At 60.1% G+C, this 57,671-nt stretch carries 47 protein-coding genes, 3 tRNA genes and 1 pseudogene (2 of these 51 cut by a window edge); 12 read left to right on the top strand and 39 right to left on the bottom strand.

Annotated elements, in window-relative coordinates; translation table 11 throughout:
- The 4 genes from SOP95_RS00505 to SOP95_RS00490 all read left to right on the top strand — a co-directional run.
- Positions 1-153 carry the 3' portion of a glycine betaine ABC transporter substrate-binding protein gene (locus tag SOP95_RS00505; protein ID WP_274074046.1) on the top strand. It extends 741 nt beyond the left edge of the window, so 153 of the gene's 894 nt are visible here — the last part of the coding sequence; its start codon lies beyond the left edge, outside the window; its stop codon occupies positions 151-153.
- 12 nt (positions 154-165) lie between these two features.
- Positions 166-819 (top strand): ABC transporter permease, encoded by a 654-nt coding sequence (locus SOP95_RS00500; RefSeq protein ID WP_046820595.1) that lies wholly within the window; start codon positions 166-168, stop codon positions 817-819.
- Positions 816-1,973: an osmoprotectant ABC transporter ATP-binding protein OsmV gene (locus tag SOP95_RS00495; protein WP_274074047.1), complete on the top strand. Its 1,158-nt coding sequence runs from the start codon at positions 816-818 to the stop codon at positions 1,971-1,973. Before SOP95_RS00500 ends, SOP95_RS00495 begins: the two co-directional genes overlap by 4 nt.
- Positions 1,974-2,630: 657 nt before the next feature.
- Positions 2,631-3,794, top strand: a complete 1,164-nt coding sequence (locus SOP95_RS00490) for a type III PLP-dependent enzyme (RefSeq protein WP_046820597.1) — start codon at positions 2,631-2,633, stop codon at positions 3,792-3,794.
- A 167-nt stretch (positions 3,795-3,961) separates the two neighbouring features.
- On the opposite strand, the gene SOP95_RS00485 is transcribed toward SOP95_RS00490, so the two are convergent.
- Positions 3,962-4,720, bottom strand: coding sequence for a tetratricopeptide repeat protein (locus tag SOP95_RS00485; protein ID WP_323605505.1), 759 nt, complete (start codon positions 4,718-4,720; stop codon positions 3,962-3,964).
- Entirely contained in the window at positions 4,717-5,397 is a 681-nt protein-coding gene (locus SOP95_RS00480; protein WP_046820599.1) for a Fe2+-dependent dioxygenase, read from the bottom strand. Before SOP95_RS00480 ends, SOP95_RS00485 begins: the two co-directional genes overlap by 4 nt.
- 208 nt (positions 5,398-5,605) lie before the next feature.
- Here SOP95_RS00480 and SOP95_RS00475 point away from each other — a divergent pair, with 208 nt between their 5' ends.
- Both SOP95_RS00475 and SOP95_RS00470 read left to right on the top strand, forming a co-directional pair.
- Positions 5,606-7,924, top strand: a complete 2,319-nt coding sequence (locus SOP95_RS00475; RefSeq protein ID WP_323605504.1) for a TonB-dependent receptor — start codon at positions 5,606-5,608, stop codon at positions 7,922-7,924.
- Between the two features lie 281 nt (positions 7,925-8,205).
- Positions 8,206-10,734, top strand: coding sequence for a sulfite reductase flavoprotein subunit alpha (locus SOP95_RS00470; RefSeq protein ID WP_323605502.1), 2,529 nt, complete (start codon positions 8,206-8,208; stop codon positions 10,732-10,734).
- 109 nt (positions 10,735-10,843) lie between these two features.
- Here SOP95_RS00470 and SOP95_RS00465 read toward each other — a convergent pair whose 3' ends face one another.
- From SOP95_RS00465 to ptsP, 4 genes are all read right to left on the bottom strand, one after another.
- Complete coding sequence (locus SOP95_RS00465; protein ID WP_323605501.1) at positions 10,844-12,385, bottom strand: alkaline phosphatase D family protein; 1,542 nt, start codon at positions 12,383-12,385, stop codon at positions 10,844-10,846.
- Positions 12,386-12,479: 94 nt separating this feature from the next.
- Positions 12,480-14,219, bottom strand: coding sequence for a PTS fructose-like transporter subunit IIB (locus SOP95_RS00460; RefSeq protein WP_323605500.1), 1,740 nt, complete (start codon positions 14,217-14,219; stop codon positions 12,480-12,482).
- 11 nt (positions 14,220-14,230) lie between these two features.
- Positions 14,231-15,172 (bottom strand): 1-phosphofructokinase, encoded by a 942-nt coding sequence (gene pfkB, locus SOP95_RS00455; protein ID WP_323605499.1) that lies wholly within the window; start codon positions 15,170-15,172, stop codon positions 14,231-14,233.
- A complete protein-coding gene (ptsP, locus tag SOP95_RS00450; protein ID WP_323605498.1) occupies positions 15,172-18,033 on the bottom strand; it encodes a phosphoenolpyruvate--protein phosphotransferase in 2,862 nt (953 codons plus the stop codon). Before ptsP ends, pfkB begins: the two co-directional genes overlap by 1 nt.
- 294 nt (positions 18,034-18,327) lie before the next feature.
- Here ptsP and cra point away from each other — a divergent pair, with 294 nt between their 5' ends.
- Together cra and SOP95_RS00440 are read left to right on the top strand one after the other, a co-directional pair.
- A complete protein-coding gene (gene cra / locus SOP95_RS00445) occupies positions 18,328-19,323 on the top strand; it encodes a catabolite repressor/activator (protein ID WP_323605496.1) in 996 nt (331 codons plus the stop codon).
- A 3-nt stretch (positions 19,324-19,326) separates the two neighbouring features.
- The gene (locus SOP95_RS00440) at positions 19,327-20,103 is read left to right on the top strand and encodes a TatD family hydrolase (RefSeq protein WP_323605495.1); all 777 of its coding nucleotides are present in this window, start codon (positions 19,327-19,329) and stop codon (positions 20,101-20,103) included.
- Here the strand turns inward: SOP95_RS00440 and SOP95_RS00435 are convergent.
- The 5 genes and pseudogenes from SOP95_RS00435 to SOP95_RS00410 all read right to left on the bottom strand — a co-directional run bounded on the left by SOP95_RS00435 (position 20,104) and on the right by SOP95_RS00410 (position 26,019).
- Positions 20,104-20,492 (bottom strand): annotated as a pseudogene (locus SOP95_RS00435) (hypothetical protein).
- Between the two features lie 120 nt (positions 20,493-20,612).
- The gene (locus tag SOP95_RS32080; protein ID WP_408601058.1) at positions 20,613-21,317 is read right to left on the bottom strand and encodes a methyl-accepting chemotaxis protein; all 705 of its coding nucleotides are present in this window, start codon (positions 21,315-21,317) and stop codon (positions 20,613-20,615) included.
- A gap of 1,671 nt (positions 21,318-22,988) precedes the next feature.
- Complete coding sequence (ampE, locus tag SOP95_RS00420) at positions 22,989-23,825, bottom strand: regulatory signaling modulator protein AmpE (RefSeq protein ID WP_274074060.1); 837 nt, start codon at positions 23,823-23,825, stop codon at positions 22,989-22,991.
- Positions 23,825-24,382: a 1,6-anhydro-N-acetylmuramyl-L-alanine amidase AmpD gene (gene ampD / locus SOP95_RS00415; RefSeq protein WP_274074061.1), complete on the bottom strand. Its 558-nt coding sequence runs from the start codon at positions 24,380-24,382 to the stop codon at positions 23,825-23,827. The genes ampE and ampD overlap by 1 nt, the downstream gene beginning before the upstream one ends.
- A gap of 65 nt (positions 24,383-24,447) precedes the next feature.
- Positions 24,448-26,019: a DUF1631 family protein gene (locus SOP95_RS00410; protein WP_323605492.1), complete on the bottom strand. Its 1,572-nt coding sequence runs from the start codon at positions 26,017-26,019 to the stop codon at positions 24,448-24,450.
- A gap of 221 nt (positions 26,020-26,240) precedes the next feature.
- Between SOP95_RS00410 and nadC the strand changes: the two genes are divergently transcribed.
- Positions 26,241-27,089 (top strand): carboxylating nicotinate-nucleotide diphosphorylase, encoded by an 849-nt coding sequence (gene nadC, locus SOP95_RS00405; RefSeq protein WP_274074063.1) that lies wholly within the window; start codon positions 26,241-26,243, stop codon positions 27,087-27,089.
- A gap of 87 nt (positions 27,090-27,176) precedes the next feature.
- On the opposite strand, the gene SOP95_RS00400 is transcribed toward nadC, so the two are convergent.
- From SOP95_RS00400 to rlmE, 17 genes are all read right to left on the bottom strand, one after another.
- Positions 27,177-27,482: a DUF6388 family protein gene (locus SOP95_RS00400; protein WP_274074064.1), complete on the bottom strand. Its 306-nt coding sequence runs from the start codon at positions 27,480-27,482 to the stop codon at positions 27,177-27,179.
- A gap of 134 nt (positions 27,483-27,616) precedes the next feature.
- Positions 27,617-27,692, bottom strand: a tRNA-Thr gene (locus SOP95_RS00395).
- Positions 27,693-27,859: 167 nt separating this feature from the next.
- Positions 27,860-29,965, bottom strand: coding sequence for a polyribonucleotide nucleotidyltransferase (gene pnp / locus SOP95_RS00390; protein WP_007915263.1), 2,106 nt, complete (start codon positions 29,963-29,965; stop codon positions 27,860-27,862).
- A 206-nt stretch (positions 29,966-30,171) separates the two neighbouring features.
- Positions 30,172-30,441: a 30S ribosomal protein S15 gene (gene rpsO, locus SOP95_RS00385; protein WP_046820615.1), complete on the bottom strand. Its 270-nt coding sequence runs from the start codon at positions 30,439-30,441 to the stop codon at positions 30,172-30,174.
- A gap of 115 nt (positions 30,442-30,556) precedes the next feature.
- Entirely contained in the window at positions 30,557-31,474 is a 918-nt protein-coding gene (gene truB, locus SOP95_RS00380) for a tRNA pseudouridine(55) synthase TruB (RefSeq protein WP_274074065.1), read from the bottom strand.
- Positions 31,475-31,477: 3 nt separating this feature from the next.
- Positions 31,478-31,879 (bottom strand): 30S ribosome-binding factor RbfA, encoded by a 402-nt coding sequence (rbfA, locus tag SOP95_RS00375; RefSeq protein WP_008057429.1) that lies wholly within the window; start codon positions 31,877-31,879, stop codon positions 31,478-31,480.
- Positions 31,880-32,038: 159 nt separating this feature from the next.
- On the bottom strand, positions 32,039-34,564 hold the full coding sequence (gene infB, locus SOP95_RS00370) for a translation initiation factor IF-2 (RefSeq protein WP_274074066.1): 2,526 nt from the start codon (positions 34,562-34,564) through the stop codon (positions 32,039-32,041).
- A gap of 27 nt (positions 34,565-34,591) precedes the next feature.
- Positions 34,592-36,073, bottom strand: coding sequence for a transcription termination factor NusA (gene nusA / locus SOP95_RS00365; RefSeq protein ID WP_274074067.1), 1,482 nt, complete (start codon positions 36,071-36,073; stop codon positions 34,592-34,594).
- Between the two features lie 59 nt (positions 36,074-36,132).
- Positions 36,133-36,591 carry a ribosome maturation factor RimP gene (gene rimP, locus SOP95_RS00360; RefSeq protein WP_007915250.1) on the bottom strand — a complete coding sequence of 153 codons (459 nt, stop codon included), beginning with the start codon at positions 36,589-36,591 and terminating at the stop codon, positions 36,133-36,135.
- A gap of 138 nt (positions 36,592-36,729) precedes the next feature.
- Positions 36,730-36,806 (bottom strand) — tRNA-Met (locus SOP95_RS00355).
- A gap of 97 nt (positions 36,807-36,903) precedes the next feature.
- Positions 36,904-36,989: transfer RNA gene (locus SOP95_RS00350), tRNA-Leu, on the bottom strand.
- A gap of 22 nt (positions 36,990-37,011) precedes the next feature.
- A complete protein-coding gene (gene secG, locus SOP95_RS00345; RefSeq protein ID WP_017336473.1) occupies positions 37,012-37,395 on the bottom strand; it encodes a preprotein translocase subunit SecG in 384 nt (127 codons plus the stop codon).
- Positions 37,396-37,399: 4 nt separating this feature from the next.
- Positions 37,400-38,155, bottom strand: coding sequence for a triose-phosphate isomerase (gene tpiA, locus SOP95_RS00340; RefSeq protein ID WP_274074068.1), 756 nt, complete (start codon positions 38,153-38,155; stop codon positions 37,400-37,402).
- A 66-nt stretch (positions 38,156-38,221) separates the two neighbouring features.
- Positions 38,222-39,559 (bottom strand): phosphoglucosamine mutase, encoded by a 1,338-nt coding sequence (glmM, locus tag SOP95_RS00335; protein WP_274074069.1) that lies wholly within the window; start codon positions 39,557-39,559, stop codon positions 38,222-38,224.
- A 16-nt stretch (positions 39,560-39,575) separates the two neighbouring features.
- Positions 39,576-40,427, bottom strand: a complete 852-nt coding sequence (folP, locus tag SOP95_RS00330) for a dihydropteroate synthase (protein WP_323605486.1) — start codon at positions 40,425-40,427, stop codon at positions 39,576-39,578.
- A gap of 8 nt (positions 40,428-40,435) precedes the next feature.
- The gene (gene ftsH / locus SOP95_RS00325; RefSeq protein ID WP_020796530.1) at positions 40,436-42,346 is read right to left on the bottom strand and encodes an ATP-dependent zinc metalloprotease FtsH; all 1,911 of its coding nucleotides are present in this window, start codon (positions 42,344-42,346) and stop codon (positions 40,436-40,438) included.
- A 201-nt stretch (positions 42,347-42,547) separates the two neighbouring features.
- Positions 42,548-43,177 carry a 23S rRNA (uridine(2552)-2'-O)-methyltransferase RlmE gene (rlmE, locus tag SOP95_RS00320; RefSeq protein ID WP_274074071.1) on the bottom strand — a complete coding sequence of 210 codons (630 nt, stop codon included), beginning with the start codon at positions 43,175-43,177 and terminating at the stop codon, positions 42,548-42,550.
- Positions 43,178-43,278: 101 nt separating this feature from the next.
- Between rlmE and SOP95_RS00315 the strand changes: the two genes are divergently transcribed.
- Entirely contained in the window at positions 43,279-43,587 is a 309-nt protein-coding gene (locus SOP95_RS00315) for a YhbY family RNA-binding protein (RefSeq protein WP_007942889.1), read from the top strand.
- 9 nt (positions 43,588-43,596) lie between these two features.
- On the opposite strand, the gene SOP95_RS00310 is transcribed toward SOP95_RS00315, so the two are convergent.
- From SOP95_RS00310 to grpE, 8 genes are all read right to left on the bottom strand, one after another.
- Positions 43,597-44,001 carry an MFS transporter gene (locus SOP95_RS00310; RefSeq protein WP_274074072.1) on the bottom strand — a complete coding sequence of 135 codons (405 nt, stop codon included), beginning with the start codon at positions 43,999-44,001 and terminating at the stop codon, positions 43,597-43,599.
- Between the two features lie 28 nt (positions 44,002-44,029).
- A complete protein-coding gene (greA, locus tag SOP95_RS00305; RefSeq protein ID WP_274074139.1) occupies positions 44,030-44,506 on the bottom strand; it encodes a transcription elongation factor GreA in 477 nt (158 codons plus the stop codon).
- 2 nt (positions 44,507-44,508) lie between these two features.
- A complete protein-coding gene (gene carB / locus SOP95_RS00300) occupies positions 44,509-47,730 on the bottom strand; it encodes a carbamoyl-phosphate synthase large subunit (protein WP_274074073.1) in 3,222 nt (1,073 codons plus the stop codon).
- Between the two features lie 118 nt (positions 47,731-47,848).
- Positions 47,849-48,985, bottom strand: a complete 1,137-nt coding sequence (gene carA, locus SOP95_RS00295; RefSeq protein ID WP_046820625.1) for a glutamine-hydrolyzing carbamoyl-phosphate synthase small subunit — start codon at positions 48,983-48,985, stop codon at positions 47,849-47,851.
- Positions 48,986-49,244: 259 nt separating this feature from the next.
- On the bottom strand, positions 49,245-50,048 hold the full coding sequence (dapB, locus tag SOP95_RS00290; protein WP_274074074.1) for a 4-hydroxy-tetrahydrodipicolinate reductase: 804 nt from the start codon (positions 50,046-50,048) through the stop codon (positions 49,245-49,247).
- A 10-nt stretch (positions 50,049-50,058) separates the two neighbouring features.
- A complete protein-coding gene (gene dnaJ, locus SOP95_RS00285) occupies positions 50,059-51,183 on the bottom strand; it encodes a molecular chaperone DnaJ (RefSeq protein ID WP_323605483.1) in 1,125 nt (374 codons plus the stop codon).
- A 295-nt stretch (positions 51,184-51,478) separates the two neighbouring features.
- The gene (dnaK, locus tag SOP95_RS00280; RefSeq protein ID WP_274074076.1) at positions 51,479-53,395 is read right to left on the bottom strand and encodes a molecular chaperone DnaK; all 1,917 of its coding nucleotides are present in this window, start codon (positions 53,393-53,395) and stop codon (positions 51,479-51,481) included.
- A 102-nt stretch (positions 53,396-53,497) separates the two neighbouring features.
- Positions 53,498-54,064, bottom strand: a complete 567-nt coding sequence (gene grpE / locus SOP95_RS00275; RefSeq protein WP_274074077.1) for a nucleotide exchange factor GrpE — start codon at positions 54,062-54,064, stop codon at positions 53,498-53,500.
- A gap of 240 nt (positions 54,065-54,304) precedes the next feature.
- Between grpE and recN the strand changes: the two genes are divergently transcribed.
- Positions 54,305-55,978: a DNA repair protein RecN gene (gene recN, locus SOP95_RS00270; RefSeq protein ID WP_323605481.1), complete on the top strand. Its 1,674-nt coding sequence runs from the start codon at positions 54,305-54,307 to the stop codon at positions 55,976-55,978.
- A 181-nt stretch (positions 55,979-56,159) separates the two neighbouring features.
- On the opposite strand, the gene fur is transcribed toward recN, so the two are convergent.
- Positions 56,160-56,564 (bottom strand): ferric iron uptake transcriptional regulator, encoded by a 405-nt coding sequence (gene fur / locus SOP95_RS00265; protein WP_003197684.1) that lies wholly within the window; start codon positions 56,562-56,564, stop codon positions 56,160-56,162.
- 97 nt (positions 56,565-56,661) lie between these two features.
- On the opposite strand from fur, the gene SOP95_RS00260 reads away from it, so the two are divergent.
- Positions 56,662-57,189: an outer membrane protein assembly factor BamE gene (locus SOP95_RS00260; protein ID WP_274074079.1), complete on the top strand. Its 528-nt coding sequence runs from the start codon at positions 56,662-56,664 to the stop codon at positions 57,187-57,189.
- 60 nt (positions 57,190-57,249) lie between these two features.
- On the opposite strand, the gene SOP95_RS00255 is transcribed toward SOP95_RS00260, so the two are convergent.
- Together SOP95_RS00255 and SOP95_RS00250 are read right to left on the bottom strand one after the other, a co-directional pair.
- Positions 57,250-57,564 carry an RnfH family protein gene (locus tag SOP95_RS00255; protein ID WP_323605478.1) on the bottom strand — a complete coding sequence of 105 codons (315 nt, stop codon included), beginning with the start codon at positions 57,562-57,564 and terminating at the stop codon, positions 57,250-57,252.
- On the bottom strand, positions 57,557-57,671 hold the final stretch of the coding sequence (locus SOP95_RS00250) for a type II toxin-antitoxin system RatA family toxin (protein ID WP_274074081.1). 320 nt of this gene lie beyond the right edge of the window; only the last 115 of its 435 coding nucleotides appear in the window; the start codon falls outside the window, past its right edge; the stop codon is at positions 57,557-57,559. The genes SOP95_RS00255 and SOP95_RS00250 overlap by 8 nt, the downstream gene beginning before the upstream one ends.

Raw genomic sequence — 57,671 nt, 5'->3', positions numbered from 1 at the left:
GATGCGCACCCGCAATTGGCCGAACAGCTCAAGCCGCTGGCTGAACTGTTCGACGACAACACCATGCGCGAGCTCAATGCACGGGTCGATGTCGATCACCAAAGTCCTTCGTCCGTTGCCGCAGATTTCCTGCGCCAGCATCCAATCAAATAAGGAGGAAAAGCCATGGAATTTCTCAACGCCTTTTCCCACCTCGACTGGGCACAGGTACTGCACCTGACCGGACAACACATCACCCTGGTGGGCATCGCCGTGACCCTGGCGATCGTGGTCGGCGTGCCGCTGGGCGTGTTGATGACGCGTTTCCCGACGCTCGCCGGCCCGCTCCAGGCCAGCGCCACGGTGCTGCTGACCGTGCCGTCGATTGCCCTGTTCGGCCTGCTGCTGCCGTTCTACTCCAAGTTCGGCCAAGGCCTGGGCCCGATGCCGGCCATCACCGCGGTATTCCTGTATTCGCTGCTGCCGATCATGCGTAACACCTACCTGGCCCTGACCAACGTCGAACCGGGCATCCGCGAAGCCGCGCGCGGCATCGGCATGACCTTCGGCCAACGCCTGCGCATGGTCGAACTGCCGATTGCCGTGCCGGTGATCCTCGCCGGTGTGCGCACCGCCGTGGTCATGAACATCGGCGTCATGACCATCGCCGCCACCATCGGCGCCGGCGGCCTCGGCGTACTCATCCTCGCTTCCATCAGCCGCAGCGACATGTCGATGCTGATCGTCGGCGCCGTGCTGGTCAGCCTCCTGGCCATCTTCGCCGACCTGCTTCTGCAATGGCTGCAACGCTCGCTGACTCCAAAAGGACTGCTCAAATGATTGAACTTCAAAACCTCAGCAAGACCTTCCAAAGCAACGGCAAAGACGTGAAAGCCGTGGACTCGGTGAGCCTGACCGTCAATGAAGGCGAAATCTGCGTATTCCTCGGGCCTTCGGGTTGCGGCAAGAGCACCACGCTGAAGATGATCAACCGCCTGATCAAACCGACCTCGGGCAAGATCCTGATCAATGGCGAAGACACCACCGGCCTCGACGAAGTGACCCTGCGCCGCAACATCGGTTATGTGATCCAGCAGATCGGCCTGTTCCCCAACATGACCATCGAAGAAAACATCGTGGTGGTGCCCAAGCTGCTCGGCTGGGACAAACAGAAATGCCACGACCGCGCCCGCGAGTTGATGAGCATGATCAAGCTGGAACCCAAGCAGTACCTGCATCGCTACCCGCGGGAACTGTCCGGTGGCCAGCAACAGCGGATCGGCGTGATTCGCGCACTGGCCGCCGATGCACCGCTGTTGCTGATGGACGAACCGTTCGGCGCGGTCGACCCGATCAACCGCGAGATGATCCAGAACGAGTTCTTCGAGATGCAGCGGGCGCTGAACAAGACCGTGATCATGGTCAGCCACGACATCGACGAAGCCATCAAGCTGGGCGACAAGATCGCGATCTTCCGCGCCGGCAAACTGCTGCAGATCGACCATCCGGACACCCTGCTGGCGCACCCGGCGGACGATTTCGTCAGCAATTTCGTCGGCCAGGACAGCACCCTCAAGCGTCTGTTGCTGGTGAAAGCCGAAGATGCGGCGGACAACGCGCCGTCGGTAAGCCCGGAAACGCCGGTGGCCGATGCGCTGGAATTGATGGACGAGCATGACCGTCGCTACGTGGTGGTCACCTGTGCCGAGAACAAGGCGCTGGGTTATGTGCGTCGTCGCGACCTGCACCGTCAGAGCGGCACTTGCGGGCAGTATCTGCGTGAGTTCAACGCCACGGCGGCGTATGACGAGCATTTGCGCATCCTGTTGTCGCGCATGTATGAGTTCAATCGCTCGTGGTTGCCGGTGATGGATGCCGAGCGGGTGTTTTTGGGTGAGGTGACTCAGGAGTCGATTGCGGCTTATTTGAGTTCCGGTCGTTCCCGTGGGATGAAGACCAGCATCGTCTCGCCGGCTGAAGCAGTGGTCGCCTGATAACTCGAACCGCCCGGTAAACATGAAAAACTGTGGGAGCCAGCCTGCTGGCGATAGGTCAATGTCAGTCAACTCTGTTTTGATGATGAAATTGTCATCGCCAGCAGGCTGGCTCCCACAGGTTCAGTGTGATTGTTCAGTGATCTGCAGGGCGGCAAGAAATATCAACAGCAATGTTTGAAATTCTTGCCCTGCCAGACCTTCCTTATCAACCAAAATCCCCTTTCACCCCTTCTCTCGCCGCCAACGTCGCCGATGTTGACGCCTTCATACTCCCAGCAAATTGGCGCACAACAGCGTCGAACGTGCAGGTATTTTTAACACTTGAAAATTCTTGGGGAACATCTGTTCGTCATCTCGGTCCGCTACAAAGAGTGATATCCGTGACGCACGTCAGAAGCGTGCACAAACGCGACATTTTTTGTTGATCTCAAGCCCCTCACGCCCTAAAGTTCGCGCCGAACGTCCATGCTGGAAACGATCCATCCGGCTCAAGTACTGACGACGAGACAGCAAGGCCAAGGGAAAGCAGCGCTTCCCCATGGCCTTTTTGCTTTCGGCGACATGCCTTGGGAAGTAGGCGAACCAAAGTGGGGATACGGAGGACGTTCATTTGCACCCATTGATAATTTCAGTTTGCCAGTAGGAGTTCCCAGCATGTCGATCCAGGTCGAAGATTATTTCGCGCGCGAAACCTTTCAGAAAATGAAGGCGTTCGCCGACAAGCAAGAAACCCCGTTCGTGGTGATCGACACCGCGATGATCAGCCAGGCCTACGATGACCTGCGCGCCGGTTTCGAATTCGCCAAGGTCTACTACGCGGTCAAGGCCAACCCGGCCGTGGAAATCATCGACCTGCTCAAAGAGAAAGGCTCGAGCTTCGACATCGCCTCGATCTACGAGCTGGACAAAGTGCTGAGCCGCGGCGTCAGCGCCGACCAGATCAGCTACGGCAACACCATCAAGAAATCCAAGGACATCCGCTACTTCTACGAGAAGGGCGTGCGCCTGTATGCCACCGACTCCGAAGCCGACTTGCGCAACATCGCCAAGGCCGCACCGGGTTCGAAAGTCTACGTACGTATCCTGACCGAAGGCTCGACCACCGCCGACTGGCCTTTGTCGCGCAAATTCGGCTGCCAGACCGACATGGCCATGGACCTGCTGATCCTCGCCCGTGACCTGGGCCTGGTGCCGTACGGCATCTCCTTCCACGTTGGCTCGCAGCAGCGCGACATCAGCGTCTGGGACGCCGCGATCGCCAAGGTCAAGGTGATCTTCGAGCGCCTGAAGGAAGAAGACGGCATCGTTCTGAAGCTGATCAACATGGGCGGTGGCTTCCCGGCCAACTACATCACCCGCACCAACAGCCTGGAAACCTACGCTGAAGAAATCATTCGCTTCCTCAAGGAAGACTTCGGCGACGACCTGCCGGAAATCATCCTGGAGCCGGGCCGTTCGCTGATCGCCAACGCCGGCATCCTGGTCAGCGAAGTGGTGCTGGTCGCGCGTAAATCCCGTACCGCCGTCGAGCGTTGGGTGTACACGGACGTGGGCAAGTTCTCCGGCCTGATCGAAACCATGGACGAAGCCATCAAGTTCCCGATCTGGACCGAAAAGAAAGGCGAGATGGAAGAAGTCGTCATCGCCGGTCCTACCTGCGACAGCGCCGACATCATGTACGAGAACTACAAGTACGGCCTGCCGCTGAACCTGGCCATCGGTGATCGCCTGTACTGGCTGTCGACCGGTGCGTACACCACCAGCTACAGCGCCGTCGAGTTCAATGGCTTCCCGCCGCTGAAGTCGTTCTACGTGTAAGTACCGCTCGCAGAAATCAAAAAGCCCATGACGTGTCATGGGCTTTTTTGTGGGTGATTACAAAATATCGACCCACCACAACCCTGTAGGAGCCGGCTTGCTGGCGATCCAGGCACCGCGGTTAACCAGATATACCGCGTGACCGTTAATCGCCAGCAAGCCGGCTCCTACAGGACCGAGGCGAGTTCGGTGCAGCGGCGGCGGTAATCGTTCGCCAGCATCTGGATGCGCGGATCCGTGGCGCTCATCAGCGCCCCGCTCGCCACCCGCAGAAAATTCAGATTCCCGGTGATCAGCGCCTTACGTAGCCAAACCAGCGCTTGATCGACATTCCCTTCATCAGCCAACACCGCCGCAAAGCTGAACTGCCCGCGAAAATCCCCACCCTCGGCCGAACGCCGATACCAGTCACGGGCCGCCGCCGGGTCCGCAGGGCACACCTGCCCTTCTTCCAGATATCGCCCCAGCAGATTCATCGACTTCGCGTGGCCCAGCTCAGCCGCGCGGCGATAGAGGTTGAGCGCCTGCAGTTGATCCTCAACCACCCCACGCCCGGTCGCCAGCAGATTGGCGTAGTTGTACATCGCCCAATCCAGCCCGGCTTCTGCAGCCTGGCGATAGTGTACGGCGGCAACAGCGGCATCCGCCTCGCAGCCCCAACCATGCTCATGACAACGCCCGAGCATGTTGCGCGCCATCAGATGTCCACGCCGGGCGGCGATGTCAAACCAGCGCACGGCCAGAGGCTGATCCTGGGCGATCCCCTGCCCGTCCAGCAGAATCTGCCCGAGCAACGCCTGGGCATCGAGGAGGTTTTCGCGGGCAGCCATCAAAATGGCTTGGGCAGCACGGGCCGGGCTTTCATCAAGCATGGATTTGAGCGCATCGCCGTCGAAGACTTCCTCGCGACGCAATTGAAAACTCATACCTCGACCCAGCGACGCAACAGGTTGTGATAGGTACCGGTCAGGCGAATCAGCGAAGGGTGATCCGGCACGTCCTCGGTCAACTGCCGGATCGCCCCGTCCATCTCGAATAACAGGGCACGCTGGCTGTCTTCGCGCACCAGGCTTTGGGTCCAGAAGAACGAGGCGTAACGTGTACCTCGGGTAACCGCATTGACCTTGTGCAGGCTGGTGCCGGGGTACAGCACCATGTCCCCAGCCGGCAACTTCACGCGCTGGGTGCCGTAGGTGTCCTGGATTTCCAGTTCGCCGCCGTCATAGTCCTCGGGTTCGCTGAAGAACAGCGTGGCGGAAAGGTCGGTGCGCACCCGTTCGATACTGCCCTTGGGCTGGCGCACGGCGTTGTCGATGTGGAAGTCGAAACTGCCGCCGGCCGTGTAACAGTTCAGCAACGGCGGAAACACCTTGTGCGGCAATGCCGCCGACATGAACTGCGGATTCTTCCACAGCCGCTCCAGCATGGCCGCGCCGATTTCCTTGGCCAGCGGATGTCCTTCCGGCAGCTGCAGGTTGTGCTTGGCCTTGGCCGATTGATAGCCGGCGGTGATCTTGCCATCGGCCCAATCGGCCTGTTGCAAGGCCTCGCGAATGCGCTGCACTTCTTCTTTTTCGAACAAGCCGGGAATGTGCAGCAGCATGGGGCAAGCACCTGAAAGCAAAAGGGTGCCAATGGTATTGATTCTTATTGCCTGTGTAAAACCCGCCAGACGAATGAAACAGCAAAAACCGTAAGGTTAAATTGTAAAGAATGTAAATTCAGTGCGAATAGTAATGTTTCGCAATTGATACGAATACGTGTTTACCCTATATTCCGCCGCCTCAAATCCTTGGGGAGGGGAATAAAAAATGTCACGTCAGCACCCACAACTACCGGTCAGTTCACCGCGTCTGCTCACTTGCGCCATTGGCGTGGCAATCACGGCCGGCTCTGCGGGCCACATGGCTTTCGCCGCCGAAAAAACCGACGAGAAAGCGCCGAGCAACACCATTTCCCTTGGCGCTACCGCGATCACCGGCGAAGCCCAGGACGAGACCTCCTACAACGTCGAGAAAGCCTCCTCGCCCAAGTACACCGCGCCTCTGGTAGACACTCCGCGCTCGATCACCGTCATCCCGCAGCAGGTCCTCAAGGACACCGGCGCCCTGAACATGCAGGACGCACTGCGCACCGTTCCAGGCATCACGTTCGGTGCTGGCGAAGGCGGCAACCCACAGGGCGACCGTCCTTTCATCCGTGGCTTCGATGCCCAGGGGGACACCTACCTGGACGGCGTGCGCGATACCGGTTCGCAGAGCCGCGAAATCTTCGCCGTTGAATCGATCGAAGTGAGCAAGGGCCCGAACTCGGCCATTGGCGGTCGCGGCGCTGCCGGCGGCAGCATCAACCTGGTGAGCAAGAAAGCGCACCTGGGCGACTCGTTCGACGGTGGTTTTACCTGGGGTTCAGACCAGACCCAGCGCTACACCATGGACGGCAACTACCAGTTCTCCGACACCGCTGCCGGTCGTCTGAACCTGATGAGCCACGAAAGCAACGTCGCCGGCCGTGAAAGCGTCGATTACGATCGCTGGGGCGTCGCGCCATCGCTGGCCTTTGGCCTGGGCACCGACACCCGCGTCAACCTTGACTACTACCACCTGGAAAGCAACGACACGCCGGACTCGGGTATTCCCTACACCATCCCGGCCGGTGGCTCCGCTGCCCGTACCAAGTCCAATCCGGACAAGCCTTACGCCGGCGGCGACAGCAGCAACTTCTACGGCCTGACCGATCGTGACTTCCGCAAAGGCCGTACCGACACCGCGACCATCGCCGTCGAGCACGACCTGAACGACGCACTGACCGTCAAGAACACCCTGCGCCACGGCAGCAGCATGCAGGACTACATCCTGACCCAGCCGGACGACAGCAAGGGCAACGTCAACAACGGCACCGTCTGGCGTCGGGCCAACACCCGTGTCAGCAACACCGATACCACCACCAACCAGACCGACCTGTTCGGTGATGTCTACATCGCCGGCTTCAAGAACAGCTTCGCCACCGGTATCGAGTTGAGCCGCGAGGAAAGCAAGAAGTCCTCGTACACCGTCAACACCGACACCACGCCGGGGACACCCGCAGCCACCACCACTTGCAACCCGGCAATCATCGGCGCACCAAGTGGCTACAACTGCACCTCGCTGGCGAACCCGAACCCGAACGATCCATGGAACGGTTCGATCAGCCGCAACTACGCCGGCACCGACACCACGGGTAAAACCTACGCGCTTTACGTGTTCGACACCCTGACGTTGTCCGATCAGTGGCTGGTGAACATGGGCCTGCGCTACGACCATTTCGACACCGACTACAAGACCTACAACGCCGCCGGCACCACGACTTCCAAGGGCGATGACGTCAGCGAGTTCGTTACCGGTCAGTTCGGTGTGGTCTACAAACCCGCGGAAAACGGCAGCATCTATGCGTCCTACGCAACGTCCGCGACGCCTCCGGGCTCCACGCTTGGCGAAGGTCAGGACGGCAACCCGCTGGGCGGCACTCCGGATCGTAACGGCAACCTGCTGAGCAGCGACATGGAGCCGGAAACCACCAAGAACTACGAAATCGGTACCAAGTGGGATCTGCTGAACGATCGTCTGTCCTTGACCGCGGATATCTTCCGCACCGAGAAAGACAACGCCCGTGTGCAGGTCGATACCACCTCGTACGAAAACGCCGGCAAGACCCGCGTGCAGGGTGTCGAGCTGTCGGCCACCGGCAAGCTCACCGACAAATGGCAAGTCTTCGCCGGTTACGCCTACATGGACAGCGAGCAGGTTGACGGTGGTCCGCTGGGTGCGGCCAACGATGGCAACGAACTGCCTAACACCCCGAAAAACAGCGCCAGCCTGTGGACGACCTACCAGGTCACGCCGAAGCTGACCATCGGTGGCGGTGCGTTCTATGTCGACGACGTGTTCGGCAGCGTGGCCAACACCACCATGGTCAACGACTATGTGCGTTACGACGCGATGGCCGCCTACAAGCTGACCAAGAACATCGACCTGCAACTGAACGTGCAGAACCTGACCGACGTCACCTACTACGACAAGGCGTTCTCCACCCACTTCGCCAACCAGGCGGCGGGCCGGACTGCGTTGCTGAGCACCAACTTCCACTTCTGATGACTCAAACCTGTAGGCGCTGCCTTTTAAAAGATCGCAGCCTCGTTGCACTCGACAGCTCCTACAGGGCAATGCGTACTCACCTGTAGGAGCTGCCGCAGGCTGCGATCTTTTGATTTTGTTTTTCAAGATCAAAGGATCGCAGCCTTCGACAGCTCACAGGGGGCCAGCCCCGTTCATCCAGGTGAACGGGGCTTTTGTGTGCAAAGGGAATGTTTCTCGACAACCCACGGCATAATGCGCGCCGTGATGATTACTTTTGAACGAACAAGGCGAGCGACGTGTTGAAGAAAACCCTGTTCCAGTTGCACTGGTTTTTTGGCATCACTGCCGGACTGGTCCTGGCCCTGATGGGCATCACCGGTGCGACGGTCTCGTTTCAGGATGAGATCCTGTCCGCGCTGAACCCTTCCGTGTTGCAAGTCCAGAAGCAAGTCGCTGGCGTGCTGCCACCCGCCGATCTGGTGGAAAAGATCGAAGCGACGACGGGCATGAAAGTCGCAATGCTCTCGGTGGGCATCGACAGCGACACTGCCGCCAAAGTGTTCTTCACTCCGCCAGCGGGCGAGCGGCGCGGCCCCATGCGCTACTTCGACCCCTACACCGGTGAACTGCTGGGCGACGCCACCGGCCAGGGCTTCTTCGGCCTGATGCTGCAACTGCACCGCTTCCTTGCCATGGGCGATACCGGTCGGCAGATCACCGGTGCCTGCACCCTGATCCTGGTGTTCTTCTGCCTGTCCGGCCTGTACCTGCGCTGGCCTCGCCAGTGGAAAAGCTGGCGCGCCTGGCTGACCCTCGACTGGAAGAAAAAAGGCCGCAGCTTCAACTGGGACCTGCACTCGATTGCCGGCACCTGGTGCCTGGTGTTTTACCTCCTGGCCGCGTTGACCGGGCTGTCCTGGTCCTACGAGTGGTACAACAAGGGCCTGACCCGATTGCTTTCCGATTCGCCGCAGAACGAACGTGTGCGCGGCGGACGCGGCCCTGGGCCAAGCGGTCCGGCGCCGACGGCCGATTATTCGGCGATGTGGAGCAGCATCTACAGCGCCGCCGGTCCCGACCTGAGCTTCTACAACACGCGCATGCCCCCCGTGGCCGGGCAACCGGCGACCGTTTTCTACCTGTTGAAAAACTCGCCCCACGACCGTGCGCTGAACCAGATAAGCCTCGACCCGGTGACCGGCGCGATCAAACGCCATGACCGCTACAGCGACAAGAGAGTCAAAGCGCAACTGCTGACCAGCATCTATGCGCTGCACGTGGGCAGCTACTTCGGCATCGTCGGACGCATCATCCTGACGCTCACGGCCTTGAGCATGCCGCTGTTCTTCATCACCGGCTGGCTGCTGTACCTGGATCGTCGGCGCAAGAAACGCCAGATCAAGGACGCCCGCAAAGGCCTGGCCCAACCCGCCGGCGACACCCCGGCATGGCTGATCGGTTTCGCCAGCCAGAGTGGCTTTGCCGAGCAACTGGCCTGGCAGACCGCCGGCCAGTTGCAGGCTGCTGGCCTGCCAGTCAACGTGCAGCCGTTGGCCACTGTCAGCGAGCAGGATCTGCAGGGCTCAAGCAATGCGCTGTTCGTGGTCAGTACCTTTGGCGACGGCGAGGCCCCGGACAGCGCCCGCGGTTTCGAACGCAAGGTGCTGGGCCGTGCGTTGAGCCTCGAGAGCCTGAACTACGCTGTGCTTGGGCTCGGCGACCGGCAGTATCAGCACTTCTGCGGGTTCGCCCACCGCCTGCACAACTGGCTGGGCGAGCACGGCGGCAAGACCTTGTTCGCACCGGTGGAAGTCGACAGTGGCGACCCCTATGCCTTGCGTCACTGGCAGCAGCAACTCGGCCAGCTGACCGGCCAGGCGCCGATCGACACCTGGCAGGCCCCGCGTTACGACAACTGGACCCTGACCCGTCGCGAGCTGCTCAACCCGGACAGCAGCGGTGCCCCGGTGTACCTGCTTGGCCTGGCCGCCCCCACCACCAGCAGTTGGCTGGCCGGTGACCTGGTGGAAGTGCTGCCACGCAATTGCCCTTGGGCCATCGAACACTTCCTCGACGGCCTGGGGATCGACGGCCGCGCCACGATTGAACTCGATGGCTTGGCGCAAACCCTGGAGCAGGCCCTCGCCGGTCGCCAACTGCCCGAGAACCGTACGCACCTGGTCGGCTTGCATGCCCAGGCGCTGGTGGATGCGCTGGTGCCGTTGGCGATGCGCGAGTACTCCATCGCCTCGATTGCCGCCGATGGTGTCCTGGAGCTGATCGTGCGCCAGGAGCTGCATGCCGATGGCAGCCTTGGCGTCGGTTCCGGCTGGCTGACCGAACACGCCCCCGTGGGCGGCAGCATCAGCCTGCGGGTGCGGCGCAACAGCGGCTTCCACCTGCCCAATGAACCGGTGCCGATGATCCTGCTGGGCAACGGCACCGGCCTCGCCGGCTTGCGCAGCCTGCTCAAGGCGCGCATCGCCGATGGCCAACAGCGTCACTGGCTGTTGTTCGGCGAGCGCAATCGTGAGCACGACTACCTGTGTCGCGATGAGCTGGAAGAGTGGTTGATTGCCGGCGATCTCGAGCGCCTGGACCTGGCGTTTTCCCGGGACCAGGCCGAGAAGATCTACGTGCAGGATCGCCTGCGCGAATCGGCCAATGAGCTGAAGAAATGGCTGGCGGACGGTGCGGTGATCTACATCTGCGGCAGCCTGCAGGGCATGGCCTCAGGCGTCGATCAAGTGCTCAACGATGTACTCGGCGCTGCCGAGGTCGAGCGCCTGATCGAACAGGGCCGCTACCGCCGCGACGTCTACTGACCCGCACGCCCTTGTAGGAGCTGCCGCAGGCTGCGATCTTTTGATTTTTTTTCAACATCAAAAGATCGCAGCCTGCGGCAGCTCCTACAGGAGGATGGGATTGGTGTTGTTACAGAGGTTGCAACTTCTGCTCGAACACCCCCACCCCCTCCAGATCCCGCAACACCACACTCAACTCCCCGCTCTGCCCGTCGATGTTCACCTCGCCAAAAAACTGGAATCCGCCAAACGGCGACATGTTGTGCACCGGTGGCGCTTTCTCGAACACCACTTCAGGACCGAAGGTTCTGTCCAGCGTGTCCGGGCCGAAGCTCCCCGCATTCAGCGGCCCCGCGACAAACTCCCAGAACGGTTCGAAGTCCTGGAACGCGGCACGGTCAGGGTGATAGTGATGCGCCGCGCAATAGTGCACCTCCGCCGTCAGCCAGACAAAATTGCGCACCTGCTGCGCCCGCAGAAAACCCAGCAGCTCGGCGATTTCCAGCTCCCGCCCCTGAGCCGGTCCGGGGTCACCGTTGGCCACCGCTTCCCAGCGCGTCACGCCGGGGCTGACCTTGCCATCCGGTGCGCCGAGGCCAATCGACATGTCGGCGGCGATGACTTTCCATTGGGCCTTGGACGCTTTCAACGAAGCCTTCAGCCAGTCCAGTTGCTCGCGCCCAAGAAACGGTTTGGCATCGCCCAGGTTGGCGTCATTGGCCCCGCGATAACTGCGCATGTCGAGCACGAACACATCGAGCAACGGCCCGTAATCGATTTGACGGTAAATCCGTTTGCCACCCTCGGCGCTCTGCCAGCGCATCGGTGCATATTCGAGCCAGGCCTGACGTCCACGACTGACCAGGCTGTGGATATCTTTGTTGGCGTAGCGCACACCCAGTGCTGTGCCCGGAGACCAGTTGTTCACCACTTCGTGGTCATCCCATTGCCAGATCTGCGGGACTTCGGCGTTGAAGCGGCGGATGTTTTCGTCCATCAGGTTGTAGCGGTAATTGCCACGGAAATCGTCGAGGCTTTTGGCGACCCTGCTCTTCGCCTCGCTGGTAATGTTGCGCCACACCCGGCCGCCCTCGGTGAGGAGCTGCGCCGGTATCGGGCCGTCAGCATAGATGGTGTCGCCGCTGTGGATAAAAAAGTCCGGCAGGCGCAGGCGCATCGCTTCGTAGATGCGCATGCCGCCGATGTCTGGATTGATACCGTAGCCCTGGCCAGCAGTGTCGCCGCTCCAGACGAAACGAATGTCGCGCCGGGTCTGGGGCACGCTGCGCAGGTGGCCGAACCACGGCTCGCTGGCGACGCCGCTCTGGGCGTCTTCGAATTGCACACGGTAGAAAATCGCTTGGTCGGCGGGCAGGCCGGTGAGATCGACCCGCGCCGTGAAGTCGCTGCGGGCGTCTGTCAGCGCCGAGACGAAGCGCCGGGGGTTGGGAAAAAGACTGCGGGTGTCCCACTCCACCACCATGCGTGCGGGGCGATCGCAGCGGCTCCAGACGATCGCTTTATCGCCCTGCAAGTCGCCGGACTGCACGCCATCGGTGAGTTGCGGACGATCCTTGACCGAAGCGATCACCGCCGGTGCCAGGCTCGGCATCAACAAACCGGCACCGAGCGCCTGGATGACACGCCGCCGACCGGAGTCGAATTCGCTCATGGTGTTCTCCCGGAAAAAAGATCGCAGCCTTCGGCAGCTCCTACAGGGGAATGCATTCCAATGTAGGAGCTGCCGAAGGCTGCGATCTTTTGATCTATGCCTTGACGGGCTCCAACGCCAACTCCACCCCCTCCGGCCGCTTGACCAGCGCATACACCACCGCCGTCAACAAACTCCCGGCAACAATCGCCAGCAGATACAGCAGCGCATGGTTGATCGCATTCGGAATCGCCAACACGAACAACCCGCCATGGGGCGCCATCAGCTTGCAGCCGAAGTACATCGACAACGCACCGGTCAGCGCACCGCCGGCAATGCTCGCCGGGATCACCCGCAGCGGGTCCTTCGCGGCAAACGGAATTGCGCCTTCGGAGATGAAGCACAGCCCCAGCACCAGCGCCGCCTTACCTGCCTCGCGTTCAGTCTGGGCGAACTTGCGCCGGGCGATGAACGTGGCGATGCCCAGGCCGATCGGCGGCACCATGCCGGCGGCCATTGTCGCCGCCATCGGTGCATAACTCGACGACGCCAGCAACCCGACCGAAAACGCATAGGCAGCCTTGTTGATCGGCCCGCCGAGGTCGACGCACATCATGCCGCCCAGCAACACGCCGAGCAGAATCGCGTTGGTGGTGCCCATGCTGTCGAGGAAGTGCGTAAGCCCGGCGAGCATGCCCGCCACCGGTTTTCCGACCACGTAGATCATCACCAGGCCGGTGAACAGGCTCGCCAGCAACGGGATGATCAGGATCGGTTTCAGTGCCTCAAGACTCTGCGGCAACCGTGCATAACGATTGATCGCCTGCGCCGCGTAACCGGCGATAAAACCGGCGATGATCCCGCCGATGAACCCGGCGCCCAGGGTACTCGCCAGCAACCCGCCAATCATCCCCGGCGCCAGGCCCGGACGGTCGGCAATCGAGTAGGCGATATAACCCGCCAACAACGGCACCATCAGCTTGAACGCAGTCTCGCCGCCGATCTGCATCAGCGCCGCCGCCAGCGTCCCCTCTTCCTTGAACGCGGTAATGCCGAACACGAACGACAAGGCGATCATCAAGCCGCCCGCCACCACCATCGGCAACATGAACGACACGCCGGTCAGCAGGTGTTTGTAGACGCCGGTCTTCTCTTGCCTGGCTGGCCCCTTGGCACCGGTCGAGGCGGTTTCCTGCTTGCCTTCGGCCAGCGCTTTATTCAGCGTTGCCTCAGCCTGCTTGAGAGCAATGCCGGTGCCGCAACGGTAAATCTTCTTGCCGGCAAAACGCTCGGTGGCGACTTCGATGTCCGCCGCCAGCAGTACCACATCGGCGTCGGCAATCGCGTCGCTGCTCAGCGGGTTGCGTGCGCCGACCGAGCCCTGGGTTTCCACCTGCAAGTCATAGCCCAGGCGCTTGGCCGCTTGCTGCAAGGCTTCGGCCGCCATGAAGGTGTGGGCGACACCGGTCGGACAGGCCGTCACGGCAACCAGTCGCGGCGCGTTCTTGACCACGGCCACCGGCTCGACCACGGCTTGAGGTGCGACATACACCTGAGCCTCTTCAGCGCCACGACGCAGCACCGCTTCGACATCTTGCAGCGCCTGGGCCGGGGTGCTCTGGAACAAGCGCTTGCCGACGAAGCGCGACATATCCACAGGCGCGCTGGTCACCAGCAACACCCATTCGGCCGCGTCGATCGTGGCCGCCGACAATTGCCGTTCGGGGTGCGCCGCATCGCTGATCTCGACACTGGTGCTCCAGCCCTGACGCTGGGCCGCCGCATCGAGCAAGCGGGCACACAGCACACTGGTGACCATGCCGTTCGGGCAGGCAGTAACAATGGCTAACTTCATGACCAACCCTCTTATTGTTCTGTCAGGGGGCGCACGCGCACACCCTGTTCGAGCTGCGCCAGTTGCGCCGCATCGCTGATACCGAAACCGATCTGGGTGACCGCCATCGCGGCGATCGCCGTGGCTGTGCGCAACGTCTGCTCCGGCGTGTCGGCGCTGACCAGGCCATGCAGCATGCCGGCCAGCAGCGAATCACCCGCTCCGACCGTGCTGGCGACACTGACTTTGGGGGGCGTGGCGTGCAACGCCGATCCGACACTGAACCAGTTCACGCCTTCAGCGCCGTGGGAGATCACCACATGTTCAATGCCTTGGCCGTGCAGACGGCTGGCGGCTTGCGCCTGGGCCATCACCGACACCACCTCGCCACCGAGCACTTCAGCCAGCTCCTCGGCATTGGGCTTGATCAACCATGGACCGGCCTTGAGCGCGGCACGCAAGGCCGGCCCACTGGTGTCGAGGGCCACCTTCAGGCCCAGGCCTTTCAAGCGCACGATCAACGCCTGCAACCACTGCGGGCTGATGCCCTGGGGCAGGCTGCCGGCCACCACGACCGCGTCATGCCCAGGTGCAATCCGCTCGAGTCGCTCGAGCAAGGCCTGCTGCGCCTCAGCACTGACCAGCGGTCCCGGCCCATTGAGGTCGGTGATGCGCCCATCGCTTTCCGCCAGTTTGATATTGCTGCGTGTCTCACCGGGAACCCGGATAAAGGCATCGACAAAACCGCGTTTGGCGAACAGGGTTTCAAACGCCTGCGGATTGTCTTCGCCGAGGAAGCCGCTGACCGTCAGTTGATGCCCCAGGTCTGCCAGCACTTGCGCCACGTTCACCCCTTTGCCGGCGGCGTGGGTGTGCATGGCGTCGCTGCGGTTGACCTGACCGGCCTCCAGGCGCGACAACTCGACCGTAAGGTCTAGCGCAGGGTTCAGGGTCAGGGTCAGAATCTTGGCCATTACAGGGCCTCCACTAATTCACGTACTTCATTGGCGCTGCCCACGAGCAGGGCTTGTTGGGCCAGCGTGCGGGCCTGGGCGAGACTGAGCTCGCGAATTCGCGCCTTGACCTCGGCAATGCTGCGCCCGCCGACACTGAGCTCATCCACACCCAGGCCGACCAGCACCGGCACCGCCAGCGGATCGGCCGCCAGCTCGCCGCACACGCCCACCCACTTGCCATGGGCATGGGCCGCGCGCACGGTGATGTCGATCAGTTGCAGCACCGCCGGATGCAAGCCATCCGCCTGGGCCGACAAGGTCGGATGGCCACGGTCGATGGCCAGGGTGTATTGCGTCAGGTCATTGGTGCCGACGCTGAAAAAATCGACTTCCCTGGCCAGCACCGGCGCCAGCAAGGCGGCCGATGGCACTTCGATCATGATCCCCAATTGCAGGTCCGCCACCGGTATTTCCAGGCGCAGGCGCTCGGTCATGTCCCGGGCCTGGCGCCACTCGTCGACGCTGCCGACCATCGGGAACATGATCCGCAGCGGACGGTTGTCGGCGGCGCGCAGCAAGGCGCGCAACTGCGCTTCCATGATCTGCGGCCGTTGCAGGGTCAAGCGAATGCCGCGCACGCCGAGGAACGGGTTTTCTTCCTTGGCGATCGGCCAATACGGCAGCGGTTTATCGCCGCCCACATCCAGAGTGCGCACCACCAGCGGCCGACCGGCCAGGCCATCGAGCACGCGGCGGTATTCGGCTTCCTGGGTCGCCTCGTCCGGCGCTTGCGGGTGGGCCATGAAAATCAGCTCGGTGCGCAGCAGACCGATGCCTTCGGCGCCCTGCTCCACCGCGCTGGTGACGCCGGCGCTTTCGCCGATGTTGGCGAACACTTCGACGGCGTGACCGTCGGTGGTCAACGCCGGTTGATGGCGTTGCTCGGCGGCGGCTTTCAGGCGTTGTTCGCGGGTGTCGCGCTCTACGGTGGCGCGTTGCAACGTGGCGGCATCAGCGTCTACATGCAGGCGACCGCGCTGGCCATCGATCAACAACGGCGTACCCGGCGCCAGCAGCAACACCGCGGCACCGGCGCCGACCAGCGCTGGAATCCCCAGGGCCCGTGCCACAATCGCGCTGTGGGCGGTGGCGCCACCCCGGGCGGTGAGAATGCCGGCGACCCGGGTCGGATCAAGCCGCGCCACGTCGGACGGACCGACTTCGTCCATCACCAGAATGTACGGTTGTTCAGGTTCACTCAGGGTTTCGACACCACTGAGTTGCGCCAGCACCCGTCGACCGATATCACGCAGGTCGGCGGCGCGCTCGGCGAGCAGGGCGTCCTGCAAGGATTCCTGTTGCCGGGCGGCGGCTTCGATCACCGACATCCACGCCGCTTCCGCGCTTTCGCCCTGCTTGAGACGGGTGTCGACTTCATCGGTCAATTCCGGATCGTCGAGCATTTCCTGGTGGGTGATGAAAATCTCGCGGATAGCCTTGGCCTTGCTGCGCTCGATCAAGCCGCCGATGTCCTGGCGAACGTGCGCCAACGCTTGCTTGAGACGCTCACGCTCGATGCCGGCGGATTCTCCGCGCAGCGGGTAATCGATGGTTTGCAGCACCTGGATATGCGCCGGGCCGATGGCGATTCCCGGGGCGGCCGCGATGGCCTGCACCAGACTGCCGGACGCCGGGGCGAGCAGCACCTGGGCCACCTCGACAATCTCTTCACGCGGCTGACTCATCGGTGGCAGCGGCTCGACTTCTTCACCAAGGCCTTCTTCGATGGCGGCCAACAAGGCGGGCAAGGCGTCGGCAGCAATGCCTGGCTCGGCGATGATTTCCAGCACCTGGCCACGACGGGCGCCGAGGCTGAGCAGTTTGCTCAGGCTCTTGACCGACACCGCGCTGTCCTGGCCATCGACGATGCGGACACGAATCTCACCCTCAAAACTCTTCGCCAGTTGCGCGAGGATTTTCGCCGGACGGGCATGCAGGCCGTGGGCGTTGGCCAGCGTTATGCGCGCGCTCGGCCAATCGGCTGGCAGCTCACCACCCAGCACTTCCAGCACGGCGCGGCAACTGGTGGCGCGGCCTAACTCATGGCCGCGACCTTCTATCAGCAACGCACACAGCCGTTCGAGCAACGCTTGATGGGCCTCGCCAAGACTGGCCAGACAAAATAAACCGTTCAGCGGTTGGCCGAGGTAACGCAGCGGTTTGTCCGGGGTGACGAACGCCAGGCCCGGGCGCTTGACCGTTTGCTCACTGTGCAGCCACCACAGGCCATCGCCCAGCGGCAGCGCTTCAACCTGCTGCAACACGGCGGAGAAACCGTTGCTGACGCAGTCGGCCTGACGCAGCAAACGCGCGCCGCGCCAGACCAACTCCTCGAAATCTTCGGCGGCAACGCCCAGGCCGATCATCTGCGCATCCAGCGCCAGCTCCTGCGGCGCCCCTTGCAGCAATTTCAGCAGGGCCTCGGCGGAACCGGCGCGGCGCAAGGCCTGGCCCAGATCAGTTTCACCGAGGGCACGGGTCAGCAGTTGCAACAGGCGCAGGTGTTCGTCGGACTTGGCGGCAATACCAATCGCCAGGTAGACAATCTGTCCGTCGCCCCAGTCCACGCCGTCGGGGAATTGCATCAGGCGTACGCCTGTGGAAAACACCTGATCGCGGGTTTCGGGCGTACCGTGGGGGATGGCAATACCTTGACCGAGAAAGGTCGAGCCCTGGGCTTCGCGTGCCTGCAAGCCGGCGAGGTAGCCCTCGTCAACCAGGCCATCGGCAACCAGGTGCCGGGCCAGCAGTTGCAGCGCGGCGGACTTATCCACAGCCGACTGGCCCATGGATATCTGCTCTATGGTGAGCTCGAGCATGCTTTCTCCTGTTGGCACCCTTGGGGCGCCAGGTATTGTTTTTGAATGATTCAGCTTAGGCCTTTGTCTTTAAACAATCTTTGGTGGTTTCGCGGCAGAACCGGCCAAAGCAGCCATTAATGTAGAAAATACGCTTGCTGAATCGTTTAATCTAGAGTGATTGGCACGTTACTCGATAATGTTGCATCGTTGAAGCCCAACTTGTCGGATGCGTTGTGACAAAGGTCGCCTGCCTGAATCGGGTAGGATTGGTGAAAATGTCGAGGCAACCTCGAGAAAACAAGGAATAGCGGGTTGAAACTCAGTGATATAGCCCAGCTGGCCGGTGTGTCTGTCACCACCGCCAGCTACGTCATCAATGGCAAGGCCGAACAGCAACGCATCAGCAGCGCTACCGTCGAGCGCGTGCGCGCGGTGGTCGAAGAACATGGCTTCACGCCTAATCCCCAGGCGGCCGGCCTGCGCAGTCGCCACACCCGAACCTTGGGCTTCATTCTGCCGGACCTGGAAAACCCCAGTTACGCGCGGATCGCCAAGCTCCTGGAACAAGGTGCCCGGGCGCGTGGCTATCAGCTGTTGATCGCCAGCTCCGACGATGCACCCGACAGTGAACGGCAACTGCTGCAACTGTTCCGCGCCCGTCGCTGTGATGCCCTGATTGTCGCCAGTTGCCTGCCGCCGGGCGACGACAGCTATCGCCTGCTGCAAACCAAAGGCATTCCGATCATCGCCATCGACCGGGTCATGGAGCCCGAGTATTTCTGCTCGGTGATCAGCGACGACCGCGAGGCCAGCCTGCATCTGACCCGGAGCCTGCTTGATCCGCTGCCCAAACAGATCGCCTTGATCGGTGCCCGCCCCGAGTTGAGCATCAGCCAGGAACGGGCCGCCGGCTTCAAGGAGGCCTTGATCGGGTACGACGGCGAGGTCCTGATCGAACACGGTGATTCGTTCAGCCGTGAATGCGGCAAACAGTTGATGGAAGAATTGCTCCAGCGCGTAGGGCATTTGCCAGAAGCCCTGGTGACCACGTCCTATGTCCTGCTGCAGGGCGTGTTCGATGCATTGCACGACTTCCCGCTGAAAACCCGTCCGCTGCGCCTCGGCACATTTGGTGACACCCAGTTGCTTGATTTCCTGCCGCTGCCGGTGAATGCCATGGCGCAGCAACACCAATTGATTGCCGACAAGGCTCTCGCGCTCGCCCTGGCGGCCATCGAGCAATCCGATTACCAACCCGGTGTGCAGGCCATCGCGCGGACGTTCAAACAACGTATTCGCCAGGACTGAGCCATGGACCTGATCGACACCCACACTCACCTGGACTTCCCCGACTTCGACGCGGATCGTCAGGCGCTGATGGCCGAAAGCCGCGCACTCGGGGTGCGGCAGATGGTGGTGCTGGGGGTTTATCAGGGCAATTGGCAACGTGTCTGGGATCTGGTGCAAAGCGATGCCGACCTGCATGCGGCGTTCGGTTTGCACCCGGTGTATCTCGAGGATCATCGCCCAGAGCACCTCACCGAACTGGGCGACTGGCTAACGCGCTTGGCCGGCCATCGCCAGCTGTGTGCGGTGGGCGAGATCGGCCTGGACTACTTCATCGAAACCCTGGATCGCGAACGTCAGCAAGCGCTGTTCGACGCGCAACTGCAACTGGCGGTGGATTTCCACCTGCCCGCGCTGATTCATGTGCGCCGCAGTCATGCGGCCGTGATTGCCACGCTTAAACGCTTCAAATTGAAACGCGCCGGGATCATTCATGCCTTCGCCGGCAGCCAGGAAGAAGCCCGCGAATACATCAAGCTCGGTTTCAAGCTCGGTCTCGGAGGCGCGGCGACCTGGCCCCAGGCACTGCGCATGCACCGGGTGCTCGCGCGGTTGCCACTGGAATCGGTGGTGCTGGAAACCGACTCGCCGGACATGGCACCCGCGATGTTCCCCGGCCAGCGCAACAGCCCGGCGCACTTGCCGGCGATCTGCACGGCGCTGGCGCAAATCATGTCGCTCGCCCCCGAACAACTGGCCGCCGCCAGCACCGCCAATGCCAGTGAATTGTTCAACTGGTAATCAGTCGACGTGGGCCTTGGCAGCCTCGAGAATCAGCGTCATGTGCTGACGTTGACGGGCAAATCGAAGGGCAACGAAGTAGACGAAAATCGCGCCCAGCGAAAAATTCAGCTGTTCCACGACGCTGAATATACCGATCCATTCCAGTACCAGCACCACCAGCAATGTGGTGCAAATCGTGACCAACAGGCTTGCCTTCAACATGGCTATCGAGTCCAGGGACTTGAAGCGCCTGATCTGTTTCGGGTCGCACAGTTGCAGGGTTTCTGGCAGTGCGAACAGGTGAATGCTTCGTTGATTGCAATGGCATTGAGTTGCCAGGGTTTAAGCAACAGCGTGCGCTGGCAATGTGCACAGCGACCCTGGATTCCAAGTGTTGCAACAGCCATAACCGTGCCTCCTCCAAGCGGTCAGTGAAGTGGATACTCCTTCATTGAAGCCGAAAAACCAGAGCCCGGAGGAAAACAGGAGGTTTCCTCCAGGCATTGGGAAGAGGTACTACAGAGCTTTCAGACCCGGAACGCGCTGATCAGCTGTTTGAGCTCCACCACCTGCGCCGAAAGCGCTCGACTGGCATCCTCGGTCTGGTGCGCACCTTCGGCCGTGCGTTCTCCGGCACGGTTGATCTCGACGATGTTCTGGTCAATGTCATGGGCGACTGCGGTCTGCTGTTCCACAGCCGCGGCGATCTGCTGGTTCTGGTCGACGATCATGCCGACCGCCCCAAGGATATTTTCCAGGGCCTGCTGGACCTTTTCCGACTGCCCCACCGTGCCGCTGGCCATCTCATGGCTGACGCCCATCGCCTTGACCGCGGCCCCGACACCGCCGTGCAGCTTGGCGATCATCTGTTCGATCTCTTCGGTCGATTGCTGGGTGCGCTTGGCCAGCGTGCGGACTTCATCCGCCACCACCGCAAACCCGCGACCCTGCTCACCCGCCCTGGCAGCCTCGATGGCGGCATTGAGCGCCAGCAGGTTGGTCTGTTCGGCGATGCTCTTTATCACCTCCAGCACACGGCTGATGGACTGACTGTCGCTGGCCAACTGGTTGATCACCTGCACCGATTGGTCGATTTCGCTGGCCAGTGCCGCGATGCTGCCCTGCTGCGACTGCACCAGCCCACGACCGCTCACCGTTTCGTCGTTGACACTGTGGGCGCTGCTGACGGCGGCGGCCGCGCTGCGCGCCACCTCCAGGGAGGTGGCCGACATCTGGTTCATCGCCGTGGCGACCTGCTCGATCTGCGAGCGCTGCCCGGCCACGGCCTGGTTGCTTTGCGCCGAGACACTCTCGACTTGCCCGGCCTGGCGCTCGACTTCGCCGACGGTCTGCCCGACACGCTCGATCAAGTCATGGATTTTTTTCACGGTACCGTTGAACACCTCGCCCAACTCACCCAGTTCATCACGGCTGTGGGCATTGAAGGTGACCGTCATGTCGCCAGCCGCCACCTTGTCCATGACCGCGCCAAGGCGCTTGAGGGTGGTGCGGGTGGAGGCGTAGAAGGCGCCGTAAAGATAAAAGATCAGTACGAACACCACCGACAGCGCAACGGCCTGCAGGATCATGTGCGTGCGGTTCTGGTCCAGGCGCTGTTGCAACTGGGTACCGAGAAATTTCAAGGTGGCTTCATTGAGCTGGTAGGTCTGGCCCATCAGCGTCGAGACCTGATCGTAAAAGGCCAGCCACGGTGCATCGAGCGTGTCGGCCATCACCACTTGCTCTTCGAACAGTTCACTGGCCTTTTTCAACGAGGCCTTGCTGCTGTCAGCCGGGGTAGCCAGGGCTTCACGCGCGGCATTGCTGGAGCCCGTGGCGTCCTGCAGCTTCAGGCCATACTCGGCCTGGAGCTTTTCGATTTGCGCGAGCAATTCATCGAAACGCGTACTCGACGACGAATTTAGAAACCCCTGGCCCAGCGAAGCGGAGCCCAATGCACGGCCTTCGCCGAGCATCTGGGTGATGCGCGGGGTGATGCTGGTGACGAGTTCGCTCAGCTGGCGCATGTCACTCTGGCTGTCGTGACTCAGGCCGGCCTGGCTGGCGATAATCTGGCCGAAGACCTGGGCATTGCCGACCAGTTTGCCGATCAGTGCACTTTTGCTTTGCAGGGATTTTTCCGTCTGCTGGGCCTTGAACGCGCTGATCATTTCATCGCGCTTGCCATCGAACAATGCGATCTGCTCGGGATCGGTGGCCATCGCCGTCAACCCCTGCAAGCGTGCCAGAACGCCTTGTTCCAGCGTATTGATCTGCGCCTCGAGATTCGCCGCCTTGCCGGATTGGCCCAGGGCGACGTTGATCTGCACAAGATTGTTCAGGGTCTCCAGATCACGCCGTAATGCGAGGCTGCTGCCCAACAGGTCCAGGCTCTGCAGTTCGACCCGGGTGCCCTGGAATTCGCGATAGGAGTCACGCACCAGGTAGAAGTTGGTGACCAGCATTGGCACCAGGAACAGTACGCTGATCAGGCTGAACTTCATGCCAAAACTCAGGCGGTTCATCAGCGCGACGGCGGGATAGAGCAAGCTCTTCACTGGAAGTCTCCCTTGGATTTCTTATTTTTATGGGTGGGCGCAGCGAGACAGCAGATAGCCACTATTCGGCGCTATCTCTGTATAGCGTAAATCAGGGGGATGTTTTGTAACTTAAGGTTAACGGTGCGCTCAAATTCTTGCTGCGCAGGCAGGGAACCGTGTACCAGGTTCTGCGCTGTGGGCAACCCGGTTAACTCTGTAGGAGCGAGCTTGCTCGCGAAAAACCTGAGAACACCGCAGGGTGTCAGGCTCCACGCGTCATCGTTGACCTTCATCGCTGGCAAGCCAGCTCCTACAGTGGGTCGGGTGCATCCGCGAGCATGCGGCGACTCGGTAAGCCGGCTCCTACGGCAACACAGTCCACAACGCAAACCCCGCATACCAGAGCACTGCCGCCCGCAGCAGCAACTCCCAGATACGGTCAAGATTGTGGATGCCCTCAGGCCCGACCACCGGGGCGGGGATTTCTCCGGCCACCAGTCCGACCCTTTCGATCAGTTGGGCGGCGCTGATGTTCCAGTTCAGCAGTTCGTGCAGCATCACCCGGCTGACCGCGACAAAGTTGCCGACCAGGGCAAGGCTGGCGGCCAACAGACGCACCGGCACCCAGTCGAATGCATGGCGCAGTTGCGCGGCGCGCTCGACCACGGCGGGGTTTTGCCCGTGTTCTTCGGCCAGGGCCAGCAATCGATAGCTCAGCGCGGCGACCGGCCCCAGCAGGAAGTACCAGAAAATGATCGCGAAAAAGCTCTGGTAGGCCTCCCACAGCAAATGCCCTTCGACCCGCTCCAGCAGTTGCTCGGCATTGTCGGCGCAGATGTCCAGGTCACGCTTGGCCACATGGGCCGCCGCTTGCAGGTCTTCGCGACGCCAGGCATCGCGGAAGGGACCGAGACCGGCCAGCAGATCACCGCGACCCAGGCTGTAGATCACCACCAGCAAATGCACCGGCAGCGCCAACAGGCCGTAGGCGACTGGGTCGAGCACCACCAGCAGCAAGCCCAGCAACGCCACCGGAAACAACACCAGCACCGCCAGGACCAGCCACGGACGGTTCACCAGGCGCGGGCCGAGTTCAAGCTTGTGCAGCTCGCGAATCCAGCCAGCGTCGCGTTGAACCCGATGGCGCAGGGCCGAAAATTTCTCGATCCACACCGCCAACAGCAACACCAGAAAACTCATTATCCTTCCTCTTGTGCCAGGGCTGCCCGATAGCGTGCCCAGTCGAACGCGGGCCCCGGATCAGTCTTGCGCCCGGGGGCGATGTCGCTGTGCCCGCAGATGCGTTGCGTGGTGATTGCCGGAAACGCCGCTTGCAGCTGGCGAGTCAGGGTCGTCAACGCTCGGTATTGCGCATCGTCGAATGGCAGATCATCCGTGCCTTCGAGTTCGATGCCTACGGAAAAATCGTTACAGGTTTCCCGCCCCTCGAAACTCGAAACACCCGCATGCCAGGCACGCTCAAGGCAAGAGACAAACTGAGTGACGGTCCCGTCACGCTCGATCAGAAAATGCGCAGACACCCGCAGGTCGGCAATCCCTTGAAAGTAGGGATGCTCCGTGACATCCAGACGATTCTGGAAAAACTCCTGCACCTTGCCAGTCTTGAACTGCGCTGGCGGCAGGCTGATGTTATGAATCACCAGCAGGGAAATTTCGCCCTCGGGGCGCGCATTGAAGTTGGGCGAGGGGCATAAATGCACACCCTTGCACCAACCGCTCGCGGGGTCCAGCTGCATACAGGTTCCTTCACGACGACTGTGTTGGCACCCAGTATGCCGCGATAGCCCACCGGGGGCGATCACTAGACGCGATTGAGGCGCTGCAGTTTTGCGATCACCGACGCCAGGGCGCGTTCAAACAATGCGCTATCCTCGAGCACGCGAGCAGTGTCGGCGGGACTTTCCCCAGCCGTAGGCAGAGTGAATGGCTCCAACACCTCGACCATCGCCGTCGCACCTGCTGAATGCCCTGGATGCTCGAACAATTGAACGTGCAAACGCTCCAGCTCGGTGAAAAACTTGCTCGTGGCAAACGGATCGAACGCCGAACTGCTCAGTCCCTCGCGCAATGACTTGAGCAACCCCGGGACCAGCGTCAACAAATGCTCTCGTGCATCGGGCAGGTCATGACGCTGGACGCTCCAGATCAATTGCACCATGGTCTGCACATCAGCCTGCCACGGCAGCGACAGATGGCCATGCTTGAGGCAGGTCATCAGCAAAACGTTGCTCCAGGCGTCTTGCACGAACCCCAGCACACTTTGTGGCAATTTCTCGCCCAGCAGCGCCTGATTCAAAGCCTGCTCGACTCGCTGGCGGGCCAAAGCGGTTCTGCCGCGACTTTCCTCGGCATCACGAATCCGCTGCTCAAGCAATTCCCTGCGACGGCGTTCGTCACGGGCGAACGCAAGGAATTCATTCAGCAGTTCAGAAAATATCGCCGGGTCGTCGACAAACTCGTCCAAAAAACGCTGCGCCACTTGCTCGATGCGCCGGTACAGACTGTCGCGCTCATGATCACCGGCCTCGGCCTCAGGAGAATTGGCAATGCTCGCGCGCACCTGCAACAACAGGTCCTGCAGCGCCGCCAGTACCGCGGGCACAATATCATCAGCCTGCGGATCTGCTGGCGTGGCAACCGCACCGGCGCTGGCGTTATCCGTTGTGGAGATGGTCGGGGCGGGCGTGAGGCCAGGCAGAACACCGGTGGCGACCAGCAGTTGGTTGGCCTGGGCGTATAGCTGGCCGGCGTTACTGAGCACATAGCGATCAAACAGCTTGAGGATAATCAGCTTGACCTTGATGTCCACGCCCAGGTGGCGTCCGGCCCCAAGGAAGCACTGGCAGAGCATCGTCGGCCCCAGGGGATTGTTTTGCTCGATCAGCGTCCTGCCCAGCAACGTACTGAGGCGGGCGGTGAGTTGGTCAAGGGCAAATCCGTCGCGATAGAGCACCTGATTGACCATCGCATCCAAAGCCTGGTTACGCTCCAGCCCGTCATCCGGCAGCGCCCCACGGGTATCGGCAGACAATGACCGAGGCAGGGCCCTGTAAGCGAGGTCGCAGTGACCGAGGCTGATGAACGCCTCGAAGAATTGCTCGAAAAACAACCGCTCGATGCTTTTGCGCTTCAAGCGCAAATCGCGCATCGCCTCAAACAACAGGTTCTGCTCAACATCATCGAGTGCCCGGTCAGCCATTTCGAAGAGGCTATCGTCGGCATTATCGAACAGCGCCTGCAAGCCCTGCCTGAGCTGTTGAGTAGCCTTGTCGCGAACCTGCAGGACGATGACAGGCAGGCGGGCGAGTGGCGGGTGCGTCGTCTGGTCGGTACCGACCCTGCGCAAAGGCACCACATTCCCGTCGTTGTGCATCCAGCCTCCTGAAATCTGCAGCCGTCAAAGTCGTGACGTCAAATCCAAGGCGAATTATCGGATAAAGGTCGCCCTAACGCCACCCCGAGGCTCGCTGCGCATGAAAAGAACAGTCTCACGGATGTCGATCAGGCACGGAATCGACCGGGAACAATGCGGATGCCTTGGGTTGCCCGGTAGCATGGCCCTATAATCGGACCACTTTGTTTGTGGAGTTGCTTATGCCGAATCTACGTCTCGCCGATTTGAACGCCGAAATCGAAGCCAACGTGCGCCGCGCGCTGCTCGAAGACATCGGCAGCGGCGACATCACCGCGCAGCTGATCCCGGCCGAACGCCTGGCCAAAGCCACCATCATCACCCGCGACGCCGCCGTCATCTGTGGCACTGCCTGGGTCGATACTGTGTTCCGGCAGTTGGACCCACGGGTGGCGGTGCATTGGCAGGTCGCCGATGGCGAGCGCGTAAAGCCCAACCAGGTGTTGTTCCACCTCGAAGGGCCGGCCCGCTCGCTGCTGACGGGCGAACGTAGCGCGCTGAACTTCCTGCAAATGCTCTCTGGTGTCGCCACTCGCGCGCAGCAACTGGCAGACTTCGTTGCCGAAACCCGGGTGAAACTGCTCGACACCCGCAAGACCTTGCCGGGGCTGCGCCTGGCGCAAAAGTACGCGGTCACCTGCGGCGGTTGCCACAACCACCGCATCGGCCTGTATGACGCCTTCCTGATCAAGGAAAACCACATCGCCGCCAGCGGAGGCATCCCCCAGGCCATCGCTGCCGCGCACAAGATTGCACCGGGCAAGCCGGTAGAGATCGAAGTGGAAAGCCTGGATGAACTCAAGGAAGCCCTGGCGGCCGGGGCCGACATCATCATGCTCGACGAACTGAGCCTGGATGACATGCGCGAAGCCGTGCGCCTGAACGATGGCAAGGCAAAGCTGGAGGCCAGCGGCGGGATCAACGAAAGCACATTGCTGCCGATTGCCGAAACCGGGGTGGATTACATTTCGATTGGGGCGATGACCAAGGATGTGAAGGCTGTGGATCTGTCGATGCGACTGAGCCTCTGAGGAGCTGCGAGCCACAAGCGGCAAGTTACAAGCTTAAAGCGGTCCCGCTTTGACTTGTAGCTTGCGGCTTGGAGCTAGTAGCTCTCGTCAAACGACGAGATTGTTCATCTCGCAGTACTCATCCCACTCGACACCCAACACTTCAGCCGCTTCCTTATGCAGTTTCAGGCGCTCGGCCTCGTACTCTTCGGGGGTTGATGTGTATTTGAGCGTCAGTTCCCACGGCTGCAAGCCCTGGGCTTCGGCTTCATCCTCGAACGCCCACTGGATCTGGTCTTTCTGATCGTCGGCGGGCAGGTCCTTGATCTCGTCCATCAATTCTGGCGCATCCAACACGTATTTCTTCAGTGCTTCTACGTGCCTTGCTTCCTGGGACATCTCTTTAACGGTCATGGCGTTCTCTTAGATCGGGGGAATGGAAGATGGATCTGGATCATCAAGGATCTCTCTGACGCAAAAAAACCGCTTGAAACCCGGTTTTTCTGGCCTTCAGAACCATTCGGGATCATCTGAAAACAACGTGTCGCTGGTGCCCGAGACAGGAATCGAACCTGCGACCTTCGCGTTACGAGTGCGCTGCTCTACCGGCTGAGCTACACGGGCAGTGGGCTAAACCTAGCACTGACCATGGAGTCAGGCAACTTCGAACACGTTTAAAATCAAAAGATCGCAGCCTGCGGCAGCTCCTGCATAAGCTGCGATCTGCGCACAGCAAAACGCCCCGAACCAGTCGGGGCGTTTTGTTGTTCAGCGGTCAGACGCGGGAGTAATTAAACGCCCGAAGCCTTCGCTGCTGCTACGTCCTTGATGGACAGCTTGATACGGCCGCGGTTGTCCACGTCCAGTACCAGTACTTCCACTTCCTGACCTTCTTTCAGGATGTCGGTCACTTTCTCAACGCGAGCATCGCTCAGCATGGAGATGTGAACCAGACCGTCCTTGCCAGGCAGGATGTTGACGAATGCGCCGAAGTCGACGATGCGCTCAACCTTACCGACGTAGATCTTGCCGATTTCGGCTTCAGCGGTGATACCCAGGACGCGCTGACGAGCAGCTTCTGCAGCTTCCTTGGTTTCGCCGAAGATCTTGATCGAGCCGTCGTCTTCGATGTCGATCGAAGCCTTGGTCTCTTCACAGATCGCACGAATGGTCGCGCCGCCTTTACCGATGACGTCACGGATCTTGTCGGTGTCGATTTTCATCGCGATCATGGTCGGAGCGTTGGCCGACAGTTCGGTACGCGACTGGCCAATGATCTGGTTCATCTGGCCGAGGATGTTCAGGCGCGCTTCCAGGGCTTGGCCCAGAGCGATCTCCATGATCTCTTCGGTGATGCCCTTGATCTTGATGTCCATCTGCAGCGCGGTGACGCCTTTGGCGGTACCGGCTACCTTGAAGTCCATGTCGCCCAGGTGGTCTTCGTCACCCAGGATGTCGGTCAGGACGGCGAATTTCTCACCTTCTTTAACCAGGCCCATGGCGATACCGGCAACCGGTGCCTTCATCGGCACACCAGCGTCCATCAGGGCCAGGGAAGCGCCGCAAACGGAAGCCATCGAGCTCGAGCCGTTGGATTCGGTGATTTCCGACACTACACGGATGGTGTACGGGAACACGTCAGCGGCAGGCAGCATGGCCGAAACCGAACGACGGGCCAGACGGCCGTGACCGATTTCGCGACGACCAGCGCCACCCATGCGACCACACTCGCCCACCGAGAACGGAGGGAAGTTGTAGTGCAGCATGAACGGGTCTTTTTTCTCGCCTTCCAGGGTGTCCAGCAGCTGTGCGTCACGGGCGGTGCCCAGGGTCGCGACTACCAGGGCCTGGGTTTCGCCACGGGTGAACAGAGCCGAACCGTGGGTCTTTGGCAGAACGCCGACTTCGATGTTCAACGGACGTACAGTCTTGGTGTCGCGACCGTCGATACGTGGCTTGCCGTTTACGATGTTTTCGCGAACGGTGCGGTATTCGATCTCGCCGAAAGCCGCTTTGACTTCGCTGGAGGAAGGCTGGCCTTCTTCACCGGACAGCTTGGCAACGACCTGGTCCTTCAACTCGCCCAGGCGAGCGTAACGGTCGGCCTTGACGGTGATGGTGTAAGCCTGGGAGATCGCTTCGCCGAATTCGGCACGGATAGCGCCCAGCAGTTCGGTGGCTTCTGGCGCAGGTGCCCAGGTCCAGGTTGGCTTGGCAGCTTCAGCGGCCAATTCTTTAACAGCGTTGATCACAACCTGGAATTCGTCGTGAGCAAACAGTACCGCGCCCAGCATCTGGTCTTCGGTCAGCTCTTTGGCTTCCGATTCAACCATCAGCACGGCGTCCGAAGTACCGGCAACAACCATGTCCAGGCTAGAAGCAGCCTGCTGTTCGTAAGTCGGGTTCAGCAGGTAGCCGGTGCTTTCGTGGAAAGCAACGCGGGCTGCGCCGATCGGGCCATCGAAAGGAATGCCGGAGATGGCCAGGGCAGCCGAGGTACCGATCATCGCAGCGATGTCCGGATCGGTCTTCTTGCTGGTGGACACGACGGTGCAGACAACCTGCACTTCGTTCATGAAGCCTTCAGGGAACAGCGGACGGATCGGACGGTCGATCAGTCGGGAAGTCAGGGTTTCTTTCTCGGAAGGACGGCCTTCGCGCTTGAAGAAACCGCCAGGGATCTTACCGGCAGCGTAAGTCTTTTCCTGGTAATGAACAGACAGAGGGAAGAAGCCCTTGCCTGGATCGGCTTGCTTGGCACCAACGACGGTCACCAATACGCTGACGTCGTCGTCAACGGTGACCAATACTGCGCCGGAGGCCTGACGGGCGATACGGCCGGTCTCGAGGGTGACGGTCGACTGACCGAACTGGAACTTTTTGATTACCGGGTTCACGGTGTCCTACCTTCTTTTGTGGCTCTTGGGGAAACTGGGTTCTTGCGAAATTCTTGGGCAACGCCGGGAATCGGCCCGACCGGTTGTCCTGGGTGTCACACAGGCAAAACGGATATCCAGATAAAACTTGAGGCTGGGAGCCTGCCATGCACCGGCGGAAAACCGCTGACGCACGACAGACAACCAACCTCTAGCGCAATCGCTTATTAGCGACGCAGACCCAGGCGACCGATCAGAGCGCTGTAACGGCTCACGTCTTTGCCTTTCAGGTAGTCCAGCAGCTTACGACGCTGGTTAACCATGCGGATCAGACCACGACGGGAGTGGTGGTCTTTACCGTTGGCCTTGAAGTGACCTTGCAGTTTGTTGATGTTGGCGGTCAGCAGTGCAACTTGCACTTCTGGCGAACCAGTGTCACCAACAGCTTGCTGGTAGTCAGCTACGATTTGAGCTTTTTCTTGAACGTCGAGAGCCATGTGGCAATCCTTTTATCAGGAAACTGTTTCAAAAACAGTTTCAACAGGCCAGGGACAAATCCCTGTATCTAAAAATGAGTAGTGACCGTGCCTGCTAACAGCCACACTCGTTCGGTCATTCTGACCGAATCAGTCGACGCGGCGCGATGCGCCCGTCTTCGCTCACTTCACCGATACCGATGAAGCGACCATTGTGATCCTGTACCCGTACCATGCCGAACTTCGGGGCATCCGGGGCGCGTACCGGCTGGCCGTTGAGCCAGTAGAACGCACTCGCTTCCGAGAACTGCAACAGTGGCCAATCCAGCAGGCCGCTGTCCGATGGCATCAGGAAGCGGTCGACCGCCTCGTTGCCGCCTTCGGCATGTACCGCTTCCAGCTCTTCGAGGGTAACGGTCTGCGCCAGGGTGAAAGGCCCGGCCTGGGTACGTCGCAGTTCTGCAACGTAAGCGCCACAACCGAGTTGCTCACCGATATCCTCCACCAGGGTGCGGATATAGGTGCCTTTGGTGCAATCCACCGCAAGCCGCGCAGTATCACCTTCGAAGGCCAGCAATTCCAAGCGCGTAATAGTAACAGAACGCGCTTCGCGCTCCACTACTTCACCTGCACGGGCCAGCTTGTACAGGGGCTGCCCGTCACGCTTGAGGGCCGAGTACATCGGCGGTATCTGACTGATTTGCCCACGAAATTGCGGCAGTACGGCTTCGATATCGGCCTGACCAACGGTCACCGGGCGCTCCTGCAAAACCTCACCCTCGGCATCGGCCGTGGTGGTGGTCTTGCCCAGCTGCGCCAGGGTTTCGTAACCCTTGTCGGAATCGAGCAGGTACTGCGAGAACTTGGTGGCCTCACCGAAGCACAGCGGCAACACGCCAGTGGCCAGCGGATCGAGACTGCCGGTGTGCCCGGCCTTCTCGGCGTTGAGCAACCAGCGGACCTTCTGCAAGGCCGCGTTGGAGGTGAACCCCAGCGGTTTATCGAGCAGGATGATGCCACTGACGTTACGACGGATACGTTTGACCTGAGCCACCGATTACTCCTTGGTGTCTTCGGCTTGTGCCGCAACCGAGTGCTGGTTGTCTTCAGCCACTGCACGCTCGATCAAGGCCGACAGATGCGCACCGCGCACGACGCTTTCGTCGTAGTGGAAGTGCAACTGCGGAACGCTGCGCAGCTTCATCTCGCGAGCCAGCTGCATGCGCAGGAAACCGGCGGCGGAGTTGAGCACCTTGATGCTTTGCGCGATGTCTTCGTGGCTGTCCTGGCCCATTACAGTGATGAAGATCTTCGCGTGACCGACGTCACGGCTGACTTCCACAGCGGTAATGGTGACCAGGCCGACGCGCGGGTCTTTGACTTCACGACGGATCAGTTGTGCCAGCTCGCGCTGCATCTGATCGCCGATACGTTGGGTACGGCTGTATTCTTTTGCCATGTCTTGTTACCTGTTACTGCCCCACGGTGAAACCCGTGTGGTCTGAAAGCGGCAAACGCCCGGCCTGACAAAAGCCAGACCGGGCGTTGCGTTTAGAGTCCGGGCGATGCGCCGCGCAATTGCATGCGGCTGGCCATCACGGCTCTTGAAGTGCGCGAGTTAGAGGCTGCGAGCAACCTGAACCTTCTCGAAGACTTCGATCTTGTCACCGACCTTGACGTCGTTGTAGCTCTTCACGCCGATACCGCATTCCATGCCGGCACGTACTTCCGACGCGTCATCCTTGAAGCGGCGCAGGGATTCCAGCTCGCCTTCGAAGATAACGATGTCTTCACGCAGTACACGGATTGGACGGTTACGGTGAACGACACCTTCGATCACCATGCAACCGGCGATCGCGCCAAACTTCGGCGAACGGAACACGTCACGCACTTCGGCGATGCCCAGGATGTTCTCGCGAACATCGCTGCCGAGCATGCCGGTCAGGGCTTTCTTGACGTCTTCGATGATGTCGTAGATCACGTTGTAGTAACGCATATCCAGACCTTCCTGCTCGACGATCTTGCGCGCGCCAGCATCGGCACGCACGTTGAAGCCGAACAGTACAGCGTTGGAGGCCAGTGCCAGGTTGGCGTCGGATTCGGTGATACCACCGACACCGCCACCGACCACGCGCACTTGCACTTCGTCGTTACCCAGGCCGTTCAAGGCACCGTTCAACGCTTCCAGCGAACCACGGACGTCGGATTTGAGGACGATGTTGAGCGTCTTCTTCTCTTCCTGGCCCATGTTTTCGAAGATGTTTTCCAGCTTGCCGGCGTGAGCACGGGCCAGCTTGACTTCGCGGAACTTGCCTTGACGGAACAGAGCCACTTCACGGGCTTTCTTCTCGTCGGCAACCACGCTCATCTCGTCGCCAGCGTCCGGGGTACCGTCCAGGCCGAGGATCTCGACAGGGATGGCCGGACCGGCTTCCTTGATTGGCTTGCCGTTCTCGTCGAGCATGGCACGTACACGGCCGTAGTTCGAACCGACCAGGACCATGTCGCCTTGACGCAGGGTACCGTCTTGAACCAGCACGGTAGCCACCGGGCCACGGCCCTTGTCCAGGCGGGACTCAACCACGACACCACGGCCAGGAGCCGATGGGGTAGCGGTCAGTTCCAGGACTTCGGCTTGCAACAGAACGGCTTCGAGCAGTTCGTCGACGCCAGTACCCATCTTCGCCGAAACCGGTACGAATGGAGTGTCACCACCCCACTCTTCCGAGGTCACGCCGTGTACCGACAGTTCGCTACGGATGCGATCGAGGTCAGCACCTGGCTTGTCGATCTTGTTCACCGCGACAACCAGCGGAACGCCAGCAGCCTTGGCGTGCTGAACAGCTTCGATGGTCTGCGGCATCACGCCGTCGTCCGCTGCAACCACCAGGATCACGATGTCGGTCGCCTTGGCACCACGGGCACGCATGGCGGTAAACGCGGCGTGACCAGGGGTGTCGAGGAACGTCACCATGCCACGGTCGGTTTCAACGTGGTAGGCACCGATGTGCTGGGTGATACCACCGGCTTCGCCAGCAGCTACCTTGGCACGACGGATGTAGTCGAGCAGGGAAGTCTTACCGTGGTCAACGTGGCCCATTACGGTCACGACTGGTGCACGGGAAACAGCCTCGCCTTCAAACTTCAGGGACTCGGCCAGGGAATCTTCCAGGGCGGTGTCGCTGACCAGGGTCACTTTGTGGCCCAGCTCTTCGGCAACCAGCTGGGCAGTTTCCTGGTCCAGTACCTGGTTGATGGTCGCTGGGGTACCCAGTTTGAACATGAACTTGATGATTTCAGCAGCCTTCACCGACATCTGTTGGGCGAGATCGCCAACAGTGATGGTTTCGCCGATCTTCACTTCGCGCACGACAGGGCCGGTTGGGCTCTGGAAACCGTGGGCGTTGCGTTTCTTCAGCTTGGCCTTGCCGCGACCACCACGACGGAAGCCATCGCTTTCTTCGTCGGTAGTACGTGGGGCAACACGTGGCGCTGGCGCCTTTTCCTTGACCGAAGCACGATGCGGAGCGTTTTTGCGCTCGCCATCGCCACTACCGCGACGATTGCTGTCGTCGGCACGTGGTTTGTCCGGACGACGCTGTTCGTCACGCTTGCGGGCATCGGCTGCAGGTGCCGGAGCGGCTGCCACGACCGGTGCACTTTCGCGCACAGGCTCGGCCACCGCAGCGGGCGCTGCAACGGGTTGGGCTGGAGCGGTCGGCGCAGCAGCAGGCTGGCGACGCGCTTCTTCTTCGGCGCGGCGCTTGGCTTCTTCTTCAGCCTTCTGACGTGCAGCATTTTCTACTGCGCGACGTTCATCCAGTTCACGCTTGCGCTCGGCTTCGATTTCTTCCGGGCTGCGCTGTACGAAGACTTTCTTCTTGCGTACTTCAACGCTGATGCTTTTGCTGCCAGCAACACGCAGGGTGCTGGTGGTTTTACGCTGCAGCGTAATCTTGCGTGGTTCTTCCACTTTCGCCTTGTGGCTGCTTTTCAAGTGAGTCAGCAACGATTGCTTCTCACTGTCAGTCACACTTTCTTCGGCGGCGGTGTGCGGCAGACCTGCCTCACGCATCTGCTGCAACAGGCGCTCTACCGGTGTTTTGACCTCATCGGCCAGTTGTTTCACCGTGACTTGCGTCATGCACTTCTCTCCTCAGGCCGCGCCTAATTACTCGAACCAGTGGGCTCGGGCGGCCATGATCAACTTGCCGGCACGATCATCGTCAATGCCGTCGATGTCGAGCAGGTCGTCAATAGACTGCTCGGCCAGGTCTTCGCGGGTAATTACGCCGCGCACCGCCAGTTCCATCGCCAAATCCTTGTCCATACCCTCAAGCGAGAGCAGGTCTTCGGCCGGATGGGCGTCTGCCAGCTTTTCCTCAGTAGCGATGGCTTTGGTCAACAAACGATCCTTGGCACGAGCGCGAAGCTCGTTGACGATTTCTTCGTCAAAGCCGTCGATGTTGAGCATTTCTTCCAACGGTACGTAGGCAATCTCTTCCAGGCTGGTGAAGCCTTCATCGACCAGCACCTGTGCCAGCTCTTCGTCGACTTCCAGCTCGTCGATGAAGTTGCGCAGGATGTCGCCGGTTTCTGCTTGCTGTTTAGCCTGGATGTCCGATTCGGTCATCACGTTCAGGGTCCAGCCAGTCAACTGGCTGGCCAGACGCACGTTCTGACCACCACGACCGATGGCCTGAGCCAGATTGTCTGCGCCGACGGCGATGTCCATTGCATGGGCATCTTCGTCAACGATAATTGCCGCAACCTCGGCCGGGGACATGGCGTTGATCACGAACTGAGCCGGGTTATCGTCCCACAGGACGATGTCCACACGCTCACCGCCCAACTCGCCCGACACTGCCTGGACGCGCGAACCGCGCATACCGATGCAAGCGCCCTGCGGGTCGATGCGTTTGTCCTTGGAGCGCACGGCGATCTTGGCGCGCGAACCCGGATCACGGGACGCAGCCATTACTTCGATCAGGCCTTCGGCAATTTCCGGCACTTCGATGCGGAACAACTCGATCAGCATTTCCGGCGCGGTACGCGACAGGATCAACTGTGGGCCGCGGTTCTCGGTGCGGATTTCCTTGAGCAGCGCACGCAAGCGCACGCCAACCCGGAAAGTTTCGCGAGAAATGATGTCTTCACGGGCCAGCAACGCTTCAGCGTTGTTACCCAGGTCGACGATCACGTTGTCGCGGGTGACTTTTTTCACGGTGCCGGAGATGATTTCACCCAGGCGCTCGCGGTAAGCGTCAACAACCTGGGCGCGCTCGGCTTCGCGAACCTTCTGCACGATGACTTGCTTGGCAGTCTGTGCAGCGATGCGGCCGAACTCGATCGATTCGATCTTCTCTTCTACAACGTCACCGACCTTGGCGCCAGGGTGCGTTTCAGCAACCTTGCTCGGCCAGGTTTCGATGGCCGGATCGTCCAGGTTTTCTTCTTCGACGACCGTCCAGCGACGGAAGGTTTCGTAAGCACCGGTGTGGCGGTTGATTTCCACACGCAGATCAACTTCGTCTTCAAAACGCTTTTTGGTAGCCGTGGCCAGAGCCAGCTCCAGCGCTTCAAAAATTACGCTTGCCGGTACACCCTTTTCATTGGATACCGACTCAACAACCAGCAGTACTTCTTTGCTCATCGTACGCCTCGCCTTTCGCAAGCCATTGGATCCGCGGGATCCGCAGTATCTGGCACGCCTCAGTCAAAACTGGGAATAATGTTGGCCTTGTCGATCATATCGATCGGCAACAGGAACTCATGGTCATCTACCTGCACCACGACGTCCTGCTCTTCTACACCGCGCAGAAGGCCCTGAAAGTTGCGTCGTCCTTCAAAAGGCGAGCGCAGCTTGATCTTCACTTGTTCACCGGCAAATTTTGCAAACTGCTCAAGAGTGAACAGCGGGCGTTCCATGCCTGGCGAGGAAACTTCGAGGGTGTATTCAACGGAGATCGGATCTTCAACATCCAGTACACCGCTGATCTGACGGCTGACGATGGCACAATCGTCCACCAGCACACCGCCCTCTTTATCGATATAAACGCGCAACATCGAGTGACGACCCTGAGCCGAAAACTCGATACCCCAGCATTCATAGCCTAGGGCCACGACCACCGGGGCCAGCAAGGCCTGCAACTCTTCTAGCTTGCTCGACACCTGAACCCCCTCGTGCATGTATGTGCATGCTGTGCAAAATAAAAAAATGGGCGAAACGCCCATCCTTGAAACGCCGTCGAACAGCGGCGCTGGAAGTGTCCAGCTAACAAAAAGCCCCTTAAAAGGGGCTCCTTAAACTGGTTGCGGGGGCCGGATTTGAACCGACGACCTTCGGGTTATGAGCCCGACGAGCTACCAGACTGCTCCACCCCGCGACAAAGCTGGGGCGGAAGTATACGACCGATCCCCTACAGGGTCAATGTAACCTTCCACCTGCAAGAAAGCCCGCAACAGCGGGCTCTCCTGACTAATTGGTACCGAGAAGGGGACTCGAACCCCTACACCCTATGGGCACAACCACCTCAAGGTTGCGTGTCTACCAATTCCACCACCTCGGCAATACTACGTTTGAAACCCTTCTTACTTCTGCTCTTGAGCTGGAGGTACGTCAGTCGCTGGAGTAGCCGACTTTTGCTCTTGAAGCACCGGGACATCATCAGAAGCCGGTTGTTGCTTTGGAACTTCCAACACTGCCGGGTTTGGCAAACCTACTTGAGTCAGCTGGTGAGCTTTCTCTTTAGCAAAGTAACCTAACCCTAAGCTGGTTATGAAGAAACCTGCGGCAAGTATAGCAGTAAACTTACTAAGAAAGGTAGAGGAACCTTGGCTTCCGAACACAGTATTTGAAGCACCTGCTCCGAAAGACGCGCCAGCGTCCGCACCTTTACCCTGCTGCAGCAAAACCAGAGCTACTACGCCCAATGCACCCAGCAGATGAAAAACGACTACGACTGTTTCCAGCATTTTTTCAGTTTCCCGCGGCGCGACAAATCGCACCGAACTCATCTGCATTCAGGGAAGCCCCACCAATGAGGCCCCCATCGATATCCGGCATGCCGAACAGTTCGACCGCATTGGCCGCCTTCACGCTGCCGCCGTATAGAAGCCGCACACCTTGTGCGATTTCAGAATTCTCTGCCGCCAACTGTGCGCGAATGGCTGCGTGCACATCCTGCGCCTGTTGCGGCGAAGCAGTCAGCCCGGTGCCAATGGCCCAGACCGGCTCGTAAGCGATTACTGCCTTGGCAAACACACCGACACCCAGCTCGTCAATGATGCTGCCCAGTTGCTGCGAGACAACTTCAAGGGTCTTGCCGGCTTCACGCTGCTCCAGGGTTTCCCCTATGCACAACACCGGAACCAGGCCGCTTGCCTGTGCCGCTGCAAACTTGCGAATCAGCACTTCGTCCTGCTCGCCCATTATCTGGCGGCGTTCGGAGTGCCCGACAAGCACCAGGGAACAACCTGCATCCACCAACTGACTTGGCGAGACCTCACCCGTCAGTGCACCTTGTCCGGATTCCACCGCAGAATTCTGCGCGCCGATCGAAACCGACTTTCCTTTCAAGCCATCAACCACTTGGCTGATATGCAACAAAGGCGGGAATACCGCTACCTCAACACCGCTCGGCAAGGCCAAGTCACATAGGCCGTCGATCAGCTCAGCGACGCTGGCGCGGGTACCGTGCATCTTCCAGTTACCAGCTACCATAGGGCGACGCATGCTGTACCTCGTCGGTCAAAGTGGGCGCAGATGTTACCCAACACAATCGAGGCTGGCAAGCCGAATTCAGGCAGAAACTTCAGTAACCAGTTTTGCCAGCTCTTCGGCGTAGCCGCGAACCAGGGTTTCGTCTTCGCCTTCGACCATTACACGCACCAGCGGCTCTGTCCCGGACTTGCGCAACAGAACCCGCCCGCGACCCGCCATGGCCTGGGTAACACGCTCGCTGGCTTCCTTGACCGACGCATGCTCGAGCGGGTTTGCACCGCCGCCGAAACGCACGTTGATCAACACCTGAGGACACTTGCGCAATGCCTGGCGTGCCTCTGCCAGGCCCTGGGAGCGAGTCTTCAATGCCATCAGCACCTGCAGCGCGGCAATGATTGCGTCACCGGTGGTGGTGTGATGGAAGCACACGATATGCCCCGAGTTCTCGCCACCCACCAGCCAGTTGCGTTCCAGCAGATCAGCGATCACATAACGGTCACCGACGTTGGCGCGCACAAAGGGAATCGCCAGGTCCGCCAGGGCGAGCTCCAGCCCCAGGTTACTCATCAATGTACCGACCACACCGCCTTGCAGCTTGTTCTGCTCATGCAGATCGCGAGCGATGATGTACAGCAGTTCGTCGCCGTCGACGATGGCACCGGTGTGATCGACCATCAGCACGCGATCGCCGTCACCGTCGAACGCGATACCCAGGTCGGCATGCTCGGCCAGCACGGCAGCCTGCAGCTGGCCCATGTGGGTCGAACCGCAGTTGTCGTTGATATTCAGGCCATTGGGGTGCGCTGACAGGACCACGACCTCGGCACCCAGCTCGCGGAATACGCTCGGCGCGACCTTGTACGTGGCACCGTGGGCGCAGTCGATGACGACCTTCAGGCCGGCAAAGCTGGTGCCGGTCGGCACGCTGCTCTTGCAGAATTCGATATAACGACCGGAGGCGTCATTGATTCGCGAGACCTTGCCGATCTTGCTCGACTCAACCACGGTCATCGGGGTATCGAGCAGCTCTTCGATCATGTGCTCGATTTCATCGGGAAGCTTGGTGCCCTTCCCGGAGAAAAACTTGATGCCATTGTCGTCATGGGGATTGTGCGACGCACTGATCACGATGCCGGCTTCAGCATGGAAGGTACGCGTCAGGTAAGCGATGGCCGGCGTCGGCATCGGGCCCAGGAGCATCACGTCGGCACCCGCCGACGTCAGCCCGGCCTCGAGTGCCGATTCGAACATGTACCCGGAAATCCGCGTGTCCTTGCCTACCAGCACCTTGCACGCGCCCATCTTGCGGAACGCCATGCCGGCAGCCCAGCCCAGCTTGAGCATGAAGTCAGGGGTGATCGGATAAACGCCGACCCGACCACGAATACCGTCGGTGCCAAAATATTTCTTAGTCATAATTACTCCATCTTTCTTATTCGGCTGATTCCACGGCGGTGATCATTTTCACCACATCTACTGTTTCAGCTACGTCATGGACACGCAATATACGCGCACCTTTGTGCGATGCCAGCGCCGCGAGGGCAAGACCGCCATACAGGCGCTCCCCGACGGGGCGATTCAACGCCTGGCCGATCATGCTCTTGCGCGACACCCCAACCAACAGCGGGCGCCCCAAGGCATGCAAGGCCTCCATGTGCTTGAACAAGCTTAGATTGTGCTGCAGGTTTTTTGCGAAGCCAAAACCCGGATCAAGAATGATCCGCTCAGCCGGAATGCCCACCGCTGCGCATTGAGCCATGCGCTCGGCAAGAAACTGGCCCACCTCTTGGGTGACGTCCTGGTAGTGCGGGTTGTCCTGCATGTCACCCGGCTCACCGAGCATGTGCATCAGACACACGGGCAAGCCGGTAGCCGCCGCCGCATCCAGCGCTCCTTCGCGGCGCAACGAACGCACGTCATTGATCAAGCCGGCACCGAGTCGCGCTGTTTCGCGCATGACCGCGGGTGTGGAGGTATCAACGGAGATGATCACATCCAGCTCACGGTGGATCCGCTCGACGATCGGCGCCACGCGCTCCAGCTCTTCGAGCGGAGAAACCGCCCTGGCGCCCGGACGAGTGGACTCGCCGCCGACATCGATCAATGTGGCGCCAGCCGCGGCCATGGCTTCGGCATGGCGCAACGCCGCATCGAGCTGGCTGAATCGACCACCATCGGAGAAAGAATCGGGAGTGACATTGAGAATGCCCATGACATGCGTCTGGGCCAAATCAAGAACCCGGTTGCCGCAAGGCAACCGGGTCGAGGACTGAACAAAAGTCATTTCAAACCTTAAACGTCAGCAGCGGGACCGCCGATAGGTGTTTCCGGACGTTCGCCCTGCACTGCCGGAGGGGTGCCGGATGTACCGGTACCGCCCGACCAATCGCGAGGTTCGCGAGGGGTGCGTCCAGCCATGATGTCGTCGATCTGCTCAGCATCGATGGTTTCATACTTCATCAGGGCATCGGCCATGGCGTCGAGTTTGTCACGGTTGTCCGTGAGAATCTGCTTGGCCGTGCCGTAGCACTGGTCGATGATGCTGCGCACTTCGGAGTCGATCAGCTTGGCTGTCTCACCGGAGAAACTTGCACTCTGGCCACCGCCGCCGCGACCGAGGAACACTTCGCCCTCTTCTTCGGCGTACATCAGCGGACCGAGCTTCTCGGAAAGGCCCCACTTGGTCACCATGTTCCGCGCAATCTGGCTGGCACGCATGATGTCGTTCGATGCACCGGTGGTGACGCCATCGAAGCCCAGGGTCATTTCTTCAGCGATACGGCCACCGTAGAGCGAGCAGATCTGGCTGATCAGTGCGCGCTTGGACAGGCTATAGCGATCTTCTTCCGGCAGGAACATGGTCACACCCAGCGCACGACCGCGCGGAATGATCGAGACCTTGTACACCGGATCATGCTCAGGCACGACACGACCGACAATGGCATGGCCGGCTTCGTGATAAGCGGTGTTCTGCTTTTCTTTCTCGGACATGACCATGGATTTGCGCTCGGCGCCCATCATGATCTTGTCTTTGGCCAGTTCGAACTCTTTCATTTCGACGATGCGCTTGCCGGCACGGGCAGCGAACAACGACGCCTCGTTGACCAGGTTGGCCAGGTCGGCACCGGAGAAGCCAGGGGTACCACGAGCGATCACGGCCGGAGCGACGTCGTCACCCATTGGCACTTTGCGCATGTGGACCTTGAGAATCTGTTCGCGACCACGGATATCCGGCAGGCCGACCACGACCTGACGGTCGAAACGGCCCGGGCGCAGCAGCGCAGGGTCCAGTACGTCGGGACGGTTGGTCGCGGCAATCACGATGATGCCGTCGTTCATTTCGAAGCCGTCCATCTCCACCAGCAACTGGTTGAGAGTCTGCTCGCGCTCATCGTGACCACCGCCCATGCCGGCACCACGGTGGCGACCGACGGCGTCGATTTCATCGATGAAGATGATGCATGGCGCGTGTTTCTTGGCCTGTTCAAACATGTCGCGAACACGGCTGGCACCGACACCGACGAACATTTCGACGAAATCGGAACCGGAAATGGTAAAGAAAGGCACCTTGGCTTCGCCGGCAATCGCCTTGGCCAGCAAGGTTTTACCGGTACCCGGAGGACCGACCATCAGCACGCCGCGAGGAATGCGGCCACCCAGGCGCTGGAACTTGCCCGGATCACGCAGGAACTCGACCAGCTCGCCGACTTCTTCCTTGGCTTCGTCGCAACCTGCAACGTCTGCCAGGGTGGTTTTCACCTGGTCTTCGGAGAGCAGGCGCGCCTTGCTCTTGCCGAAGCTCATCGGCCCGCCCTTGCCACCGGCACCGCCCTGCATCTGGCGCATGAAGAACATGAACACCGCGATGATCACCAGGATCGGGAAGCTCGCCACCAGGAGTTGAGTCCAGATGCTTTGCTGCTCAGGCTGCTTGCCTTCGACCACGACGTGGTTGTCCACCAGGTCGCCGATCAGGCCGTTGTCCTGGATTGCCGGACGAATGGTCTTGAAGCTGTCGCCATCGTTGCGCTTGCCGGTAATCACGTAGCCATCAACCGCCACGCGCTCGACCTTGCCATCCTTGACCTGCTGGATGAAGTCGGAATAGTTGAGGGTCTGCGGCTCGTTAGGGCTGGAGAAGTTGTTCATCACCGTCACCAGGACAGCCGCGATGATCAACCACAGGATCAGATTCTTTGCCATATCGTTCAATTAACTACCCTCTGAAGCAAGCGCCGCGTTGGCGCGCGCTTCGCATGATATTCACCGGCCTAACTTACTACATTACCTACAACTCTGGCAGGCGCCGTCTGTAACCCTTTGTGAAACACTTTCTACACAATATTCGCTTATGCACGCGAGGCGAAATACGAAAAACCTATCACCCCGCCAAAAAACCTCGTTTTACTCACTGCGACCGCGATAGCCCCAAGCCAGCATGTATTGCTCGCGAGAGCTGCCACGCGAAGAGTCCGGCTTGAGCATCTGGATCTTGTCGAATTTCTTGCGAGCGTCCTTCAGGTAGACATCGAAACCTTCGCCCTGAAAGATCTTGATCACGAAATTACCACCAGGTTTGAGTATCCGCTCAGCCAAATCAAGTGCCAGCTCGCACAGGAACATGGCTTTGGGCATGTCCACTTCAGGCGTACCACTCATATTGGGGGCCATATCGGAAATCACAAGGTCCACCTGCGAATTACCGACGGCCTCAAGGATCCGGGCGAGCACTTCGTCCTGGGTGAAGTCACCCTGGATGAAAGTCACGTCCGGAATGCCGTCCATTTCCAGGATGTCCGAGGCGATCAGACGACCCTGGCCACCGATCAGCCGGCTGGTGACCTGCGACCAGCCACCGGGCGCCGCACCCAGGTCGACAACGCTCATGCCCGGACGGATCAGCTTGTACTTCTCCTGGATCTCCAGAAGCTTGTAACTCGCACGCGAGCGGTACCCGTCCTTCTGCGCTTGCTTCACATAGGGATCATTGACATGTCTTTTCAGCCACTCAAGGCTTGTCTTGGAACGCGCCATCGGGCACCTCGATGATAAGGGTCGTGATTAGTTGGGCGGATCCACGAACCCTCGGGTAAAATGGCCGCCATTTTACAGAATCCAGACGAAAGGGTCAGATTATGCCGCTCACTCAAGAGCAGAAGAAACAGTACAAATCCATTGGCCACCATCTGAAACCAGTTTTGATTGTGGCTGACAACGGTTTGACTGAAGGTGTGTTAGCCGAACTCGAACGCGCATTGGCGGATCACGAGCTGATCAAGATCAAGCTCAACATCCTCGATCGCGAATCGCGCCTGGCATCCATTGCCGAGCTGTGCAAGGTTGGCAAAGCGGACCTGGTACAGGTCATCGGCAAGATGGCACTGATTTACCGCAAGAACTTCAGCGTCAACAAGCAGCTGTCGAACGTCCATCGCTTCAAGTGATGACAAGGGTCAAGGGTGTGCTTCGCGCACCCTGCCACTCCATCCGGGTACCGGCTGCATGATCAGCACCAGTCCCGAGAACCCCAGAACCATATAGCTGAACACCTGCCAGCGCTGCGCATCAGGCCAGCCGACAAGCACCGCGACAAACATCGCACACGCGCACAACGCGATCAGCAACACCTGCCCACGAAAATCTCGCCATAGACTGGCAAGGCCATTGGCCTGTACCAGCACCAAAGCCTGAAAGATCACGCACACGGCGGCAAACATCACCACCATGGTTTCGAACAAGCCGGCGATCTCATCGATCAGCAACGGTGCCAGGCCAATTCGACCCAACACCGGCTGCAAGCCGAGATGTACCAGCCACAGGCCGCCGACCCACAACATCTGGGCCAGCTGCCAGAGCATGGCGCCCGCATGCAGCGGGCGCCTGCCTTCAGATGTGACGGACTTCGACAATCTCGTACTCGATAACGCCGCTTGGCGTTTTCACGGCAACCACATCACCCTCTTCCTTGCCGATCAAGGCACGGGCCAGGGGTGCGCCCACCGAAATCTTGCCGAGTTTGAAGTCTGCCTCGTCCTCTCCCACGATGTGGTAGGTGACGCGCTCATCCGTCTCGACGTTGGCGATTTCAACGGTAGTGCCGAAGATCACTTTGCCGGTGTGAGGAATGGTCGTGACATCGATGATGACCTGATTCTGGATCCGGCCTTCGATGTCACGGATCCGCGCCTCGACCATACCCTGCTGCTCGCGAGCAGCGTGGTATTCGGCGTTTTCCTTCAAGTCACCCAACTCACGGGCCGTACCGATGTCCTGGCTGAGCTTCGGACGAACGACCTTGGTCAGGTGAGTGTGTTCTTCTTCCAGGGCGCGAGCGCCCTGAACGGTCATCGGGTACTTGGTTATGCTCATGCCTTCAATCCTGCGTGTAGATCCTGCAAGCGGCGTACGGTCTTCTCGGGACCGAACTTCAGCGCTTCGCAGATCGCTTCGCCAGCAGCAATGGTCGTGGTGCAGTAGATCTTGTGCTGCAGCGCGTTGCGACGAATGGAATAGGAGTCAGCGATCGACTGACGGCCTTCAGTGGTGTTGATGATCAGGGTGACTTCGTCATTCTTGATCATGTCGACTACGTGCGGACGCCCTTCGGTCACCTTGTTCACGCGGCGCACTTTCAGGCCTGCCGCTTCGATCAGCTTGGCGGTACCGGCAGTGGCAACCACTTCGAAGCCCAAGTTGATCAGATCACGGGCCACGCCCGCAACCAGTGGCTTGTCGTCATCACGAACGCTGATGAACGCAGTACCGCCGGTCGGCAGCACTTCGCTGGCGCCCATCTGGGCCTTGGCGAATGCTTCACCGAAGGTGTCGCCCACGCCCATCACTTCACCGGTGGACTTCATCTCCGGGCCGAGGATCGGGTCAACGCCAGGGAATTTGGCGAATGGGAACACCGCCTCTTTCACACTGTAGAAGTTCGGGATGATTTCCTTGGTGAAACCCAGCTCTTTCAGGGTTTTACCGGCCATCACGCGTGCGGCGATCATCGCCAGGGAAACACCGATGCACTTGGACACGAACGGTACGGTACGCGAAGCACGCGGGTTGACTTCGATGACGTAGATGTCTTCGCCTTGCAGCGCCAACTGAACGTTCATCAGGCCGACCACGCCCAGCTCCAGGGCCATTTTCTTGACCTGTTCGCGCATCTCGTCCTGGATGTGCGCCGGCAGCGAGTACGGTGGCAGCGAGCATGCCGAGTCACCGGAGTGAACGCCGGCCTGCTCGATGTGCTGCATGATCGCGCCGATGACGACGTCTTTACCGTCGCAGACCGCATCCACGTCCATTTCGATGGCGCAGTTGAGGAAGTGGTCCAGCAGCACCGGGCTGTCGTTGGACACTTGAACCGCTTCACGCAGGTAGCGCTTGAGTTCTTCTTCTTCGTAGACGATTTCCATCGCACGACCGCCCAATACGTAGGACGGACGCACCACCAGCGGGTAACCGATCTTGGCGGCTGCACGAATCGCTTCGTCTTCGCTGCGCACGGTGGCGTTTGGCGGCTGACGCAGGTTCAGGCGCTGGACCATCTGCTGGAAGCGCTCGCGGTCTTCGGCACGGTCGATGGCGTCAGGGCTGGTGCCGATGATCGGCACGCCTGCGGCTTCCAGCGCACGGGCCAGTTTCAGCGGGGTCTGGCCGCCGTACTGGACGATCACGCCTTTTGGCTTCTCGACGCGGACGATTTCCAGCACGTCTTCCAGGGTCACTGGTTCGAAGTACAGGCGATCGGAGGTGTCGTAGTCGGTGGAAACGGTTTCCGGGTTGCAGTTGACCATGATGGTCTCGTACCCGTCATCGCGCAGGGCCAGTGCCGCGTGTACGCAGCAGTAGTCGAACTCGATGCCCTGGCCGATACGGTTAGGACCGCCGCCCAGGATCATGATCTTGTCGCGGCCCGATGGCGCGGCTTCGCACTCTTCTTCGTACGTCGAGTAGAGGTACGCGGTATCGGTGGCGAACTCGGCGGCGCAGGTGTCGACGCGCTTGTAGACCGGGAAGATTTCCAGCTTGTGGCGGTGAGCACGCAGGCTCTTCTCGGTCACACCCAGCAGCTTGGCCAGGCGCATGTCGGAGAAGCCTTTGCGCTTGAGGCGGAACATCAGGTCGCGGTCGATGCTGGTCAGACCCAGGGTCTTGACCTTCTCTTCGTCCTTGATCAGGTCTTCCATCTGTACCAGGAACCACGGATCGATCATGGTCATGCCGAAGATGTCTTCAACACTCATGCCGGCGCGCATGGCGTCCGCCACGTACCAGATACGCTCGGCGCCCGGCACGGTCAGCTCGCGCTTGAGCACGCTCATGCTTTCCGGGTTGCTCAGGTCAACCTTCTCGTCCAGGCCGCAAACGCCTACTTCCAGGCCGCGCAGGGCTTTCTGCAGGGATTCCTGGAAAGTACGGCCGATGGCCATGACTTCACCCACCGACTTCATCTGAGTGGTGAGGCGCGCGTCAGCCTTGGCGAATTTCTCGAAGGCGAAACGTGGCAGCTTGGTCACGACGTAGTCGATGGACGGCTCGAAGGACGCCGGGGTCTTGCCGCCGGTGATGTCGTTCGACAGCTCGTCCAGGGTGTAGCCCACAGCCAGTTTGGCCGCGACCTTGGCAATCGGGAAGCCGGTGGCTTTCGAAGCCAGTGCCGACGAACGGGATACACGCGGGTTCATCTCGATCACGACCATGCGGCCGGTGTTCGGGCAGATGCCGAACTGAACGTTGGAACCGCCGGTTTCCACGCCGATCTCGCGCAGTACCGCCAGGGAGGCGTTACGCAGGATCTGGTATTCCTTGTCGGTCAGGGTCTGTGCCGGTGCCACGGTGATCGAGTCACCGGTGTGCACGCCCATCGGGTCGAAGTTTTCGATGGAGCAGACGATGATGCAGTTGTCCTTCTTATCGCGGACAACCTCCATCTCGTATTCTTTCCAGCCGATCAGCGATTCGTCGATCAGCAGCTCTTTGGTCGGCGACAGGTCCAGGCCGCGGGCGCAGATTTCTTCGAACTCTTCACGGTTGTAAGCGATACCGCCACCGGTGCCGCCCATGGTGAAGGACGGACGGATGATGCACGGGAAGCCAAGCTTCTCGAGGACCGCATTGGCCTCTTCCATGCTGTGGGCGATACCGGAACGCGGGCACGCCAGGCCGATGGACTTCATCGCCTTGTCGAAACGCGAACGGTCTTCAGCCTTGTCGATGGTGTCGGCGTTGGCACCGATCATTTCTACGCCGAACTTCTCCAGAACGCCTTCACGCTCCAGGTCCAGGGCGCAGTTCAGTGCAGTCTGGCCGCCCATGGTTGGCAGCAGCGCGTCCGGACGCTCCTTCTCGATGATCTTGGCAACGGTCTGCCACTTGATCGGCTCGATGTAGGTGGCGTCGGCCATGGCCGGGTCGGTCATGATGGTGGCCGGGTTGGAGTTCACCAGGATGACGCGGTAACCCTCTTCGCGCAGGGCTTTGCAGGCCTGGGCGCCGGAGTAGTCGAATTCGCAGGCCTGGCCGATAACGATCGGGCCAGCGCCGAGAATCAGGATGCTTTTAATGTCTGTACGTTTTGGCATGGGTTTGTCACTCAAATCCGCAGGTCAGTCGGCAAGCCGTCTTGTTCAATCTGTGAAGACCCGAGGGGGCCACCGGTGTCGGGGCCGCCCTCAGGCTTTGCAACATCAGGGCGAGCGATCAGCGTCGCTTGGCCATCTCGTTGATGAAGCGATCGAACAGGGGTGCTACGTCGTTCGGGCCAGGGCTGGCTTCCGGGTGACCCTGGAAGCTGAAGGCGCTCTTGTCGGTACGCTCGATGCCTTGCAGGGTGCCGTCGAACAGCGATTTGTGGATCGCACGAACGTTGGCCGGCAGGGTCGCTTCGTCTACCGCGAAACCGTGGTTCTGGCTGGTGATCATCACAACACCCGTGTCCAGGTCTTGGACCGGGTGGTTGGCACCGTGGTGGCCGTGGCCCATTTTCAGGGTCTTGGCGCCGGAGGCCAGGGCCAGCAGCTGGTGACCGAGGCAGATGCCGAATACCGGGATCTCGGTTTCCAGCACGTCCTTGATCGCCTGGATCGCGTAGTCGCAAGGCTCCGGATCACCAGGGCCGTTGGACAGGAACACGCCGTCCGGCTTCAGGGCCAGTACATCGGCGGCAGGCGTCTGGGCAGGCACCACGGTCACACGGCAGCCGCGCTCGACCAGCATGCGCAGGATGTTCACCTTGACGCCGTAGTCGTAGGCCACCACGTGGTACGGCAGTTCGGAGGCTTCGATGGTCGCGTGGCTGTCGGTTTTCAGGTCCCAGACAGTCGAGCGCCACTCGTATTTCTCGGTGGTGCTGACGACTTTCGCCAGGTCCATGCCCTTGAGGCCAGGGAAACCCTGGGCAGCGGCGATGGCGGCCTCTTCGGAAATGTTGTCACCGGCCATGATGCAGCCGTTCTGCGCGCCTTTTTCACGCAGGATGCGCGTCAGGCGGCGGGTGTCGATACCGGCGATGGCCACAACGTTGTTGGCCTTCAGGTAGTCGGACAGGGACATGGTGTTACGCCAGTTGCTCGCCACCAGCGGCAGGTCACGGATGACCAGGCCAGCCGACCAGACGCGGTTGGACTCGGCGTCTTCCGGCGTGGTGCCGGTGTTGCCGATGTGCGGGTAAGTCAGGGTAACGATTTGTTGGGCGTAGGAAGGATCGGTAAGGATTTCCTGATAGCCGGTCATTGCGGTGTTGAACACCACCTCACCAACGGTTTGACCGTCGGCTCCAATGGCTTCGCCGCGAAAAATGCTGCCATCAGCAAGGGCGAGTATGGCTGGCTTAGTCAAGAAGACCTCCCGTAAATAAAGCCTGAAAGGGCGATCGCAGGTTGTAAAAAAGCGGAGTGACGTATGGACACGTCACCCCGCTTCTTCACTGAATTATTCTGCGCGCTTTTAGTGGACACACTAAAGCTGTAGCTTACAGAAAAAGGCCTTTTTGGTCTACCGCCAATGAGCCTTAAAGGCTGGAGAATGCGACAGGACGTCGCTTGGCGGGATAAAACCGGGCTCGAACGCTGTGCGCGAGCCCGATTTCGGGTGCATCTTAACGCAGGTCGAGCACGTCTTGCATGTCATAAAGACCAGGCTCGCGCCCATCCAGCCACAAAGCGGCACGGACCGCACCCTTGGCGAAGGTCATGCGGCTGGAGGCCTTGTGGGTGATCTCGACACGCTCGCCATCGGCGGCGAACAGCACGGTGTGATCACCGACGATGTCGCCAGCACGAACAGTGGCAAAACCGATCGTCTCGCGCTCGCGAGCACCCGTCTGGCCTTCACGACCGTAAACCGCGACTTTCTTCAGGTCGCGACCCAGGGCGTCGGCAATCACTTCACCCATGCGCACGGCGGTACCAGACGGCGCATCGACTTTATGCCGATGGTGGGCTTCGGTGATTTCGATATCGACATCGTCACCCAGCACCCGAGCGGCGGTGTCGAGCAGCTTCAGGCACAGGTTTACGCCGACGCTGAAGTTGGCCGCGAAGACGATCGGGATTTCCTTGCCCGCCTCCGCCAGCAACTGCTTCTCTTCAACGCTGAAGCCGGTCGTGCCGATGATCATCGCCTTGTTGTGCTTACGGCAGAAGGCGAGGTTCTTCAGGGTCACCGTCGGGTGGGTGAAGTCGATCAGCACGTCGAACTCATCGACCACACGATCCAGATCACCCGACAGCGGCACGCCGATGCGACCGATGGCAGCCAGCTCGCCAGCGTCCGCGCCGACCAGCGTGCTGTCAGGACGATCCACTGCCGCCGTCAGGCCGGCACCCGGTGCCTGCTGCACGGCTTCGATCAGGGTTTTGCCCATGCGCCCGGCGGCGCCCATCACAGCTATACGTCGCATGCCTGTCTCCTTACAAATCGCCGAAGAAGCGTTTCACGCCTTCGAACCAGCCTGTGGTTTTCGGTGAATGACTGTTGTCGTCCGCCAGGGAGTTGCGGAACTCTTCGAGCATTTCACGCTGACGACGGCTCAGGTTGACCGGCGTCTCGACCGCCACACGGCACATCAAGTCACCCGCACCGCCGCCACGCACCGGCGCAACGCCCTTGCCACGCACGCGGAACTGCTTGCCGGTCTGGGTCCCTTCAGGGATTTTCAGCTTGACCCGACCATCGAGGGTCGGAATCTCCAGCTCGCCACCCAGCGCCGCATCGACGAAGCTGATGGGCACTTCACAGAACAGGTGCTTGCCGTCACGCTGGAAGATCGAGTGCTCGCGCACGTTGATCACCACGTACAGATCGCCGGTCGGCCCGCCCATGGCGCCCGCCTCGCCTTCGCCCGACAGGCGAATGCGGTCACCGGTATCGACACCGGCCGGCACTTTCACCGACAGGGTCTTGTACTCTTCGACACGACCTTCGCCGTGACAGGAGTCGCACGGGTCGGAGATGATCTTGCCCTGGCCATGGCAACGCGGGCAGGTTTGCTGCACCGAGAAGAAGCCTTGCTGCATGCGCACCTGGCCGATACCGCCACAGGTCGGGCAAGTCACTGGCGAGGAGCCTTTCTTGGCCCCCGAGCCGTCGCACGGCTTGCAGTTGACCAATGTCGGAACGCGGATATTCACGGTCGTACCGCGCACCGCCTCTTCCAGGTCCAGCTCCAGGGTATAGCGCAAGTCACTGCCACGCTGGGCACCGCCACGGGAACCACCGCGACCGCCACCGAAGAAGTCGCTGAAGACATCGCCGAAGATGTCGGAGAAGTTCTGACCGCCGAAACCGGCACCGCCGCCACCCATGCTCGGGTCTACACCGGCATGGCCGTACTGGTCGTACGCCGCACGCTTGCTGGAGTCGGACAGCACTTCGTAGGCCTCGTTGGCCTCCTTGAACAACTCTTCCGATGCCTTGTCATCAGGATTACGGTCCGGGTGGTGCTTCATCGCCAGGCGACGGTAAGCCTTTTTCAGGTCCGCCTCGCTTGAGCCTCGTTCAACACCCAATATCTCGTAATAGTCACGCTTTGCCATAAGTCTCTGCACTCTTGAGGACGTTCGACAAAACCCTCCTGAGTCTGCCGAACTCATTGAGCCCCAATACAGGCCCGGACCCAACTCACGTCAATTCAACGATCCTGGTCTTTGATTCTTGCGGTACTTGCGGCGCGAAAAGCAGGAGCATTTCCGGCCATACCACCAACATCCGAACGTTGTCGCATGCTGTAAAAATTCACGTATTCCAGATACGCCAACGCGGGAGCAAGCTCCCGCGCGGCGACATCCTACCAGTCACCGCCGCAAGGCAGTCAACCGGCCGACCAACAACTTACTTGTGGTCTTTGACTTCTTCGAACTCAGCGTCGACCACGTCATCAGCCTTCTCGGCCGACTCACCTTGCGGTGCCGCGCCTTCAGCTGGCTGAGCCTGTTCTGCGTACATCTTCTGCGCCACTGGCGCGGAGACTTTCGACAGTTCTTCAACCTTGGCTTCAATAGCGGCCTTGTCGTCGCCTTTCACAGCGGCTTCCAGGGCAACCACGGCAGCTTCGATCGCAGTCTTCTCTTCAGCGCTTACCTTGTCGCCAGCATCGGCAACCATTTTGCGCGTCGAGTGAACCAGTGCATCACCCTGGTTACGGGCAGCGGCCAGCTCTTCGAACTTGCGGTCTTCCTCGGCGTTGGCCTCGGCATCACGCACCATGCGCTCGATCTCTTCGTCGGACAGGCCGGAGTTGGCCTTGATCACGATCGACTGAGTCTTGCCGGTGGCCTTGTCCTTGGCGCCTACGTGCAGGATGCCGTTGGCGTCGATGTCGAAGGTCACTTCGATTTGTGGCACGCCACGTGGCGCTGGTGGAATCTCGGCCAGGTCGAACTTGCCCAGGGACTTGTTCTGTGCAGCCTGCTTACGCTCACCTTGCAGCACGTGAATGGTCACGGCGCCCTGGTTGTCGTCGGCAGTCGAGAACACTTGCGATTTCTTGGTAGGAATCGTGGTGTTTTTCTCGATCAGCGCGGTCATCACGCCACCCATGGTTTCGATACCCAGGGTCAGCGGGCTGACGTCCAGCAGCAGAACGTCTTTCACGTCACCGGCCAGTACCGCGCCCTGGATGGCAGCACCCATGGCTACAGCTTCGTCCGGGTTCACGTCTTTACGTGCTTCTTTACCGAAGAACTCGGTCACCAGTTTCTGAACCAGTGGCATACGGGTCTGACCGCCGACCAGGATCACGTCGTTGATCGCGCCGATCTCGATACCGGAGTCTTTCAGCGCAATGCGGCAAGGCTCGATGGTGCGTTGAACCAGGTCTTCAACCAGCGATTCCAGCTTGGCGCGGGAGATCTTCACGTTCAGGTGCTTTGGACCGGTGGCGTCTGCAGTGATGTACGGCAGGTTGACGTCGGTCGACTGAGCGGAAGACAGCTCGATCTTGGCTTTTTCAGCGGCTTCTTTCAGGCGCTGCATCGCCAGCGGATCACCCTTGAGGTTCATGCCGCTTTCTTTCTTGAATTCGTCAACGAGGTAGTCGATCAGACGAATGTCGAAGTCTTCACCACCCAGGAAAGTGTCGCCGTTGGTGGCCAATACTTCGAACTGGTGCTCGCCATCGACTTCAGCGATCTCGATCACGGAAACGTCGAACGTACCGCCACCCAGGTCATAAACGATCACGGTGTGATCGCCCTTGGCCTTGTCCATACCGTAAGCCAGAGCGGCTGCGGTTGGTTCGTTGATGATACGTTTCACGTCCAGACCGGCGATGCGGCCGGCGTCCTTGGTCGCTTGACGCTGGCTGTCGTTGAAGTAGGCCGGAACGGTGATCACCGCTTCGGTCACTGGCTCGCCGAGGTAGTCTTCGGCGGTCTTCTTCATTTTCTTGAGGATTTCAGCCGAGATTTGTGGCGGTGCCATTTTCTGGCCGTTCACTTCAACCCAGGCGTCGTTGTTGTCAGCCTTGACGATCTTGTAAGGGACCATCTGGATGTCTTTCTGTACCACTTCTTCTTCAAAGCGACGACCGATCAGACGCTTCACCGCATACAGGGTGTTGTGCGGATTGGTCACAGCCTGACGCTTGGCGGACTGGCCAACCAGGATTTCGCCATCGTTGGCGTACGCGATGATCGACGGCGTGGTACGCGCGCCTTCTGCGTTTTCAATAACTTTGGCCTTGCCGTTTTCCAGCACGGAGACGCAGGAGTTGGTAGTCCCCAGGTCGATACCGATAATTTTGCCCATGTTCACTCTCCCGAAACTTTGGATTTGGTTGCCGCAGCAGTGGTGGCTAACTGCGGTAGCACTTAAACGCTTGACTTCTAAATGGGGGCCTTGCGGCTAATTTCAAGCCTGCTCGTCAATCGAAGGCGAAACTGGCGCAGGGGCCTTGCTGACCACGACCATGGCCGGGCGCAGCAGGCGTCCATTGAGCTGATAGCCCTTCTGGAACACCTTCAGAACACTGTTCGGCTCGAGGTCGGCGCTTTCCTGCATGGCCATTGCCTGATGCAGAACGGCGTTGAACGGTTCGCCGTGCGGATCGATCGCTTCCAGCTGATAACGCTTCAGGGTGTCCTGGAACATTTTCAGGGTCAGCTCGATCCCTTCGCGCATCGGACGGATGCTTTCGTCATCCGGGCTGGACAACTCCAGGCCGCGCTCCAGGCTGTCGATGATCGGCAGCAGGTCGCTGGCGAATTTTTCCAGCGCGAATTTGTGAGCCTTTTCCACATCCTGCTCGGCGCGACGGCGGACGTTCTGCAGATCGGCGGCTACACGCAAAGCCTGATCCTGCGCAGCTGCCAGTTGCTCTTCGAGCACTTGTACACGAGCCGCCAGGTCATCACCCGAAGCCTGGGAAGCCTGGTCGGCGTCTAGATTTTGCGTATCCACTGTCTGTTCGTCAGCCATAGAATTCTCCTTTCAATATCGTCCGCGAGCTCGACTCGCGCTTCTGTCCAGCTATATGGGGCCGCAAAATCCGGCTTCAAGGGGCTGGATGCGATTAACCCTACAAAAAGCTCTCCATTGTCATTCCCCGGCGCGCTAAGGATTTCGTCGGCTCAAGCGAAACGAGCTAACGAGGGGCATTGTCAGCCAGAAACAAAACACTGTATAAATAACCAGACCTAAAGCCTGGGAGCGGCCTTCATGCTGGTGCACCTGTCCGTACATAACTACGCCATCGTTGAACATCTCGATCTTGAACTGGATCGGGGAATGAGCGTGATCACAGGGGAAACCGGCGCCGGCAAGTCGATCATGCTCGACGCCCTGGGCCTGACCCTCGGCGATCGCGCCGACAGCGGCGTGGTCCGCCCCGGCGCAGACAAGGCCGACATCCTGGCCACCTTCGACCTGGTCGACATCCCGGAAGCCAGCGCCTGGCTCGCCGAGCGCGACCTCGAGAACGATGGACCGTGCATCTTGCGCCGGGTCATCACCGCCGAAGGGCGTTCCCGCGGCTACATCAACGGCACGCCCTGCCCGCTGGGCGATCTCAAGGCCCTGGGTGAGCTGCTGATCGATATCCACAGCCAGCACGAGCACCAGTCCCTGCTCAAGACCGACACCCATCGGCGCCTGCTCGACGAGTACGCCGGTGCCACGGACCTCGCCCGCCAGGTGCATCTGGCGGCCCAGCGCTGGCGCCAGACTCACCAGGAGCTTGAGCGACTGTCCAACTCCGGCGATGAGCAACGCGCCCGCCATCAGTTGCTCAGCTACCAGCTTGAAGAACTGGAAAACCTTGGCCTGGGCGACAACGAACTGGAAGAACTGGAACAGGAACACAAGAACCTGACAAACGCGGAAACCTTGCTGGGTATCTGCCGGCAAGTGGTCGAACAATGCAGCGAGAGCGATTCCGGCAATGTCCTCAACGCCCTGACGGCAAGCCTGAACCGCCTGTCGAGCGTGAACAGCTCGATTGGCGCGCTGGGCGAAGCCAGCAGCCTGCTGACCAGCGCGCAGATCCAGGTTGAAGAGGCCGTGGGTGAGCTGAACCGCTTCCTGGATAACTTCGACGCAGACCCGGCGCGCCTTCAATACCTGGAAGAACGCCTGGATGCGATCTACACCATGGCACGCAAGCACCGCATCCAGCCGACCGAGGTCGCCGAGATGCAGCAGCGCTTGCTGGATGAAATCGAAACCCTGAACGCCAATGATGAATCCATCGAGCGACTGAGCGATGAGCTGGCGTCCTATGCCCGTCATTATCAGGAGAAGGCTCGGGAGTTGAGCGACCTGCGCCACCAAGCCTCCAGCAGCCTGGCCAGCGCGGTGGAACAGGAGATCCAGCGCCTGGGCATGCCCGGCGGGCGCTTTGCCATCGAGCTGCGTCCGAACAGCAGCAGTGAATTGCTGCCGAACGGACTCGAGCAGGTAGAACTGTTGGTCAGCGCGAACCCCGGGCAGCCTTTAAAAGCCCTGGCGAAGGTGGCATCGGGCGGCGAACTGTCGCGAATCAGCTTGGCCATCCAGGTCATCACCGCGCAAACCTCCCGCGTACCGACCCTGGTGTTCGACGAAGTGGACGTGGGCATCGGTGGCCCCACCGCGGAAATCGTCGGCCAGTTGCTGCGCCGTCTCGGCGAGCGCGGCCAAGTCCTGACCGTCACGCACTTGCCCCAGGTAGCGGCGCAGGGCCATCAGCATTTATTTGTGCACAAAGTTCGCGGCGCGGATGCCACTCGCACGGCCGTCTCCAAACTGAGCAAGAACGATCGCGTCGAAGAAGTGGCCCGGATGCTGGGCGGCATCGACCTGACCAAGGAATCCCTGGCTCACGCCAAGAAAATGGTCGTCACCGCAAAAATCTAAAGCGAACTGTAGGAGCTGCCGCAGGCTGCGATCTTTTGATCTTGCTTTTATAAGGTCAAAAGATCGCAGCCTGCGGCAGCTCCTACAGGCCTATCCAAACCTGCACAAGCAGCAGAAAGCACGAAGGCGACCCTGGGGTCGCCTTCGTTCGTTTCGCGAACCGTGGGTTCGCGCGACATGCTTACTTTTTCTTGCGCACGTACAGCACAAGATTGTGATCAACCATCTCGAAACCATACTTGTCGACGATGGCTTTCTGCAGGCGCTCGATTTCTTCGTCAAAGAATTCGATCACTTCGCTGGTTTCGACGTTGACCATATGGTCGTGATGCTTGCCGTCGTCCAGTTCGAAGACCGCGTGGCCTCCGTCGAAATTATGCCGCACCACAAGTCCAGCTGCCTCGAACTGGGTCAGTACACGGTAAACCGTGGCCAGACCGACGTCCTCGCCAGCCTCCATCAATGCCTTGTAGACATCCTCGGCACTCATGTGGCGCTGCTCGGCAGAGTCGAGCATTTGCAGAATCTTGACCCGTGGCAGGGTCACTTTGAGGCCGGCTTTGCGTAGTTCGCTATTTTCAACCATGGTCAGCTTTCTCGCGATGCTGCTTCGCAGCTTCTCTTAATGCGGGTATGATCGGCGTTTACGTTGTCCCAGCCAAGATAGTGGAAGTCGCCCACCGATGCAAAACACCAAGCTCTTGCTAACCAGTTTCACCTTTGTGGGACTGCTCGCACTCGCCGGTTGTTCATTCCCCGGGGTTTACAAAATCGACATCCAGCAGGGCAATGTCGTCACGCAGGACATGATAGACCAGTTACGCCCGGGAATGACCCGAAAGCAAGTACGGTTTATCATGGGCAACCCTCTGCTGACTGATACGTTCCATGCCGATCGCTGGGATTACTTGTATAGCCTGCAACCGGGTGGCGGTGAACGCCAACAGGAACGCATTAGCGTTATCTTCAACCCAAATGACCAGCTTGTCAGCCTTTCTGGCGACTTCATGCCCGGCATGAGCCGCGACGAAGCCATTCTGGGCAAGGACAGCGCCCCTGCCGTCACTGCGCCGGCAGAGAACGTCGAACAGCCGAAACCGGAAAAACCGGTCAAGCCAGGTTCGTTGCTCGATCAGATCCAGAAGGAAGTGGACGGTGTCGAAACCGTACCCGTTCCGACTCCAGAACCTCTGGAAACCTCGCCGCAATAATTTGCGACGTAAAAAAAACCCGGCATGTCCGGGTTTTTTAATGCCTGGCATTTACCCGGCTCACTGATTCCGCGCTTTAGCCTCGGCAGCCTTGGCCGCACGCAGTCGACGCACCTCCTTCGGATCCGCCAGCAATGGCCGGTAAATCTCGATGCGATCCCCCGGTTGCACCGTGCGACTGTCGGGATGGACGACCACCTTGCCGAAAATCCCCACCGGGCACTGCGACAGTTCCAGCTCCGGAAAAGCTTGAGCAATACCGGACTTCAGCAATGCGGCGCGAACGGATGTGCCTGCCGGCACCTTCACCGGCAAGAGCACCTGGCGATCAACGGCGGCATAGACCACCTCGACCTCTATCATCGCCTCAACCATGCATTTGCTTGGCGCGCTGGCAGAACGCGTCCACCAGCGTATTGGCCGCCTGATTGAACAACGGCCCCAGGGTCGCGCGAATGATCGGGCCTGCGTAATCGAACGAC

The sequence above is a fragment of the Pseudomonas sp. YuFO8 genome, assembly GCF_035065025.1.
GTDB lineage: Bacteria > Pseudomonadota > Gammaproteobacteria > Pseudomonadales > Pseudomonadaceae > Aquipseudomonas > Aquipseudomonas putida_AE.
This window is presented reverse-complemented; position numbering and strand designations above follow the sequence as displayed.

Bases quoted from the DNA above. Each gene is read 5' to 3' on its own strand.
- SOP95_RS00500 (WP_046820595.1), top strand. From the start codon at position 166: ATGGAATTTCTCAACGCCTTTTCCCACCTCGACTGGGCACAGGTACTG.
- SOP95_RS00495 (WP_274074047.1), top strand. From the start codon at position 816: ATGATTGAACTTCAAAACCTCAGCAAGACCTTCCAAAGCAACGGCAAA.
- SOP95_RS00490 (WP_046820597.1), top strand. From the start codon at position 2,631: ATGTCGATCCAGGTCGAAGATTATTTCGCGCGCGAAACCTTTCAGAAA.
- SOP95_RS00485 (WP_323605505.1), bottom strand. From the start codon at position 4,720: ATGAGTTTTCAATTGCGTCGCGAGGAAGTCTTCGACGGCGATGCGCTC.
- SOP95_RS00480 (WP_046820599.1), bottom strand. From the start codon at position 5,397: ATGCTGCTGCACATTCCCGGCTTGTTCGAAAAAGAAGAAGTGCAGCGC.
- SOP95_RS00475 (WP_323605504.1), top strand. From the start codon at position 5,606: ATGTCACGTCAGCACCCACAACTACCGGTCAGTTCACCGCGTCTGCTC.
- SOP95_RS00465 (WP_323605501.1), bottom strand. From the start codon at position 12,385: ATGAGCGAATTCGACTCCGGTCGGCGGCGTGTCATCCAGGCGCTCGGT.
- SOP95_RS00460 (WP_323605500.1), bottom strand. From the start codon at position 14,219: ATGAAGTTAGCCATTGTTACTGCCTGCCCGAACGGCATGGTCACCAGT.
- pfkB (WP_323605499.1), bottom strand. From the start codon at position 15,172: ATGGCCAAGATTCTGACCCTGACCCTGAACCCTGCGCTAGACCTTACG.
- ptsP (WP_323605498.1), bottom strand. From the start codon at position 18,033: ATGCTCGAGCTCACCATAGAGCAGATATCCATGGGCCAGTCGGCTGTG.
- SOP95_RS00440 (WP_323605495.1), top strand. From the start codon at position 19,327: ATGGACCTGATCGACACCCACACTCACCTGGACTTCCCCGACTTCGAC.
- SOP95_RS32080 (WP_408601058.1), bottom strand. From the start codon at position 21,317: ATGTCGGCCACCTCCCTGGAGGTGGCGCGCAGCGCGGCCGCCGCCGTC.
- ampE (WP_274074060.1), bottom strand. From the start codon at position 23,825: ATGAGTTTTCTGGTGTTGCTGTTGGCGGTGTGGATCGAGAAATTTTCG.
- ampD (WP_274074061.1), bottom strand. From the start codon at position 24,382: ATGCAGCTGGACCCCGCGAGCGGTTGGTGCAAGGGTGTGCATTTATGC.
- SOP95_RS00410 (WP_323605492.1), bottom strand. From the start codon at position 26,019: ATGCACAACGACGGGAATGTGGTGCCTTTGCGCAGGGTCGGTACCGAC.
- nadC (WP_274074063.1), top strand. From the start codon at position 26,241: ATGCCGAATCTACGTCTCGCCGATTTGAACGCCGAAATCGAAGCCAAC.
- SOP95_RS00400 (WP_274074064.1), bottom strand. From the start codon at position 27,482: ATGACCGTTAAAGAGATGTCCCAGGAAGCAAGGCACGTAGAAGCACTG.
- rpsO (WP_046820615.1), bottom strand. From the start codon at position 30,441: ATGGCTCTCGACGTTCAAGAAAAAGCTCAAATCGTAGCTGACTACCAG.
- rbfA (WP_008057429.1), bottom strand. From the start codon at position 31,879: ATGGCAAAAGAATACAGCCGTACCCAACGTATCGGCGATCAGATGCAG.
- infB (WP_274074066.1), bottom strand. From the start codon at position 34,564: ATGACGCAAGTCACGGTGAAACAACTGGCCGATGAGGTCAAAACACCG.
- nusA (WP_274074067.1), bottom strand. From the start codon at position 36,073: ATGAGCAAAGAAGTACTGCTGGTTGTTGAGTCGGTATCCAATGAAAAG.
- secG (WP_017336473.1), bottom strand. From the start codon at position 37,395: ATGCTGGAAACAGTCGTAGTCGTTTTTCATCTGCTGGGTGCATTGGGC.
- tpiA (WP_274074068.1), bottom strand. From the start codon at position 38,155: ATGCGTCGCCCTATGGTAGCTGGTAACTGGAAGATGCACGGTACCCGC.
- glmM (WP_274074069.1), bottom strand. From the start codon at position 39,559: ATGACTAAGAAATATTTTGGCACCGACGGTATTCGTGGTCGGGTCGGC.
- folP (WP_323605486.1), bottom strand. From the start codon at position 40,427: ATGACTTTTGTTCAGTCCTCGACCCGGTTGCCTTGCGGCAACCGGGTT.
- ftsH (WP_020796530.1), bottom strand. From the start codon at position 42,346: ATGGCAAAGAATCTGATCCTGTGGTTGATCATCGCGGCTGTCCTGGTG.
- rlmE (WP_274074071.1), bottom strand. From the start codon at position 43,177: ATGGCGCGTTCCAAGACAAGCCTTGAGTGGCTGAAAAGACATGTCAAT.
- SOP95_RS00315 (WP_007942889.1), top strand. From the start codon at position 43,279: ATGCCGCTCACTCAAGAGCAGAAGAAACAGTACAAATCCATTGGCCAC.
- SOP95_RS00310 (WP_274074072.1), bottom strand. From the start codon at position 44,001: ATGCTCTGGCAGCTGGCCCAGATGTTGTGGGTCGGCGGCCTGTGGCTG.
- carB (WP_274074073.1), bottom strand. From the start codon at position 47,730: ATGCCAAAACGTACAGACATTAAAAGCATCCTGATTCTCGGCGCTGGC.
- dapB (WP_274074074.1), bottom strand. From the start codon at position 50,048: ATGCGACGTATAGCTGTGATGGGCGCCGCCGGGCGCATGGGCAAAACC.
- dnaJ (WP_323605483.1), bottom strand. From the start codon at position 51,183: ATGGCAAAGCGTGACTATTACGAGATATTGGGTGTTGAACGAGGCTCA.
- dnaK (WP_274074076.1), bottom strand. From the start codon at position 53,395: ATGGGCAAAATTATCGGTATCGACCTGGGGACTACCAACTCCTGCGTC.
- grpE (WP_274074077.1), bottom strand. From the start codon at position 54,064: ATGGCTGACGAACAGACAGTGGATACGCAAAATCTAGACGCCGACCAG.
- recN (WP_323605481.1), top strand. From the start codon at position 54,305: ATGCTGGTGCACCTGTCCGTACATAACTACGCCATCGTTGAACATCTC.
- fur (WP_003197684.1), bottom strand. From the start codon at position 56,564: ATGGTTGAAAATAGCGAACTACGCAAAGCCGGCCTCAAAGTGACCCTG.
- SOP95_RS00260 (WP_274074079.1), top strand. From the start codon at position 56,662: ATGCAAAACACCAAGCTCTTGCTAACCAGTTTCACCTTTGTGGGACTG.
- SOP95_RS00255 (WP_323605478.1), bottom strand. From the start codon at position 57,564: ATGGTTGAGGCGATGATAGAGGTCGAGGTGGTCTATGCCGCCGTTGAT.